The 42,809-nt window shown below is 68.0% G+C and carries 38 protein-coding genes and 3 pseudogenes; 23 read left to right on the forward strand and 18 right to left on the reverse strand.

Annotation, left to right across the window (positions count from 1 at the left end; genetic code table 11):
* Nucleotides 1–231 precede the first annotated feature (231 nt).
* Nucleotides 232–1,623 (forward strand): MATE family efflux transporter, encoded by a 1,392-nt coding sequence (locus NC4_RS37750; RefSeq protein WP_084530172.1) that lies wholly within the window; start codon nucleotides 232–234, stop codon nucleotides 1,621–1,623.
* 21 nt (nucleotides 1,624–1,644) lie between these two features.
* Here NC4_RS37750 and NC4_RS37755 read toward each other — a convergent pair whose 3' ends face one another.
* Together NC4_RS37755 and NC4_RS37760 are read right to left on the reverse strand one after the other, a co-directional pair.
* Nucleotides 1,645–2,469 (reverse strand): acyl-CoA thioesterase, encoded by an 825-nt coding sequence (locus NC4_RS37755; RefSeq protein ID WP_067549125.1) that lies wholly within the window; start codon nucleotides 2,467–2,469, stop codon nucleotides 1,645–1,647.
* Between the two features lie 21 nt (nucleotides 2,470–2,490).
* A complete protein-coding gene (locus NC4_RS37760) occupies nucleotides 2,491–3,084 on the reverse strand; it encodes a TetR/AcrR family transcriptional regulator (RefSeq protein WP_281186576.1) in 594 nt (197 codons plus the stop codon).
* A gap of 93 nt (nucleotides 3,085–3,177) precedes the next feature.
* Between NC4_RS37760 and NC4_RS37765 the strand changes: the two genes are divergently transcribed.
* A complete protein-coding gene (locus tag NC4_RS37765; RefSeq protein WP_067549131.1) occupies nucleotides 3,178–3,606 on the forward strand; it encodes a tautomerase family protein in 429 nt (142 codons plus the stop codon).
* A complete protein-coding gene (locus NC4_RS37770) occupies nucleotides 3,599–4,735 on the forward strand; it encodes a zinc-dependent alcohol dehydrogenase (protein WP_067549134.1) in 1,137 nt (378 codons plus the stop codon). The genes NC4_RS37765 and NC4_RS37770 overlap by 8 nt, the downstream gene beginning before the upstream one ends.
* On the opposite strand, the gene NC4_RS37775 is transcribed toward NC4_RS37770, so the two are convergent.
* From NC4_RS37775 to NC4_RS37785, 3 genes are all read right to left on the reverse strand, one after another.
* Nucleotides 4,732–5,388 carry a response regulator gene (locus NC4_RS37775; protein ID WP_067549138.1) on the reverse strand — a complete coding sequence of 219 codons (657 nt, stop codon included), beginning with the start codon at nucleotides 5,386–5,388 and terminating at the stop codon, nucleotides 4,732–4,734. The genes NC4_RS37770 and NC4_RS37775 overlap by 4 nt on opposite strands.
* A complete protein-coding gene (locus tag NC4_RS37780) occupies nucleotides 5,385–5,777 on the reverse strand; it encodes a sensor histidine kinase (RefSeq protein WP_067549140.1) in 393 nt (130 codons plus the stop codon). The genes NC4_RS37775 and NC4_RS37780 overlap by 4 nt, the downstream gene beginning before the upstream one ends.
* Nucleotides 5,778–5,843: 66 nt before the next feature.
* Entirely contained in the window at nucleotides 5,844–6,608 is a 765-nt protein-coding gene (locus NC4_RS37785; protein WP_067549142.1) for a sensor histidine kinase, read from the reverse strand.
* Nucleotides 6,609–6,741: 133 nt separating this feature from the next.
* Between NC4_RS37785 and NC4_RS37790 the strand changes: the two genes are divergently transcribed.
* The 3 genes from NC4_RS37790 to NC4_RS37800 all read left to right on the forward strand — a co-directional run bounded on the left by NC4_RS37790 (nucleotide 6,742) and on the right by NC4_RS37800 (nucleotide 10,814).
* Nucleotides 6,742–8,808, forward strand: coding sequence for an MMPL family transporter (locus tag NC4_RS37790; protein ID WP_067549145.1), 2,067 nt, complete (start codon nucleotides 6,742–6,744; stop codon nucleotides 8,806–8,808).
* A gap of 63 nt (nucleotides 8,809–8,871) precedes the next feature.
* Nucleotides 8,872–9,594, forward strand: a complete 723-nt coding sequence (locus NC4_RS37795) for a class I SAM-dependent methyltransferase (RefSeq protein ID WP_245722202.1) — start codon at nucleotides 8,872–8,874, stop codon at nucleotides 9,592–9,594.
* The gene (locus NC4_RS37800; RefSeq protein ID WP_157555466.1) at nucleotides 9,591–10,814 is read left to right on the forward strand and encodes a YncE family protein; all 1,224 of its coding nucleotides are present in this window, start codon (nucleotides 9,591–9,593) and stop codon (nucleotides 10,812–10,814) included. Before NC4_RS37795 ends, NC4_RS37800 begins: the two co-directional genes overlap by 4 nt.
* Nucleotides 10,815–10,939: 125 nt before the next feature.
* Here NC4_RS37800 and NC4_RS40855 read toward each other — a convergent pair whose 3' ends face one another.
* The 6 genes from NC4_RS40855 to grpE form a co-directional block, all read right to left on the reverse strand.
* Nucleotides 10,940–11,083 (reverse strand): hypothetical protein, encoded by a 144-nt coding sequence (locus tag NC4_RS40855; RefSeq protein WP_157555467.1) that lies wholly within the window; start codon nucleotides 11,081–11,083, stop codon nucleotides 10,940–10,942.
* Nucleotides 11,084–11,348: 265 nt separating this feature from the next.
* On the reverse strand, nucleotides 11,349–11,786 hold the full coding sequence (locus NC4_RS37805; protein ID WP_067549155.1) for a DoxX family protein: 438 nt from the start codon (nucleotides 11,784–11,786) through the stop codon (nucleotides 11,349–11,351).
* A 134-nt stretch (nucleotides 11,787–11,920) separates the two neighbouring features.
* Nucleotides 11,921–12,685 carry an SDR family NAD(P)-dependent oxidoreductase gene (locus NC4_RS37810; protein ID WP_067549159.1) on the reverse strand — a complete coding sequence of 255 codons (765 nt, stop codon included), beginning with the start codon at nucleotides 12,683–12,685 and terminating at the stop codon, nucleotides 11,921–11,923.
* Nucleotides 12,686–12,755: 70 nt separating this feature from the next.
* Nucleotides 12,756–13,613, reverse strand: coding sequence for a helix-turn-helix transcriptional regulator (locus tag NC4_RS37815; protein ID WP_067549162.1), 858 nt, complete (start codon nucleotides 13,611–13,613; stop codon nucleotides 12,756–12,758).
* Between the two features lie 45 nt (nucleotides 13,614–13,658).
* On the reverse strand, nucleotides 13,659–14,849 hold the full coding sequence (locus tag NC4_RS37820; RefSeq protein WP_067549165.1) for a 3-ketosteroid-9-alpha-monooxygenase, oxygenase component: 1,191 nt from the start codon (nucleotides 14,847–14,849) through the stop codon (nucleotides 13,659–13,661).
* A gap of 50 nt (nucleotides 14,850–14,899) precedes the next feature.
* Entirely contained in the window at nucleotides 14,900–15,388 is a 489-nt protein-coding gene (grpE, locus tag NC4_RS37825) for a nucleotide exchange factor GrpE (protein WP_067549221.1), read from the reverse strand.
* Between the two features lie 49 nt (nucleotides 15,389–15,437).
* Between grpE and NC4_RS37830 the strand changes: the two genes are divergently transcribed.
* The 5 genes from NC4_RS37830 (at nucleotide 15,438) to NC4_RS37850 (ending at nucleotide 22,038) form a co-directional block, all read left to right on the forward strand.
* The gene (locus NC4_RS37830; RefSeq protein ID WP_067549168.1) at nucleotides 15,438–17,120 is read left to right on the forward strand and encodes an Hsp70 family protein; all 1,683 of its coding nucleotides are present in this window, start codon (nucleotides 15,438–15,440) and stop codon (nucleotides 17,118–17,120) included.
* Nucleotides 17,121–17,128: 8 nt separating this feature from the next.
* A complete protein-coding gene (locus NC4_RS37835) occupies nucleotides 17,129–19,300 on the forward strand; it encodes a hypothetical protein (protein ID WP_067549175.1) in 2,172 nt (723 codons plus the stop codon).
* 448 nt (nucleotides 19,301–19,748) lie between these two features.
* Nucleotides 19,749–20,708 (forward strand): metallophosphoesterase family protein, encoded by a 960-nt coding sequence (locus tag NC4_RS37840; RefSeq protein WP_157555469.1) that lies wholly within the window; start codon nucleotides 19,749–19,751, stop codon nucleotides 20,706–20,708.
* A 4-nt stretch (nucleotides 20,709–20,712) separates the two neighbouring features.
* Nucleotides 20,713–20,901 (forward strand): hypothetical protein, encoded by a 189-nt coding sequence (locus NC4_RS37845; RefSeq protein WP_067549178.1) that lies wholly within the window; start codon nucleotides 20,713–20,715, stop codon nucleotides 20,899–20,901.
* 69 nt (nucleotides 20,902–20,970) lie between these two features.
* Nucleotides 20,971–22,038 carry an XdhC family protein gene (locus NC4_RS37850; protein ID WP_067549181.1) on the forward strand — a complete coding sequence of 356 codons (1,068 nt, stop codon included), beginning with the start codon at nucleotides 20,971–20,973 and terminating at the stop codon, nucleotides 22,036–22,038.
* Between the two features lie 11 nt (nucleotides 22,039–22,049).
* Here NC4_RS37850 and NC4_RS44995 read toward each other — a convergent pair whose 3' ends face one another.
* From NC4_RS44995 to NC4_RS37865, 4 genes and pseudogenes are all read right to left on the reverse strand, one after another.
* Nucleotides 22,050–23,147 (reverse strand): xanthine dehydrogenase family protein molybdopterin-binding subunit, encoded by a 1,098-nt coding sequence (locus tag NC4_RS44995; protein WP_369690827.1) that lies wholly within the window; start codon nucleotides 23,145–23,147, stop codon nucleotides 22,050–22,052.
* Nucleotides 23,139–24,296: pseudogene (locus NC4_RS45000) on the reverse strand (xanthine dehydrogenase family protein molybdopterin-binding subunit); the annotation flags it as partial. The gene NC4_RS44995 and the pseudogene NC4_RS45000, both read right to left, overlap by 9 nt.
* Nucleotides 24,293–25,303: an FAD binding domain-containing protein gene (locus NC4_RS37860; RefSeq protein ID WP_067549183.1), complete on the reverse strand. Its 1,011-nt coding sequence runs from the start codon at nucleotides 25,301–25,303 to the stop codon at nucleotides 24,293–24,295. The pseudogene NC4_RS45000 and the gene NC4_RS37860, both read right to left, overlap by 4 nt.
* Nucleotides 25,300–25,848: a (2Fe-2S)-binding protein gene (locus NC4_RS37865; protein WP_067549186.1), complete on the reverse strand. Its 549-nt coding sequence runs from the start codon at nucleotides 25,846–25,848 to the stop codon at nucleotides 25,300–25,302. The genes NC4_RS37860 and NC4_RS37865 overlap by 4 nt, the downstream gene beginning before the upstream one ends.
* A 219-nt stretch (nucleotides 25,849–26,067) precedes the next feature.
* Between NC4_RS37865 and npt the strand changes: the two genes are divergently transcribed.
* The 4 genes and pseudogenes from npt to NC4_RS37885 all read left to right on the forward strand — a co-directional run bounded on the left by npt (nucleotide 26,068) and on the right by NC4_RS37885 (nucleotide 30,850).
* Nucleotides 26,068–26,742 carry a 4'-phosphopantetheinyl transferase Npt gene (gene npt / locus NC4_RS37870; protein ID WP_067549190.1) on the forward strand — a complete coding sequence of 225 codons (675 nt, stop codon included), beginning with the start codon at nucleotides 26,068–26,070 and terminating at the stop codon, nucleotides 26,740–26,742.
* Nucleotides 26,742–27,677: a tRNA pseudouridine(55) synthase TruB gene (truB, locus tag NC4_RS37875; RefSeq protein ID WP_067549193.1), complete on the forward strand. Its 936-nt coding sequence runs from the start codon at nucleotides 26,742–26,744 to the stop codon at nucleotides 27,675–27,677. Before npt ends, truB begins: the two co-directional genes overlap by 1 nt.
* Nucleotides 27,678–27,831: 154 nt before the next feature.
* Nucleotides 27,832–29,871: pseudogene (locus NC4_RS37880) on the forward strand (amylo-alpha-1,6-glucosidase).
* A 352-nt stretch (nucleotides 29,872–30,223) separates the two neighbouring features.
* Nucleotides 30,224–30,850: a hypothetical protein gene (locus tag NC4_RS37885; RefSeq protein WP_245722203.1), complete on the forward strand. Its 627-nt coding sequence runs from the start codon at nucleotides 30,224–30,226 to the stop codon at nucleotides 30,848–30,850.
* A gap of 6 nt (nucleotides 30,851–30,856) precedes the next feature.
* Here the strand turns inward: NC4_RS37885 and NC4_RS37890 are convergent, their stop codons facing one another.
* Nucleotides 30,857–31,438: a TetR/AcrR family transcriptional regulator gene (locus tag NC4_RS37890; protein ID WP_067549196.1), complete on the reverse strand. Its 582-nt coding sequence runs from the start codon at nucleotides 31,436–31,438 to the stop codon at nucleotides 30,857–30,859.
* A 101-nt stretch (nucleotides 31,439–31,539) separates the two neighbouring features.
* Between NC4_RS37890 and NC4_RS37895 the strand changes: the two genes are divergently transcribed.
* Nucleotides 31,540–31,953, forward strand: a complete 414-nt coding sequence (locus tag NC4_RS37895) for a DUF4345 domain-containing protein (protein WP_067549199.1) — start codon at nucleotides 31,540–31,542, stop codon at nucleotides 31,951–31,953.
* A 63-nt stretch (nucleotides 31,954–32,016) separates the two neighbouring features.
* Here NC4_RS37895 and NC4_RS37900 read toward each other — a convergent pair whose 3' ends face one another.
* Complete coding sequence (locus tag NC4_RS37900; protein ID WP_067549201.1) at nucleotides 32,017–33,465, reverse strand: FAD/NAD(P)-binding protein; 1,449 nt, start codon at nucleotides 33,463–33,465, stop codon at nucleotides 32,017–32,019.
* Between the two features lie 178 nt (nucleotides 33,466–33,643).
* On the opposite strand from NC4_RS37900, the gene NC4_RS37905 reads away from it, so the two are divergent.
* Together NC4_RS37905 and NC4_RS37910 are read left to right on the forward strand one after the other, a co-directional pair.
* The gene (locus NC4_RS37905) at nucleotides 33,644–34,753 is read left to right on the forward strand and encodes a helix-turn-helix domain-containing protein (RefSeq protein WP_067549203.1); all 1,110 of its coding nucleotides are present in this window, start codon (nucleotides 33,644–33,646) and stop codon (nucleotides 34,751–34,753) included.
* A gap of 148 nt (nucleotides 34,754–34,901) precedes the next feature.
* Nucleotides 34,902–35,867 carry an ArsR family transcriptional regulator gene (locus NC4_RS37910; RefSeq protein ID WP_067549206.1) on the forward strand — a complete coding sequence of 322 codons (966 nt, stop codon included), beginning with the start codon at nucleotides 34,902–34,904 and terminating at the stop codon, nucleotides 35,865–35,867.
* A gap of 14 nt (nucleotides 35,868–35,881) precedes the next feature.
* On the opposite strand, the gene NC4_RS37915 is transcribed toward NC4_RS37910, so the two are convergent.
* Nucleotides 35,882–36,649, reverse strand: coding sequence for a metal-dependent transcriptional regulator (locus NC4_RS37915; protein ID WP_245722204.1), 768 nt, complete (start codon nucleotides 36,647–36,649; stop codon nucleotides 35,882–35,884).
* Between the two features lie 151 nt (nucleotides 36,650–36,800).
* Here NC4_RS37915 and NC4_RS37920 point away from each other — a divergent pair, with 151 nt between their 5' ends.
* The 5 genes and pseudogenes from NC4_RS37920 to NC4_RS37940 all read left to right on the forward strand — a co-directional run bounded on the left by NC4_RS37920 (nucleotide 36,801) and on the right by NC4_RS37940 (nucleotide 42,581).
* Nucleotides 36,801–37,751 carry a bifunctional riboflavin kinase/FAD synthetase gene (locus tag NC4_RS37920; RefSeq protein WP_067549209.1) on the forward strand — a complete coding sequence of 317 codons (951 nt, stop codon included), beginning with the start codon at nucleotides 36,801–36,803 and terminating at the stop codon, nucleotides 37,749–37,751.
* A 92-nt stretch (nucleotides 37,752–37,843) separates the two neighbouring features.
* Complete coding sequence (rpsO, locus tag NC4_RS37925; RefSeq protein WP_067549212.1) at nucleotides 37,844–38,113, forward strand: 30S ribosomal protein S15; 270 nt, start codon at nucleotides 37,844–37,846, stop codon at nucleotides 38,111–38,113.
* Nucleotides 38,114–38,489: 376 nt separating this feature from the next.
* A complete protein-coding gene (locus NC4_RS37930) occupies nucleotides 38,490–40,751 on the forward strand; it encodes a polyribonucleotide nucleotidyltransferase (RefSeq protein ID WP_067549215.1) in 2,262 nt (753 codons plus the stop codon).
* 93 nt (nucleotides 40,752–40,844) lie between these two features.
* Nucleotides 40,845–42,130: pseudogene (locus NC4_RS37935) on the forward strand (M16 family metallopeptidase).
* A 94-nt stretch (nucleotides 42,131–42,224) separates the two neighbouring features.
* Complete coding sequence (locus NC4_RS37940) at nucleotides 42,225–42,581, forward strand: hypothetical protein (protein WP_157555470.1); 357 nt, start codon at nucleotides 42,225–42,227, stop codon at nucleotides 42,579–42,581.
* Nucleotides 42,582–42,809 lie beyond the last annotated feature (228 nt).

Raw genomic sequence — 42,809 nt, forward strand, 5'->3', positions numbered from 1 at the left:
CAGTTCTGTAAGGGTTTGGGCCGTCTCGATTTTGGACTGAGTGGAGCGCACGTCGGAGCGGGGGAGCGAAGCGGAGGAGCTCCGGCGTGCGCGGAGGGAGGGAAAAATCGAGACTCAGGGGCCCAAACCCCGCCCGGAGCGAAGCGGAGGGCAAATTAAACACAGCCACGAGCGGTTCTGAGCAGACCAGCACGCAATCGTTTGTCGGGCTGATGTGCGAGGGTGATCCTTATGCCCGACGACGAGACAACTTCCTCCAGGAGTGCCGATACGGCTGTGGTTCAGCGTGGCGAGGCCGCAGTGCATGTTGGTCCGAGGCGGATTCTCGGTATCGCGGTTCCTACGCTGGGTGTTCTGGTCGCCGAGCCGATCTACCTGTTGTTCGACATGGCGGTGGTCGGCCGTCTCGGTGCGCTCGCGCTCGCTGGTCTCGCTGTTGGCGGTTTGATCCTGGCGCAGATCAGCTCACAGCTGACGTTCCTCAGCTATGGCACGACGGCGCGCTCTTCCCGCCGTCATGGTGCGGGCGACGAGCCCGGCGCGGTGGAAGAAGGCGTTCAAGCCAGTTGGCTCGCCGCAGCCGTGGGTCTGGTGATTCTCGTTGTCCTGCAACTACTCGCGGCCCCGGTGACCAGTGTCATCGCAGGCGGTGGTGATATCGCCGACGAAGCCTTGCCATGGCTACGGATCGCCCTGTTCGGTGTACCGCTGATCCTGCTGTCCATGGCCGGGAACGGTTGGATGCGTGGCGTTCAACAGACCCGTCGCCCACTGCTGTATGTGGTTGCCGGTCTGGTGGTTTCGGCAATCCTGTGCCCGGTCCTGGTGCACGGCCTGCTGGGCGCCCCGCGCTGGGAGCTCGCCGGATCGGCCGTCGCCAATGTGGTGGGTCAGCTGGTGTCCGGTGGGTTGTTCGTGCGCGCCTTGTTCCACGCCAAGGTCCCGCTACGCCCGCGCTTCGACATCATGCGCGCACAACTGGTCCTGGGCCGCGATCTGATCGTGCGCAGCCTGGCCTTCCAGGCTTGCTTCGTGTCGGCCGCCGCCGTGGCGTCCCGTTTCGGTGCGGCATCAGTGGCCGCGCACCAACTCGTCCTGCAACTGTGGACCTTCCTGGCCCTGGCCCTGGATTCCCTGGCGATTGCGGCACAGACCCTGGTGGGCGCCGCGCTGGGTGCCGGAAACGCCCGGGGCGCAAAGGGACTCGCGCGTCGAATCACCGGATGGTCCACAGCCTTCGCGATGGTGCTCGCCGTCGCTTTCGCGGCCGGATACTCCGTGATACCTCGCCTGTTCAACGACGACCCGTCGGTCCTGGAGCGCACGCATGTCGTCTGGTGGTTCTTCGTCGGCCTCATTCCCATCGCGGGCGTGGTGTTCGCCCTCGACGGTGTTCTGCTCGGTGCCGGTGACGCCGCCTTCCTCCGCAATGCCACCCTCGGTTCGGCCCTGCTGGGCTTCCTGCCCGCCATCTGGCTGTCCCTCGCCTACGACTGGGGCATCGCCGGAATCTGGTCCGGTCTGGTCGCTTTCATGGTGCTGCGCCTGATCGCCGTCTGCTGGCGCGCCCTGTCCGGCCGCTGGGCGCGGGTCGGCGCGGAGGTGCCGCGCCGCCTGGCCTGACATCGCAATCCGGTGTGCCGCTCAGTCTTTGAAATACACCAGCTGGTGGCTGGTTGCGAGCGGCGTACCGCTCTCGGTCCACAGGTGCGCCGCCTGATCGAAGAACCCGTCGCCGAAGTGCTGGGCGCGCGCGGTGGCGAGGACCGGCCGTTCCGCCACGGCGGCGAGCGGCTCGGTGTCGGCGTGGAAGTACACCGTGAGTGAGACCGTGCTAGCGGCGACCATGGGCCCCAGACGCAGCATGACGCAGGGGAAGAACACATCGCTCATGGCGGTGAGCGCGAGCTGGTCCAGCGCGCGAGCGGGGGCGTCGCGGACCCACAGCGTGGTGGTGGAATCCGGCTGCTCACGCGGTTCCGGAGTCAGCAGCCCGCCGCCTTCGACGAACCGCATCTCGTAATTGCGCAGCCACGCCGGGAACTCCGGCAGCTCCGTGACCTGCGCCGACTCCGGCGGCGGCGCGGTCGGCGGGGTGATCTCGGTATCGGACCAGGTCGATCGGCGCAGGCCGCACACCACGGTCGCGGTGGTGGTCACCGCGTCGTCCTGGGTCATGGTGAGCATCCAGTGCTGGGTGGTGCGATTGGTGCGGACCGGCTGTGCGTCGATGGTGAAGGGGCCCGCCGCAACGGGTCCGGCGTAGTTGACGGTGAGCGAGACCGGATCGGCGATCCGCCGCGGATCGTCGAGCACGGCACGCAGCAGCGTGGCCGCGGTGATGCCGCCGAAGGGGCCCACCATATTCGAGTACTCGTCCGCGGTGTGGCCGGTGTAGCGGCCTTCGCCCACCGGGGTCAGGCCGGTGGCGGTATCGAACTGGTGCTGCCGGGTTTCGATCGAGACCATGGTGAATCCTCCTTCGTCACGTCAGGGGTGGGTGAGCGCGGACCGGATAAGGAATTCGAGTTCCTCGGCGATGCGGTCCAGCGGCTCGATGCTCTGCGTCGCGCGGCACATGGCCACGCTGCCTTCGACGGCGGCGACGATCAGCGTGGCGGTGCGTGCGGCCCGGGCCGGTTCGGCGCCGTGGTCGTGCAGCGCGCCCGCCAGGAGATCGGTCCACTGGGTGAAGGCCGTCGCGGCCGCTTCGCGCGGTGCGCTGTCGGCGTCGGGCAGGTCCTCCACCGCGACGGCCAGCACCGGGCAGCCCGCACGGAAGTCGGTGTCCACCACGATCTTCCGCCACATGCGCAGGAAGGCGTGCAGTCCGTCGATCGGCCCCTTTTCGAGCTCGCGCACCAGCAGCGCTGAGGTCAGATCGCCCGCGAAGGCGACCGCCTCGGTGGCGAGCTGCGTTTTGCCGCCCGGAAAGTGGTGATATGTCGACCCGAGGGGCGCGTGCGCGAACTTCGCGAGCTCGCGCACGCTGGTGGCATTGAGGCCGCGCCGCCGGATCATATCCGCCGCCCCGGCCACGAGCTTGTGCCGCGAGTCCTGCGCACCCGTGGGTTTGTTTCCCACTTCCACCTCCTTGTCTATAACAACCGTCATATAGTAGCGTGCCTAGATTATAACGACTGTTATAGACCGTTCGAGACACGAGGGAGCACGCTCATGCCGATGATTCACCTGACCCTGCCGACCGGTGTCCTGCCCGCCGAGACCCGGGCCGAACTGCGCAAAGCGCTACCCGCGACCCTGCTGAAGTGGGAGGGCGTCCCGGATTCCGCCTTCTTCCGCGCCCAGGCCTGGTGCCGGATCGAGGAGGTCCCCGACGGCGGTTTCGCCGCGCTCGAGGACGACCTCCCGCGCTTCCGGGTCGACGTGACCGTCCCGGAAGGCGGTCTGTCGGAGCGCCGCAAAGCCGGACTCATCCAGGAAGTCACCGATCAGGTTCTCGCCGCCGGTCTCGACGCGGCAGACGCCCTGCGGGTGTGGGTGCTGATCCGCGAACAGCCCGAGGGCACCTGGGGTGCGGCGGGCAATGTCGTCAAGTTCAAGGACCTGGCCGCCTTCGCGCAGGGCCAGCGCGAGAATGCGTGAGCTGCAATTAATTCGGAGCGGGCGGCTGGAGTGGCGCGAGCGTCCCGCGCCGGAGCTGCGTGATCCGCGTGACGCGCTGGTGCGCCCGTTCGTCGCCGGGCGCTGTGACGGTGACACCATGCCGATCCACCGGCCTGTCTCCCGAGCCATGCAACTCGGCATCCGGGCGGGCCTGATCGATCCGGTCGTGGCGAGCATCTGCGGCCCCGTCCCGTTCCAGGGTCCGTTCGGCATCGGCCACGAATGCATTGCCGAGGTGATCGAGGTCGGCTCGGAGATCACCACCCTGCGCCGGGGCGACGTGGTCGTGGTCCCGTGGGCGGTGTCGTGCGGCGACTGCCGGGAATGCCGGTTGGGTCTGACGGCGAAATGCTCCACCACCCGCACCTCGACGCTGGCGGCCTTCGGCTTCGGTGCGGCCAGCGGCCCCTGGGGTGGCATGGTCGCGGATCTGCTGCGCATCCCGTTCGCCGACCACATGCTCGTTCCGGTGCCCGCGGGCGTCGACCCCCTGCGGGTCGCCGCCGCCAGTGACAATCTCTCCGATGCCTGGCGCTGCGTCGTGCCGCCCTTGCGGGCACGGCCGGGTGGCAGGGTGCTGGTCCTCGGCGGCGCCGCGCAGAGCATCGGCCTGTATGCCGCGGGCTTGGCCGCGCGGCACGGCGCGGAGGTCGTCGATTACGTCGACCATCGCCGCGAGCGGCTCGATATCGCCGAAAAGCTCGGCGCTCGAACGCATTCCACGGCGTCGAAGGGCAAACTCCGCGGCACCGATATCCCGCGCCGGGACTACGACATCGTTGTCGAGGGCACCTCCACCGCCACCGGAGTCGATCTCGCCTTGCGCTCGCTGGCCCCTGGCGGATTCTGTCAGCCGGTCGGCTACTACCTCCCGGTCGGCACCAAGGTCCCCCTCATGCACATGTATGCCAACGACGCCACGTTGAAGGTCGGCGTCTCCAATGTCCGCCCTCTCCTCCCCGATGTCCTGGATTTCGTTGCCCGCCAAGACTTCCCAGCCGAAACGGTCACCACCCTCACCGCCGACTGGGAGGATTCGCCGACCGCGTACAAGGCGCACACCACCAAGCTGGTCCTGCACCGCGAACCCCTGCACGCCGCAGCCTAAGGAGCGGGCGCCACCAGTCCGGCCTCGTAGGCGGCGATGACCAGTTGAACTCGGTCGCGGGCGAGGAGTTTGGCCAGGATGCGGCTGACGTGGGTCTTGACGGTGAGGGGGCTCAGGACCAGGGATTCGGCGATCTCGGCATTGGTCAGGCCGCGGGCGATGAGGATGAGGACGTCGAGTTCGCGGTCTGTCAGGGCCGAGATCGACGGGCGCGGTGCGGGATCCGGGAGGGCGCGCACGCGGGTGATGACGGCGGCGGTGGCGCTGGGGGACAGGAGGGCTTCACCGGCGGCGATGATGCGGATGGCGTCCAGAAGGGCGGCGGGTTTGGTGTCCTTGATGAGGAATCCGCTGGCACCGGCGCGCAGGGCGGCGAGGACATTGTCGTCGGTGTCGTAGGTGGTGAGAACGAGAACCCGGACCCCGGCCAGGTTTTCGTCGGCGGCTATGTCGGCGGTGGCGGCGATGCCGTCGAGATCGGGCATGCGGATGTCCATGACGACGACGTCGGCGCGTTCGGTGCGGGCGAGGGCCACCGCTTCGCGGCCGGTGGCGGCCTCGCCGACGACCCGCATATCGGGGGCCGAGGCGATGAGGAGGGCGAACGCGCCGCGTACGAGGGCCTGGTCGTCGGCCAGCAGGACTCGGATCATGGCTGTACTCCCAGGGATTCGCCGGAGACATCGCGCGGCGGGGTGGATCGCTGTGCGCCCAGGACCGGGAGGGTGGCGCGCACTTCGAAGCCGTTGCCGGTGTCGATCGCGGAGGCGGTGCCGCCGATCGCCTCGGCGCGTTCGATCATGCCGCGGATGCCGAATCCTGTTGTATTCGAGTGGTTTCGGGAGTTGTTGCGCTGTTGAGGGCGGCCGTTGTCGGAGATGTCGATGAGCAGGCGGTCGGTGCGGTAGTCGAGATGGACGGTCGCCGTGGTGGCTTCGGCGTGTTTGGCCACATTGGTCAGGGCCTCCTGGACGATGCGGTAGGCGACCAGTTCCACGGTCGGGGCCAACGGCCGCTGGTGTCCGGCGGTGACGAATTCCACGGTGACTCCGGCGGCTGCGGCGTGATCGGCGAGGGCTCGTACTCGGGTGAGGTCGGGTAGCGGCTCTCAGGAGGTGCTGTCCTCGTCCGCGTGCCGGTCCGGTGTGCGCAGCACGCCGACGGTGGCGGCGAGTTCGGCGCGGGCGTCGGCGCAGGCATCGGAAATGGTTTCCAGCGCATCGATGACGGTGTCCCGGTCGGCATGTCGTTCGGTGATCAGGTGCGCGGCGACGCCCGCTTGCACCTGGATGACGGTAATGGTGTGGGCGAGCAGGTCGTGCAGGTCGCGGGCGATGCGCAGGCGTTCCTCGGTCACCTGGCGGCGGGCTTCCTCGTCGCGGGTGCGTTCGGCGCGTTCGGCGCGGTCCAGGACTTCGGCGATATAGGCGCGGTGTAGTCGCACGGCTTCACCGGCCACGCAGGCGAGCACGATCCAGCCGACCGCGCCGAAGGTTTGCAGGGCGGTGTTCTCGTTCCCCTCGCGGGAGATGATGATCCCGGCGGCGGCGAACGCCATGACGGTGAGGATGACGATCGCGGTGCGGCGGCGGGTGCCCCAGCGCGCCACCGTGTACAGCGCGATGATGGTCGCGGGAACGATCGCCTCGTGCGGGAATTCGTTCGCGTGATACGGGATCGCCAGCACGGTGTGCGCGATCAGCACGGCCAGCGGGTAGCGGCGGCGCAGCATCAGCGGCAGGGTGGCCAGCACCAGTAGGGTGGCTCCGAAGGCGTTCAACGGTGTGGTCGCGGGGATGAGCCGGGCCGCCACCAGTTCCCCGAGCAGCACCGCACCGGTGAGCAGGCCGTAGGTCCACCACACGCGGTTCATTCCCGCCATTGTGCGGCAGTCGCGGGGCGCGCAGGTACTCCGCGCGGAGTATTCGCAACAGCCTGCCGTGGGCGGACGATTTCGATCCGCCCGCCCGCAAGGCTGCTTGCATGCCCTTTGCGAGGAGTCAGTCATGGGAATGAAAGCCAGAGCGCTACTGCTCATCGGCGTCTGGATCGCGGTGCTGGCCGCGATGGTGCCGTTGGCCGGTGGGCTCGATGATGTGAAGTCCGACAAGGAAACCGATTATCTGCCCGCCTCGGCGCAGTCGACCATGGCGGCGGAGTTGGAGCAGACGCTGCCCGGCGGGACCGAGAACGTGTTTCTCGTGGTGTACGAGCGTGATTCGGGCGTCGCCGAGGCGGATCGCGCCACGGCCGCGAATCACTATGCGGCTCTGCGCGCGACATACGGCAGCGTGGGCGGGCCGGATCAGCCGATCGGCTCCGCCGACGGGAAGGCCGTGATGTATCCGGTGATGGTCGGCCAATCGCACGGTGAACCTTCCTCGTACATCGAGGAATTCCGCGCCGCAGTGGCCGAGCACCCGGCCGGGCTGAGCGTGCAGGTCGCCGGTCCCGGCGCGCTGTCGGCCGATTTCGAGGGTGCGTTCGAGGGTATCGACGAGCAGTTGCTGCTGGTGACCGTGCTGGTGGTGACGGTCATCCTGCTGCTCACCTACCGCAGCCCGCTGCTGTGGCTGGTGCCGCTGATCGCGGTGGCGGGCGCCAACCTGCTGGCCATGGCCGCCGTGTACGGTCTCGCCAAGACCTTCGACGTGACGGTCAACGACCAGAGCGCCGCCGTCCTCACCATCCTGGTCTTCGGCGTCGGCACCGACTACGCCCTGCTGATCGTCGCCCGCTATCGCGAAGAGTTGCGCCGTCATCCGGAGGTGGCGACCGCCATGCTGGCCGCCCTGCGCCGCTCGGTCCCCGCCATCGCCGCCTCCGCCGCCACGGTCAGCCTCGGCCTGCTGTGCCTGCTCGCCGCCGATATGAACAATGCCGCCGGTATGGGCCCGGTCGGCGCGGCGGGCATCGTGTGCGCCCTGCTGGTCATGGTCACCTTGTTCCCCGCGCTCCTGGTCGTGTGCGGCCGCTGGATCTTCTGGCCCCGCATTCCCCGCGTGCGGTCCGATGCCATCGCGTGCGCCACGCTGTGGGACCGGATCGGCGCGTATATCGCACGCCGCCCGGTGGTTTCGGCCACCGCCTCGATCGCGGTACTGGCCCTGCTCGGCCTGGGCCTGCTCGGCAACACCGGATCCCTGTCCCGCGCCGACCAATTCGTCGACACCCCCGAATCGGTCCACGGCCAAACCGTCATCGCCGCGCACTTCCCCGAACGCGCGGGCACCCCGCTCTTGGTCATGACCCCCAATGCATCCCGCGACGCCGTCCTGCGCATCCTGGAAGCCGACCCCGGAATCGGCTCGGCCGAAGCCGGTCGCACCGGCCCCCAATTCTTCGAAATCACCGCCATACCAAGCGATCCCGCCGACTCGCCCACCGAATACGCCACCATCGACCGCCTCCGCGCCGCCCTCGCCGACCTTTCCCCCGACACGGTCATCGGCGGCCCCAGCGCCTCCAACCTCGATATCGCCGACGCCTCCACCCGCGACCGTTGGATAGTCATCCCCCTGGTCCTGCTGGTGGTAACCGCCGTCCTGGCCCTCCTCCTGCGCTCCCTGGCGGCCCCCCTCGGCCTCCTCCTGACCGTAGTCCTGTCCTTCGGATCATCCCTGGGCGCAATCATTCTCGCCTTCGAACACCTCTTCGGCTTCACCGGCCTGGACTCCGGCCTGATCCTCCTGTCCTTCCTCTTCCTGGTGGCCCTGGGCGTCGACTACAACATCTTCCTGGTCAGCCGAGCCCGCGAGGAATCCCACCGCCTCGGCACCCGCCAGGGCATGCTCCGCAGCCTCGCGGTCACCGGCGGCGTAATCACCTCCGCCGGAATAGTCCTCGCCGCCACCTTCGCCGTCCTCACCACCCTCCCCCTGGTCTCCCTCGCCCAAATCGGCTTCGCCGTAGCCTTCGGCGTCCTCCTCGACACCCTCCTGGTCCGCTCAATCCTGGTCCCGGCCCTCACCATGCTCGCCGGAGACCGCATCTGGTGGCCCTCTCGCCTCCCACGCCCCCGGCCCGATCGATCCGTTCCAGCACCTCGGGACCCCGAGTCTGTCATGGCGTAGCCGCGCCACCGAATCCCGCTCTCCGACACGGAGAAATGGCACCCGACCAGGAATAATGGTCGGGTGCCAGCCCCTCTCGAAACCCGCCTCCTCGACAACGCCGCGCTCGAATGCTCCTCCGTCGTAGCGAACAACGCGATGAACCGCGGCCGCGGCCTCTCCGGCGTCAACAGCTACACACGCGAACTCGGCTTCAACCCCTACGACCGCCTGGCACCCCTCCTGCGCGCCACCCCGCAACACCCCGTCCACTGGATCGACGTGTGTTGCGGCTCAGGCCGAGCCCTTCTCGAAGCCGAGCACCGCTTCGCGGCCGACTTCCCCGCCGCCGACATCACCATCACCAGAATCGACCTCGTAGACCACTTCCAAGCCACGCCACGCACCCCCCACCTCCGCCTGATCACAGCAAACGCCGCCACCTGGCACCCCGACACTCTCGCCGACCTGATCACCTGCGTCCACGGCCTCCACTACATCGGCGACAAACTCTCCCTCCTCTCCGCCATGACCCAATGGACAAGCCCCGGAGCCTCATTTGCCGCCGACTTCGACCCCCATTCGATCCGCCACCCCAACGGCTCTTCCGCCGCCCGCAAGGTCCTGACCGAACTCCGCGCAGCAGGTCTGACCTACGACATCCGCCGCCACCGCCTGTCGGGCACCGACTTCCGTCCCGTGACCTTCACCGCCACCTACCTCGGCGCAGACGACGCCGCGGGCCCCGGCTACACCGGCCAGCCCGCCGTCGCGTCGTACTACGACTTCGGTTCTCGGGCCGCATGACTCCAATCGATGACCAGGGTCAGATTGCGATAGCGTGGCCTCCCGCCACGCCAAAGATCGATTTCGGGGGAACGATGCGCCAGGCCAACCTTTTCGAGCGACCCAGCGAGCACCCTGTGCGGCATCGTTTGATTCGCACGCTCCGTGGCGTCGCGGCGGTCGCCAGTGTCGCGGGTGCTGTGATGGTTTCTTCAGGCTGCGCGAGTGAAATGACCAGCGGCCCTGAGACGATCGCGATTAATGGCGACGCATTTTCGGGCAAGCTTGTGATTGATTCGGTCTCACGCACGCTGTATGTCGCCACCCACATCGCCGATGATGACGGTGATCCCGACACCAACGTTCACGCACTCTCGGTGATCGACATGTCGACCAACACCGTCACCGCCAGAATCCCGATGTCTACGTACGCCAATGCATCGGACATCGCGATCGACTCGAGTACACGCACGATCTACATCGTCAGCGCATTGGACCGGCAGCGGGAGACAGGGCTGCTCACAATCGTCGACGGAGAGACCAATACCGTCACCGCCGAGATCCCCACCGGCGCCTACTCGATGCGAGTAGCGGTGGACCAGATCACGCATACCGCTTACCTCGTCAACGAAGCCACGAAGACCATCGAGGACGCGGCCGGCCGTCTGTACACGCTCACCGTGTCGGTGGTTCCACCCGGAGCCAGATCAGTTGGCGCTCCGGTGCCCGTCGCCATCGCCAGCGCAGAGGACATCGTCATCGACGACGCCTCACATACCGCCTACCTGGTCGACAACAGCAGGCTTGAAGTGATCGATCTGGCGACAACCACGAAGACATCGACGATTCTCTTGCCGTCGTCCAACACCGAAATCGCGTTGTTCGATACCGATTCCCGAACAATCTTCGCTGTGAACCAAGAGGGAGAGGTCGCGATTGTTGACCTCGCCACCGGGAAATTCACAAAGAACTACGAAGGCTTCGGGAGGTTGGAAGATTCGCGGGGAATCAGAATCACGTATACGGCAGCGTTGGACTCGGCTAGGCACACCGTATATACCGCTGGCAACGCACTCGCCGACGAGGACCTGATCAAAGCCATCGACACCGACACCGGCGTGGTCGTAGACACCTGGCAGGTCCGTCAGCCAGATGGCGTTGCGGTCGATCCGGATACACACACGTTGTATGCCTTCGTCGACGGAGATGTGGCGGTATATCCTCGTCCGGAACCGCGGTAGACCTCCTGCGCCCCGCATCGGATCAATCACCGTCCACCACACGGGATCCCGAGTCCATCATGGTGTAGCGGCAAAGTCATCGCCCGTCCGACGCCGACTTCCGTAGCCACGTGCCGGACACCGGCTTATTCGATGGACTTGCTGATCAGGGTGATTGCTGCGAACACTCCGCCGACGACGATCAGACCGTAGTGGTCCGTGGATCTGGAGTAGTCGTAGGTGGAGGCGGCGATGGTGATTGCCGCGATCAGGAATAGCAGGCGCTTCATGAGTGGCTCCCACGGACTCGGTTTCACCGTAGAAGATCGATTTCCGTTGGGCCACAGGGGGATAAGGGAATGGCAGGGCAGCGGCGGCGATGGGGCGGCGGGGGAGACGCGAGGGCGGCCATCTGGGGCGGCGCCCGGACCGGGGCGACGCGGACCAGATGGCCGCGGGATCGATCGCCGCCAACCCGACAGGCGATCGATGGGGGAACGCGCGAGCGGCGATCGGTGGGCGGGCCACCGATCGCCGGTCGTGCTTATGGAATTGTCATCGCGAGAGGGAGTTGCGCAGGTCGGTGATGGTGGTGCGGCGTTCGTAGGCGATCCAGGCGAAGATGGCGGCGAGCACGAGGGGGAAGATCGCCATGGAGGGCTTGTCGGCGATGAAGGCCTGGGTCCCGGCGGCGAGGACGGTGAGGACCGACAGGCCCGCGGCGGCCAGGGCGCTGACTCGTCGGACCATCAGGCCGACGCCGCCCGCGATCTCCACTACGCCGATGAAGATGAGGAGGGCGAGGGGGATGGTCAGGTTCTCGGGGGCGTTGTCCATCAACATGTTCGGGATGACGACCTTGGGGCCGCCGGAGGCGATGATGAAGAACAGGCCGAGCACGATCTGCAGGGTCCACAGGACGCGGTTGCGGATCTTTCCGGGGCGGTGGGTGGTGTCGGTGGAGAAGGCGGCGGTGGGGGTGGCGGTGGTCATTTCTGGTCCTTTTGGTCGGTCGCGCCGGGTTGGTAGCGCGTACACCAGAGAAGACGGGGCGCCGTCGCGGAACTCATCGCTGTCCGCGAAAATTCTTGAAACCGCTGGTCGAAGCCACTTGCCCCGGTGGAGTGTCAGGCGGTTGGCAGGGGGACGACGTTGATGAGGCCGCCGTCGACGAGGAGATCCTGGCCGGTGATGTAGGAGGCTTCGGCGGAGGCGAGGAAGGCCACGGCGGCGGCCACCTCGTCGGAGGAGCCGACGCGGGCCGCGGGGACGGTGGAGGCCGCGGCGGCCTGGGCGGCGGCGGGGAGTTCGGAGCGGAAGGCGGGGGTGTCGATATAGCCGGGGCTCACCGAATTGACGCGGATTCCCTTGGGGGCCAGCTCGGCCGCGAGGGTGCGGGCCAGGTTCTGAACGGCGGCCTTGGAGGCGGAGTAGAGGGCGGTGGCGGGAAAGCCGCGGTGGGGGCCGAAGGATGCGTTGATGACGATGGCGGCGCCCTCCGACAGCAGCGGCACGGTGTGTTGGAGGGTGAAGAACGCCGCTTTGAAGTTGCTGTCCAGGACGCGGTGGTACTCGTCCTCGGTGACGGCGTCGAGGGGCTGGAAGGAGCCGATGCCGGAATTGGCGAAGACGACGTCCAGGCGGCCGAAGCGATCGGCGATGGTGGCGGCGAGGGTTTCGATATCGGCGAGACTCGTCGCGTCGCCGGGGATTCCGATCGCGCGGTCGCCGATCTGCGCGACCGCGTCGTCGAGGCGGGTCTTGTCGCGCCCGGTGATGATCACCTGGGCGCCTTCGGCGGCGAGGCGGTGGGCGGCGGCCAGGCCCATGCCGCTGGAACCGCCGGTGACGAGTGCGATTTTGCCGTCGAAGTGGAAGCTGTTGTGCGTCATGGGCATAAGCCTGCCGACCCGCGAGGCGGGTAAACAGTGCGTGTTTATGGTGGGTGTGGCACCACCAGGATCAACTCGCTTCGGTCAACGAGTCCGCGAGACGGAGTCGCGGTAGGCGTTCGAGGCGCGCCGCGGTGTCGGTGGCGGGCTGCGGGTTGTAGAGCACCAGATGCCAGTCGGGATGGTCGGCGACGGTCAGGGTGGTGGCATCGAAATACAGTTCCCCGGCCTCGGGATGGCGGAGCGCGTTCACGGCTTGAACGGGGACGCCGACGTCGTGGCGTTCCCACAGCGCGGCGAATTCGGGGCTCATCGCGCCGAGTTTCTCGACCACGCCGCACACTTCGGGTTGGCCGGAGCAGTGGGCGGTATCGGCGCGGTAGGCGGCCACGACGGCGGGGGCGGCCGATTCCCAGACCTCACCCATGGCGCGGTAGCGGGGGTTGGTGAAGTAGGTGACAAGGCAGTGCTGGGGGCCGTCGTCGTAGCCGAAGGTCAGGCGGGCGGTGTCGTTGAAGGCCAGGACATTCCAGTAGCGGTCGCGGAGGACGGCGGGGCGGCGTCCCCAGGCGTCCAGCAACTGCCGCACTTCGTCGGTGACCGCCGCACCCGGATCGCCGCAGGCGGGCGGGGGGTTCATTCCGGCCAGTACGTAGAGGTGCGCGCGTTCGCGTTCGGTGAGCAGCAGGGCCTTGGCGATCGCGTCGAGGACATCGGCCGACACCGTGATGTCGCGTCCCTGTTCGAGCCAGGTGTACCAGGACACCCCGACCCCGGCGAGTACGGCGACCTCTTCACGGCGCAGCCCGGGTGTGCGCCGTCGTCCCGCCGCGGGAATTCCCACGTCCCCCGGTGTGATTCGCGCGCGCCGGGAACGCAGGAAGTCCGAGAGTTGCTCGCGCCGCCGCAGCACGGATTCGCTGGTCATAAGCCACGGTAACAATGACCGCCCGCGTGCGGGTAACGCGATGCGTCAGCCTTCCGCCGCGGCCTCGTCGGCGCGTGCCGCCGCGGCCTGCTCCGCCGCCGCTTCTTCGGCGGCGCGTCTGGCCAGATTGGCGGCGACTTCGGCCTGCCAGTTCTCATTGGCGTGGTTGGTGTCCACCTCGTATTCGAAGCGCGCCGTCATCTCCGGGGTGATATCGGCGACGTCCACATAGAACTGCTCGTACCAGCGGCGATGCTGGTAGACGGGGCCGTCCTCCTGGGTGAGCAGCGGATTGTCGATGCGCGTCTTGTGTTTCCAGATCTCCACGTCCTGCAGGAAGCCGACACCGAAGCTCTTGCCGAACGCCTTGGCCAGCTTCGCGGACTTCTCCGGCGGCAGGCCCTCGATGCGCTGCACGCTCACGCCCCACTGGAGCATGAAGGAGTTGTTGGTGACCGGATAGTGGCAGTTGATGAGCGCGACTTCCACGGTGTGGTTCTCGAAGTCATTGTGCAAGTAGTTGATCATGTACGAGGGCCCGTAATAGGAAGCCTCGGAACGCAATAGCGACACCTGCCCGTAGTTGGAGCCGGTGTACATATCGGGGCGGCCCTTCGACTGCAGGAACTGCGTCGAGACATGGCCCTCGAAGACATTTTTGAAATACACCGGATAGGCATAGTGAATGTAGAAGAAGTGCGCCATATCGACGTTGTTGTCGATGATTTCCCGGCAGTGTGCGCCCTCGATGAGCAGCGTGTTCCAGTCCCAGTCGCTCCAGCGATCGGTCTCGATGCCCTCGATGTGCGGTATGGCGACCTCGGGCGGCGGGGGATTGCCCTCGGGATCGTTCCAGACGAAGAACTGCCCGTTCTCCTCGCAGGTGATCCAGGAGCGGGTGCGAGCCAGCGGCGGCACCCGCCGCGCGTAGGGGATGGCCGCGCATTTGCCGTCGCCGCGCCAGCGCCAATCGTGGAACGGGCAGGCGATATTGTCGTCCTTGACGCTGCCGTAGGACAGATCCGCGCTCATGTGGCGGCAGTAGCCGTCGAGGGCGTGCAGCTTCCCCTGGCTGTCCGCCCAGATCACCAGCTTGCCGCCGAAGGCCTCGACCGAGTGCGGGTTTCCATCGCGGAACGTCTCGGCCAGCCCCAGGCAGTGCCAGCCGCGTGCGAATCGCGTAATCGGTTGTCCGACATCGATGGTGCGGACCTGATGCGTCGCGTGCGTCGCCATGTGCCGAGATTAAGCTCCCGCGCTTAACCGGGCAAGGGTTCGGGGCAGAGTTATTGATCTTTTTGCGCCTCGCGATACCGGCGCACAATTACTTTCGCGGGCCGCAGCGAACGCCCGGCAGCACTGAGCCCGGGCGCGATCACCTCGGCGACGGTGCGGTCCTGGCTCGGATCGGCGGCCGCGGCGACATCGGCGGCCTCCATGGTGAGCGCGTCGAATTTGCTGCCGGGCGCCGGATCCACCAGCTGCCCGCCGCGCCCGGTCAGCAGGCGCTCCACGCGTGCGGCGAAGGCGTCGAAGGCGGCGCGCTCGGCCTCGGAGGCGGCGGTCGCCGCGAACGATCGCGCATCGTTGTAGAGCGCGAACAGCTCGACCACGAGCGGTACGTCCGCGCCCGCGCGTTCGCGCTGTGCCCGCGCCTTGGCATCGTCGGCCAGCCGTTCGAGGGTCCCGGCCTGCCGGGTGAGCACCCGGGCGAGGTCGTCGATGCGCTCGGTGATCTGGCCCAGATGGTCGGTCGCCGCACCTGATTCGGTCATGCCGAAACGATAATCCCCGGTGTCGGCTGTGGCTGCTACGATCGCGCCCATGGCGGTTTTCGGAATCGACCTGGGGACAACAAATTCGGCGATTGCAAGAATCGATGCTGACGGCCGCCCAGAAGTACTGATCGGGATAAACGGGGAACCCACGGTTCCCTCGGTGGTGTTGTTCGCCTCCGGCTACGACCATGTGGTGGGCGAGGGTGCGCGGCGGCAGGCCCGCCTGGATCCCGAACATGTGTGTGCGCTGGTCAAACGGCGTATGGGGGATGCCGAGTGGCGGTTCGTGGCACACGGACAGACCTGGTCCGCGCCCGCGGTGTCCTCACTGATTCTCAAGAGCCTGGCCGCGGACGCCGAATTCGGCGGCGGTGAAACGGTGCAGCGGGTGGTCATCACCGTGCCCGCGTATTTCGGTGACGAGGAGCGGCGCGCCACCATTCAGGCCGGAACCTATGCCGGTTTCGATGTGGCGGGCGTGCTGTCCGAGCCCATCGCGGCGGCGCTGTCCTACGGCTTCGGGCGACTGGACGGCAGTATCGACATCGGCAAGGGCGGGGCGCGGGAGACCGTGCTCGCCTACGACCTCGGCGGCGGCACCTTCGACGCGACGGTCATCGAATTGGCCGACCGGCGCATCTCCGTACTGGCCGTGGAGGGCGATCATCAACTCGGCGGCGCGGATTGGGACGAGCGCATCGCCCTGCACCTGTCCCAGCAGTTCTGCGCCGCCAATCCCGAGGCCGAGGATCCCCTGGATGATTCGGCCGGATCGCAAATGCTGGTGCTGGCCGCCGAACAGGCCAAACGCGAACTCAGCGACCGCGAGAGAACCGAAGTCGTCATCGCACACGACGGCGCCCGCGCGGTCGTCCCCCTGACCCGCGCGGAGATGGAGGCCATGACGGCCTCCCTGCTGCGCCGCACTCTCGATCTCACCAAGGCGTGCATCGGCGAGGCGGGCAAACGCGGTGTGCACCGGGTGGATCGGCTTCTGCTGGTCGGCGGTTCCTCGCGCATGCCCATGGTGGCCGAGGGACTACAGAAGGAACTGGGCATCGCGGGCGAGTTGCGCGATCCCGATCTGTCGGTGGCGTGTGGCGCGGCGCTCTACGGCGAGAAGCTGGAAATGGAGCGGCTCATTGTCGCCGATCTGGTGACCCGCGGCCGGTTGCGCGACGGTTCGGCGCTCAGCGAGGCCAATCCGGGCGATCTGGAACAGTCTCTCGCCCGCGTGGCCGCCTCCTTCGGGCAGCCGGTCGCGCTGGTGCGGCGCATGCTCGAAATCCAGGTCGACACCGTGGTGTCGCGCGGTTTCGGCGTGCTGGCCCTCGACCCGTACAACGGGCTGGCCGCCAGCTGGCTCGTGCATCGCAACCAGACCCTGCCGATTCGCGTGCGCCGCTCCTACGGCACCGTGCGCGCCGATCAGGATCAGATCGAGCTGACCATCGTCGAACAGCAGGGTCAGGCCGCCTCCACCCGACCCGAGGATACGAAAGTCCTCGTGGAGGGCCGGATTCGCGATATCCCGCCCGGCTATCCGGCCGGTAGCGAGGTCCAGGTGACCTTCGAGATGGGTTTCGACGGCATCCTGCACGTCACCGCCTATCACGTGGAGGCGCACATGCCCCTCGCCCTGTCGGTGCAGACCGGAGCCACGCTGTCGCAAGCCGATGTGGCGCGGGAACTGGATCAGCTGCAACGCACCCGCCGCCGTCCCGTCTGAGCGCCGCCATGCATGCCTTCGACCCCAACGATTACCGCAAACGCGTGCTCGCCGCCGTGGAGCGCCGCGGCGGCCTGGAATTCGCGGATTGCTTCGAGCTCTACGACATTCCGCTCGAGGAATCGGACCGGCTCGGCGATGCCGAGGTGAGAACGCGCATCGACGAGGTGTGGGCGTTCTGGCAGAAGCAGCGCGATCATCCGAAGTACCGGGTGCTGGTCGGCCTGCTCGTCGACGCGCACGACGAACTGTGCGATCCGCTGCTGCACGCCTCCTCGCGGCGGGTCGAGGCCGAGCGCGTGAAACAGCAACGCGCCCGGCGGGATTCGGAACGCTACGAAATGCTCGACACCGCCATCGAACGGCTCGTGGCGCGGCACGGCGGCATTCCGGCGAGCAAGATCCCGGGCCTCGAGGACATCGGCAAGATGGGCAGCCTCGGACCCGAGGAAATCCAGGGCCGCATCCGGCGGCATCGCATTTTCGAGGACACCGCTCCCGCGCCCGCCGCGGCCCCGTCCAGCGCGGTGACTCCGCAACGGCGGCAGCAGATCCGCAAACTCCTCGCCGAATACGAGCGCCTGCTGCCCGGCGATCCGGTGCCGACCCTGCTGGCGCTGCTGCGCCTGGACTTCACCAAGGCCCACCAGACCGGTGAGATCCGTTTGCGCGCCGAGGCTTTGCGCGCCCGCACCCGCGAACTCCCGCCCGGCCGGGTGCGCGTGGTCCTGGACGAGCTGCTGGTGCACATCAACGACCTCCTGGAGGCCGGTGGCAGCGTCGTCGACGACTATCTGCAAGCCGTCATCGAGGACGCGACCGAGGCGCTGCGCCCGCAAGTCCGCGCCGCGGTACTAGTGGAAGACCACCTCATCGACAGCGATTTCGAATACCTCGTCGGCGAGGGCATTGCCGCGGGCCTGGATCGCGCACACGCCGAGCAGATCCTCGTCGGCTTGGTGACTGAGCTCGGCACGACCATCGAAGGCCGCGAACACCTTTCCGGTCCCGCGCACCGGTCCTCGGGCGGCACACACACCGGTGCCGCGTCGACGGGTTCGCACGGCGGCACCGCATCGACGGGGCCGCGCGGTGGTGCCGGGTCGACGGGGCCGCGCGCCGGTGCCGGGTCAACGGGTTCACGCACCGGTACCGGGTCGACGGGTTCGCCGACCGGTGCGACAGCGGCTGGATCGCGGCACGCGGGTTCGACTGCGGCGGGCGGTGGTTCACGCCAGACGCCGACCCCGCCCGCCCCGACTCCGCCCGTCCGCGCGTGGGAGGAGCCCCTCAAAGCGGCCCGCGCCGCCCTGCGCCGCGGCCGCCCCAATGAAGCCGCGCAGCATATGGCCACCGCCCAGCGCGCGGTCGGCGGCGACCACGCCGGGCACACCGCCGTTCGCCCGGTCGCCGACGAGGTGGACCGCATTCTCGCCGAGGCCGCGCAGCGCTGGCGCAATGCCGTCACCAGTAGCGCGGGCAAACGCTTCGTGGAAGCGCTGGAGAATCTGGAGTACCTGGAGCGCAGCGCCTCCGACGTCCCCAATCCGGATCACCGCGGTCCGAGTCTGGCGCAGTTGCTCGCGCAGGCCCGTGCCGCGCTCACCGAGGCCGATCGCATGCTGGCCGCTGCCCCAGCCGACCCGCCCGCCTCCCGAATGCGCGCGCTACTGGCCGTTTTCGATATCTGCGCCGATCACGCGGGCGCAGCCGCGGCCCTGTCCGCGCTGCCCGTCGCCGCGCCGCCGCTGGTGCGGGCCGAACGCAAACCCGATGGCACAGTGGTCATCACCTGGTCGCCCTCGACCACCGAACAGGTCGAATACCGCGTCACCCGCCTGCAACCCGACGGCTCCTGGCGCGTGGTCGGCCGCACCCGCACGACCTCCCTGGAGGACGGCGGCGCGACCACCGGCCCGGTCCCCGTCTACGGCGTCGTAGCCTCGATCTCCGGCCGCACCTCCGACATCGCCCGCTCCGACGGCCCGTCCCGCCCGGAGCAACCCGCCGCCCCCGCCGCGGACCCCACCCCCAGCGGCATGCCGGTCGTCTCCGCGCTCACCGTGCAGGGCGGCGTGCTCACCTTCGAATGGCCCACCGGCATCACCGAGGTCATGGTCGTCGCCCGCGCCGACGCACCGCCCACCGACCCGGACGACCCCGAGGCCGCCCACAAATAGAAGGTCACCAATACCCGCTACCAGATCGACGGCGGCGTCAAGATCCCACCGGTGGTCCCACGCCCCTGCCACCTGGCCATCGCCTCCTGCAAGCGGGAAGCCAGCGGAATCCTGGCCGTCGCAGCGGGTTTCGCCCCGAACGCCCGCATCCGCTGGCTCGGCTGAGCCGCCACCCGTGCGCGGGCGGTCGGGATCTGTCATGTGGTCGTGGAATCCCGGCAGCCGGGTTCGCTCCGAGCGCCCGCCATCCGCCGGGTCGGTCGAGCGGAATCGGGGCGTTGGCTGTCTGCCCGCCGCGAGGTGGCGCGCCGGATCTTCATGTCGGCTACCCCGGAATGTGGTGCCCGGGCAACTCCCTGGATGCGCCCGGTCTGCGGGGTCATGGGAATCTGGTGGGGTTCGGCTTCGTTGCTGCGAGGACCGATCATGAGCAGAGAGGCGGAGCTGGGTGATTCCGAAACTGATGGCGGTGAGCGACATCCATGTCGGGCATCAGGGCAATAAACCCGTGGTCGAGGCGATCCGGGCGGATTCACCCGAGGACTGGCTGATCCTCGCTGGTGACGTGGGGGAGAAGGTCGAGGACATCCGCTGGGCGCTGGAGACCTTGCGCGGGCGGTTCGCCAAGCTGATCTGGGTGCCGGGGAATCACGAATTGTGGACCACGGCAAAGGATTCCGTGCAGATGCACGGTGCGGCCCGGTACGACTACCTGGTGTCGATCTGCCGCGACCTGGATGTGCTCACCCCGGAGGACCCGTTCCCGGTCTGGGAGGGCGCGGGCGCGGAGGCGTACGGCGGCGCGGTCACCCTGGCCCCGATGTTCACCCTCTACGACTACTCCTGGCTGCCGCAGGGCGCCAAGACCAAGGCGGAGGGCCTGGCCATCGCCCGCGAGCGCAATGTGGTCGCCACCGATGAATTCCTGCTCTCCCCGGACCCGTACGTCACCCGCGACGCCTGGTGTCATGCCCGCGTGCAGTACACCAAGCGCCGCCTCGACGCCCTCCCCGCCGAAACCCCCTTGGTCCTGATCAACCACTGGCCGCTGCTGCGCCAGCCCGTCGACATGATGTGGTATCCGGAATTCGCCCTCTGGTGCGGCACCGACCTCACCACCGACTGGCACACCAGCTACAACGTGGTCTGCGCCGTCTACGGCCACCTCCACATCCCCCGCACCGCCCACTACGACGGCGTCCGCTTCGAGGAAGTCTCCCTCGGTTACCCCCGCGAATGGCAGCGCCGCGGCCTCCCCGACAAACTCCTTCGCCAAATCCTCCCGACCCCCGAGTACGGCCCGGACGACCTCAACGAATGGGGCGGCCACTTCAAGATCACCCCGGAAATGCGCGAACTCGCCCAGAAGATGCGCGCCCAGGTCGACAAGCGCCGGGGGCTGGCCTGAGCGAATGAACAAGATCACCCTTGGCTTGCTCCTGCTGGCCGGTGTGCTGGCCGCCCTGGTGTGGCTGTTCGAGAAATCCGGTGACGATTGTTCGGGCAGCTACTGCCCACCGGACTCGTCCGTGGCCGCGCCGACCACGCCCGCTTCCTTTGATCATGCGATCGTGTCGATCGCGATCTCTTGCTGCCGCTGACGGTAACGGTGAGGTTGCCATGGGAATGGCTGGCGTGCGATCGCGTCAGTGAGCAGTAATGATGGGTGAGTGCGTGAGTTGCTGCCGCAGCTGATCGATCGGGTCCGGCAGGGCCCGGTCGCTCTCGCGCGAGTCGTGGGCGTCACCGGGGCCGGGCCGCGCGCGGCCGGGGCGGCCATGCTGGTCACCGAGGACGGGGAGGTCGTCGGGTCGGTGTCGGGGGGATGCGTCGAGGCGGCGGTCGTCGAGTCGGCGATGGGGGTGCTCGGGGGCGGGGATGCGGTGCTCGAGCGGTTCGGTGTCGCCGAGCCCGAGGGGGTGGCGATCGGGTTGACCTGTGGCGGTGAGATGGAGGTGTTCATCGAGCCGGTGGCGGGGGAGCGGCTCGGTGATCTGTTGGCGCTGGAACACGAGATACGGCAGGGGCGTTCGGTCGCGCTGGTCACCACGCTCGATGATGCGCCGTCGTGGTGGCTGATCGGCTCGGGTGCGCCGGGGCCCGGTGTCAGCCGGGATGCGGTGCATATGGCGCGGGCGGGGCGCACCGGGACCGTCGGGATCGACGAGTGTGCGCCGACGGCGTTTCCGCCGCGGGCGTTCGTGCAGAGTTTCGGGCCGCGCGCGCGAATGATTCTGGCGGGGGCCAATGATTTCGTGCGGGCGTTGAGCCGGTTGGGCGGGCAGCTGGGGTATCGGGTCACCGTGGTGGACGCGCGGAAGACCTTTGCTACCGCGGCGCGATTCCCGGCGGCCGACGAGGTGGTGGTGGATTGGCCGCATCGATATCTGCGGCGGGAGTACGTGGCTGGACGCGTCGATGGGCGCACGGTCGTCTGCGTGCTCACCCACGACGCCAAATTCGATGTGCCCCTGCTGGTCGAGGCGCTGGGCATCGAGGACATCGGCTTCGTCGGAGCGCTCGGTTCGCGTCGCACGCACGCCGATCGGCTCGCACGGCTGGCCGAGGCGGGGGTGGGCCCGGAACAGCTACGGCGGCTGCGCAGCCCGGTCGGACTCGACCTCAATGCCTCCACGCCGGAGGAGACCGCGGTGTCCATCGCGGCGCAGATCATCGCCGAACCCGGTGGTGCGTCGGGCCGCCCGCTGGCCGCGACGGACGGCCCGATTCATCACTGAGACAACGGTCTTCAGATCAGGTGCTCGATGCGCACCGGGATTTCGCGAATGCGTTTGCCGGTGGCGTGATGAATCGCGTTGATGATCGCCGTGGCCGCGCCGATCATGCCGAGCTCGCCGAGGCCCTTGACGCCCAGCGGGTTCACCACCGTGTCCTCCTGCTCCACGAAGGAGATATCGACGGCCGGTGCGTCGGCATTGACCGGCAGCAGGTATTCCAGCAGTGAGGGATTGGCCCAGCTGCCGTCGCGGGGATCGGGCAGCGTGCCTTCCATCAAGGCTTGGGACAGGCCACAATTCAGGCCGCCCAGCACCTGACTGCGCGCCAGTTTGGCATTGAGCACCCGGCCGGGCGCGTATGCGCCGACCATGCGGCGCACCCGCACCAGACCCAGTTCCGGATCCACCGCGACCTCCGCGAACTGCGCGCCGAAGCTCATCATCCCGTACGGCTGACCCTGCGGCGGCGGGTTCCAGGTGCCGATGGTCTCCACATCGGTGAGGTGATTGCGCCCGAGCAGATTCGAGTACTCCTCGCGCACAGTGGGATTCGCGCGCAACCGCAAAGCGCCGTCGCGGCCTTCGATCTCCACCGCCGCATGCCTGTGCAGCGGCGAGGCGGTATCGCCGACGGCCAGCTCGATGAGCTGCGCCAGCAGATCGGTGCACGCGGTGTGCACCGCGGCGCTGATGATGCCCGCGCCCATGGACCCCACCGCCGCGGCGATATTCGGATAGTCGGTATCGCCGATATCGACCCGGATCCGGTCGAACGGCACCCCGAGCGCGTCACCGGCGACCTGGGCCATGGTGGTGGCCACGCCGGTGCCGAAGTCCTGCGTTCCGGCCTGCACGATCAGCGAACCGTCGCTCAGCAGCCGGGCGTGCGCGCGCTGCGGCTGTCCGGGCTCGTAGGCCGGATAGCCCGCCGTGGCAATGCCCCAGCCGAGCAGCCAGTTCCCGTCCGTGCGTGGGCCTTTCCGGTAGTTCTCGGCCGACCAGCCGAACCGCTGAGCGGCCAGGCGCATGCACTCGGCATAGCCGTCCGAGCTCCACGGATGCCCGCTCTCCGGATCGATGGCGGCGTGATTGCGCAGCCGCAGTTCCATCGGATCCGCGCCGAGTTCGCTGGCGAGCTCGTCGACGGCGCATTCCAGGGCCGCCATGCCCGAGGCCTCGCCGGGCCCGCGCATGAAGGTGGGCGACATGGAGTTTCCGCGAATCAGCCGGTACCGCCCCTCCCAGTTCGGGATGTCGTAGGCCTGCCCGGCCACGCCCAGCGACGGTTCCGCCCAGTCATCGAACGGTGAAGCGAGGGACAGCTTGTGGTGCCGCAGTCCGGTGAACATGCCGTCGGCGTCGCAGGTCAGGGTGACCCGCTGTTCCTGCTCCTCGCGCAACCCGGTGCCGTAGAACATCTACTCGCGATCCAGCACGACCTTGACCGGCCTGCCCAGCTCCCGCGCGATCATGGGCGCGAGCGTCACATGCGGCCAGATCAGGGCTTTCGCGCCGAAGCCGCCGCCCACGTAATGCGCCACCACGCGCACATTGCTGGGCGATATGCCAAGGTAGGCGGCGATTGTCGCCTGCGTGGCGGACACGCCCTGGGTGGTGTCGTAGACGGTCACCGTATCGCCGTCCCACACCGCCGCCGTCGCCGAACATTCGATCGGATTGTGGTGGTTGGCGGCGAAATGATAAGTGGCGTCGACGATATGGGCCGCCTGTTTGGCCGCGGCCTCGAAATCGCCCCGGGACTGCACGCCCGGAATCATCCCGCAGAAGATCTTGTCCGGCTGATAGGCCGCATTGCGCCCGTCCTCGATGCGGACCAGCGTCTCGCGCTCGTCGTAGTCGGCGGTGACGAGCTCCGCGGCCCGCTGCGCCTCCTCGAAGGTATCGGCCACCACCACGGCAATGGGCTGGCCGTAGTAGTGAATCGTGGTGTCCTGCATGGGGAAGAAGGTCTGCCCCGGCGCCGGTCCGCCGAATCCAGAGGGCCACTGCGGCGGGATATCGGCCACCTTCGGCAGGTTCTCGTGCGTGAAGACCGCCACGGCCCCGGCGGCCATGGCGGCCGCGGTGTCGACGGAGCGCACCGCGCCGTGGCCGATGCGCGCGCACACCATCACCGCGTGCGCCATGCCGTGCATCGGGATCTCGGCGGTGTACTGCGCCGCGCCGGTGACCTTGGCGCGGCCGTCGAGGCGATCGAAACCCTGGCCGACCAGCGGCCGGGATACGGTTGCGGTCATTTGAAGCCTCCCAGCAGATACACCTGCGGGCGTACGGTTTCCAGCGCCCGGACCAGGGTGCGCTGGGCGAGTTCGACCTTGAAGGCGTTCATGGGGTGCGTGGCATCGGCCCCGGCTAGCTCGGCGGCGGCCGCCTTCGCGAAATTGGCGGTGGTGGCGGCCTTTCCGATGAGCTGCGCCTCCGCGATGCGGGCCCGCCACGGTTTGGTGCCCACCCCGCCCAGGCCGATCCGCACGTCGATGACGGTGCCGTCGGCGACATTCAGCGCGACGGCCGCGGAGGTGAGGGCGAACTCGTAGGATTCGCGATCACGCACCTTGAGGTAGTGCGAATTGGTGGCGAACGGCAAGGGCGGCACATCGATTCGCGTGATCAGCTCGTCCTCGGCGAGCGGATGCTCGACGTGCGGGGTATTGCCGGGCAGCAGGAAGAAATCGTCGAAGGCGATGGTGCGCTCCCCGCGCGGGCCCCACACCGTGACCGTCGCGTCCAGGGCCACCAGGGGAATGGCCACATCCGAGGGATGGGTGGCGAAACACATCGGGCTGGTGCCGAGAATCGCGTGGCCGCGGTGCATTCCGTCCAGGGCCGCGCACCCGGAGCCCGGCTCGCGCTTATTGCAGGCATGTCCGGGTTCGCGGAAATACGAGCAGCGCACCTTCTGCATGAGATTGCCGCCCATGGTGGCCATATTCCGCAGCTGCGCCGAGGCGCCCTTCCACAGCGCCACCAACAGGAACGGATAGCGTTCCACCACATCGGGTTCGGCGGCCACCTCGCTCATCTTGGCGAGCGCGCCGATGCGCAGACCGCCCTCGGGGGTGTGCTCGAGCCCGCCCAGCGGCAGCCAGGTGATGTCCACGACATTGTCCGGTTCCATGGCGCCGATGCGCAGCATGTCCACCAGCGTGGTGCCACCGGCCAGGAAAACCGTTCGCGGCCTTGCCGTCACGGTGCTCACGGCCTGTTCGGCGGTGGTGGGCCGGGCATAGGAAATGGGTTTCACGGCAGTTCTCCCGCCGCTCGATTCATGGCGTCGCGGGCGGTGCACACCGCATCGCGAATGTTCTGATACGCCGCGCAGCGGCAGATATTGCCGCTCATCCATTCGGCGATCTCGATCTCGGATTCGGCGTGCCCCTCTTCGATGCATTTGATGGCCGACATGATCTGACCGGAGGTGCAGTAGCCGCATTGGAAACCGTCGGCCTCGAGAAACGCCTGCTGCACTGGATGCAGCGTGTCACCGTCGGCGACGCCCTCGATGGTGGTGATCTCGCGGCCTTCGGCGGCGAGCGCGAGGGTCAGGCAGGACAGCACCCGTTTGTTGTCCATCCATACCGTGCACGCGCCGCAGCCGCCTTGATCGCAGCCTTTCTTGGTGCCGGTGAGATGCAGATGCTCGCGCAGGGCGTCGAGCAGACTGGTGCGTGGTTCGAGGACCGTGAAGTGTTCGTGACCGTTGACGCGCAGTGTCGCCATGATACGGGTTGGGCCGATGAATTCCGCCGGTTGCGCACCGATGCGGCCCGGTGATTGCTCGATTGACATCCCTCGCCTCCTGACTCGCGGACCCGGGGGATGCCGCGGTTGTCGCCGGACTGCGTCTGGTGATGAGCTGGCAAAAGCCTAGCAACCATGCGCTGGTCGTGCAGGGCGAATCCGGACCGGTAGGCTCGACGCGTTGAGTGTGGTGCGAGCAGGAGGCGGGTCATCGAGCAGCGGGCGGTCGCGGCGACATCAGGGGAAACGAACCCGGAGTCGGCGCGCTTGATCTCCAGGATTCTTCCGCACGGCGTGGCGGCCGCGGAGTTGACGACCTATCCAGAGGGCTTGAAACCGCACCCCGCCGAGGAGCATCTGATCTCCCGGGCCGTGGAGAAGCGGCGGCGTGATTTCATCGGCGCGCGGCACTGCGCCCGGCAGGCGCTGACCGAGCTCGGCGAGCCCGCCGTGGCCATCGGCAAGGGCGGGACCGGGGAACCGCTGTTCCCGCGCGGCATTGTCGGCAGCCTCACCCACTGCGACGGCTACCGGGCCGCCGCGCTGGCGCACAAACTGCGTTTCCGGTCCATCGGCATCGATGCCGAACCGCACGGGCAGCTGCCCGAGGGCGTGCTCGATTCGGTGAGCCTGCCCGCCGAACGCGACTGGTTGGCGACGGTGCTGCCCGGCACCGGCCTGCACCTGGATCGACTGCTGTTCTGCGCCAAGGAGGCCACCTACAAGACGTGGTTCCCGCTCACCGATCGCTGGCTCGGCTTCGAGGACGCGCACATCACCTTCACCGTGGACGAGGAATCCGCCGGTGCGGGCGCGGGCACCTTCCACAGCGAACTGCTGGTGCCCGGCAATACCACCGACGGCGGCGCGCCCCTGATGTCGTTCGACGGCCGCTGGCTGATCGCCGACGGCCTCATCCTGACCGCGATCGTGGAGGCCTGATGGGGGAGAAGCGGACTCCCGTGGTCGACGCGCTCGGCGGCCTGCTCATCGTCGACAAGGTCGGCGGCTGGACCAGCCACGACGTGGTCGCCAAGAGCCGAAGGCTGTTGCGCACCAAGAAGGTCGGCCACGCGGGCACTCTGGACCCGATGGCCACCGGCGTGCTGGTCCTCGGCGTCGAACGCGCCACCAAACTCCTGGGTCAGCTCATCCTGACCACCAAGGCGTACACCGCCACCATCCGGCTCGGTCAGTCCACGATCACCGACGACGCGGAGGGCGAGGTCACCGCGACCACCCCCGCCGGGCATCTCGCCTATGCCGAAATCGCGGCCGTCGTCACTGAATTGACCGGCGATATTCAGCAGGTCCCCGCCACTGTCAGCGCCATCAAGGTCAATGGCGAACGCGCCTACGCCCGCGCCCGCGCCGGTGAGGATGTGGAACTGGCCGCCCGCCCCGTCACCGTCAGCCGCTTCGACATTCTGGCGCGCCGCGATATCGACACCGGCACAACGCAATTCGTCGACCTCGACGTCGAGGTCGAATGCTCCTCGGGCACCTACATCCGGGCCCTGGCGCGCGACCTCGGCGAAAAGCTCGGCGTCGGCGGCCATCTCACCGCCCTGCGTCGTACCCGCGTCGGCCCCTTCACCCTGGAGCACGCCCGCACCCTCGACCAGCTGGCCGTCGCCGCCGGAGCCGACGAACCCCTGCTCAGCCTCACCATCGACGAGGCCGTCCGCACCGCCTTCCCCACCCGCGACATCACCGACACCCAGGCCGAGGACCTCCGCAACGGCCGCTGGCTCGACCCCGTCGGCCTGCCCGGCGTCTACGCCGCCATCGACTCCTCCGGCCACGCCATCGCGCTCGTGAAGGAAAGCAGCAAACGCGCCTCCTCGGTCATGGTCGTCCGCCCCGCCAATCTCTGAGTCCGGGCGGCGGGCCCGCGCATAACCATCCAGTTACGACTGGGCGAACGGCCGCCGCAGATCTTGAGCTGCTCGCGCGAGTCTGACAGCGTGGAGCGCGGTGAGCATCTTCAATGCCGGACCACCGGCCGCCACGGGCGGCGGGCTGGTGACCATGGTCAAGGCGGGCACCTTCTGCCTGTCCGACCAGCTCGGCGATATTCACGCCGGTTCGGCCCAGGGCCTGTTCTATCGGGATGCGCGGGTCATCAGCCGGTAGGAGTTGCGGTTGGATGGGCATGCGCCGGAACAGCTTTCGGTGCTGCCCGCGGAGGCGTTCCGGATCCGGTTCGTGGCGCGCATGCCGCCGCGCCAAGGCGTCGCCGACGCCACCGTGCTGGTGCTGCGCAAGCGCATCATCGGCGACGGGATGCGGGAGAAGATCATTGTGTGCAATCTCGGTGACGAGGACACCGCGCTCACCCTTTCGCTCACCGTCGATTCCGATTTCGCCGATCTGTTCGCGGTCAAGGAGGGGCGGCTCAATACCGGCGGCTGCGATTTCACCGTCACCGACGGGGCGCTGCGGCTGACCGATCGCCAGGATGCCGGGCGCGGGCTGGTGATCACCGCGAGCGGGGATCCGGTGGTGCAGCCGGGGCAGCTGTCCTGGCGGGTGGTGGTGCCGCGCCGGGACAGCTGGCACACGGTGGTGGAATGCCAACCGCTGCTGGGACATCGGGCCGTGCCCATGAATCTCGACGCCGACGACGAGGACAGTCCCACCAACAAGATCCGGCAGTGGCGCGCCAATGCCACCAGCCTCACCGCAGACGGCGCGGGGCTGAGCGCCATCCTCGCCCGCACCGAGAGCGATCTCGGCGCGCTGCGCATGGACGACTCCGACGACGGCACCATGTACGTGGCCGCGGGCGCGCCGTGGTTCATGGCGCTCTTCGGCCGCGACAGCCTGCTGACCTCCTGGATGGCGCTGCTGCTGGACTCCGACCTCGCCCTGGGGACCTTGCGCAGGCTGGCGAAACTGCAAGGCGCACACGTCGATCCGATTACCGAGGAGGAGCCCGGCCGCATCATGCACGAAATGCGGCACGGTCCCTCCGGCGATCAGGTGCTCGGCGGCACCGTCTACTACGGCACGGTCGACGCGACCCCGCTGTTCGTCATGCTGCTCGCCGAGTGCAGGCGCTGGGGCGTCGAGGAGGACGCCGTCAAGGAGCTGCTGCCCGCCGCGGATGCCGCCCTGGGGTGGATCGACCGGTACGGCGACGCCGACGGTGACGGGTTCGTCGAATACCGGCGCAAGACCGATCGCGGCCTGGCCAATCAAGGCTGGAAGGACAGCTGGGACGCAATCAGTTTCGCCGACGGGCATCTCGCCGATCCGCCCATCGCGCTGTGCGAGGTGCAGGGGTACGTCTAGGCCGCCCGCCTGGGCCGCGCCGACCTGGCCGAAGCCTTCGGCGACACCGCGACCGCCACCCGTCTGCGCGCCCAGGCGGCGGAGTTGAAAACCCGCTTCGACGAAGCCTTCTGGATGCCCGGCTCGGGGTGGTACGCCATGGCCCTGGACGGGAACAAGCGTCAGGTCGACGCCCTCGGCAGCAATGTCGCGCACTGTCTGTGGACCGGCATCGTCCCCGACGAACGCGCCGCCCCCCTCATCGAACGCCTGGCCGCCGCCGATATGGACAGCGGCTTCGGCCTGCGCACCCTGTCGTCGACAATGCACCGCTACAACCCCATGGGCTATCACACCGGTTCGGTCTGGCCCCACGACTCGGCCATCGCCGTCGCCGGTCTGCTCCGCTACCACCACATTCCGGGCGCGGTCGACCTGGCCGAACGCCTCTCCGGCGGCCTCGTCGAAGCCTTCCTCGAATTCGGCGCCCGCCCACCGGAACTCTTCTGCGGCTTCGCCCGCAACGACCTGCGATCCCCGGTCCCCTACCCGACGTCCTGCTCTCCCCAGGCCTGGGCCAGCGCCGCCCCACTCCTGCTCATGCGCTCCTTCCTCGGCCTGTCACCCAATGTCCCGCAACGCACGCTCACCGTCGCACCGCGGCTGCCCGAGCGCGCCGGACGGGTGCGCCTGGCGGATCTGCGGCTGGGACCGGCGACGGTGACCATCGAGGCCGAGGGCACGACGGTGAAAGTGGCTGGGCTGCCGGGAGATTGGCAGTTGATCCAGGACTGATCGGGGGAGCACATACCAATAGGGGGATATGCGCATTCAGCGATGTATGCCAGGTTTGTGTAATAGGCATTGACCTGCGGTAATTCTTGTCGGCTTCGGTCCGATACGCCGGTATCGAGGTTTGATCGGAGGGGATCGGCAAATGCGACTAGGGCGGATAGTGCAAGCCATGCTGGTTAGCGGGGTGGTGGTGATCGCCACGGCGTGCGGATCGGATGGAGGCGAGTCGCCGGAGACTTCGGCGGGGAGTCCCACCACGAGCGTTTCGACGCAGATCAGTACGGTGCCAACGTCGGCGCCGTCGGGAAATGGTGGGGGAGGCGGGACTACGCCGGGCCGGGAGCCGGGGACGGTGGTGGTGCCGCCGGGAGATCCGGGGGATTCCGATCCGCTGCCGGACACGTCGGCGGTGTTGATTCAGACGGTGACCGTGCAGGGGACGGCGATTCCGTATGTGCCGGTGAATCTTCGGCTGTATCAGCCGTGTGATCCGAGCTCGGGGGATTTGCCGGAGGGGACGCCGGAGGTGCGGCGGTGGGACGGGGTGACCGATTCCAATGGGCAGGCGGTGTTCTCGGTTCCGGTGGGGTGCTACCGATTCGGGATGGAGGCGCCGCTGGGGACGAATCCGGTGCCGGAGGGGTTGCACACCTTGTTCGTGGAGCACGAAGGTGAGACCGAGTACGGGCGGTTGCGGTTCCAGGATCCGGCGCCCGCGCCGGTGTGCGCCTCGCAGACCATCCTGCATGATCTGGGGGAGGGGCCGCCGTACACGACGACGCTGGCGACGGTGAGCGAGTGCGATGGGTACTGGGCCGTCATCGTCTGGGATATGCCGGGTGACAGTCAGCGGATCGTGCATCGCGGGTACGACTTCGGGTGGACGAACTATGTCTACTTCCCGCATGACAAGTGCTGGAGCGAGGCGAAAGCCGATGGGGTTCCGGCGAATCTGGAGAAGTACTTCCTGAAGTGCTGAGGGCTCTCACCGCGATTGCAGCGGTGCGAGTGCGCCCAGTGCCGCGCCGACACAGGCGTCGCGCAGCACTGGGCGTGGGCAGTGGCGGGTTTCCAGCCAGTCGACGGTGAGAACGCGGACGAAGGTCAGCCAACTCATGAGGATGGACGAAATCGTTTCGCGCACTGCGGGATCGACGTCGAGAACGGCGAGGATGCGGTCGCGGAGTTCGCCGAGCTCGCCCGTGATGACGGCCTGGATGGCGAGATCGCCGATGAGGATCCTGTTGGCGGCCAGAATGGATTTGGCATTGGCTTCGAAATAGTCGAAGTGCACGTCGAGCCCGACCGCCAGCTGTTCGGCGAGCGGGATCGCGGGATCGAAGGTGGTGTCCACCAGCAACTGTTGGGCCGCGCGCTGGTAGACGGCGACGAAAAGGTCTCGCTTGCTGGGGAAGTGGCGGTACAGCAGCGCGCGGGACACCCCGGCCTCGGCCGCGACGTCCTCCATGAGCACGGCGGTGTAGTCGCGGTCGGCGAAGAGCCGCTCACCGGCATCGATGAGCAGGCGGCGGCGATCCTCGGGGGCGAGTCGGCGGCGGGTGGTCACGACCGCCAGCTTAGTTGACGTGTGTCTACTAGAGGTCGTAGCCTCTGCTAGTAGACACACGTCTACTAGTGAATGCTGATCACCAGCTCGGGAGGTTTCTGATGACGGCTGCGCTCAAATGGCTGAGCCTAATCATGGGGTGGGCCTGTGTGGCGATCGGTGTGCTGCACATGGCCCTCGGCATCGATTCCGTGCCGGATATGGCCGACTCCGGCGTCACCGCCGACAGCCAGAGCCGCTTCTTCGGCGCGATCTTCCTCGGCTACGGCCTGGCCTGGCTGTGGGCCGTGCGCCGGAATCCCATCGACACCACCGCCATTCGCTGGCTCGCCGGAATCTTCGCCCTCGGCGCCCTGGGCCGGTTCCTCTCCATCGCGGTGCACGGCTGGCCGCACTGGTTCCAACTGGTGCTCACCGCCATCGAAGTCGTGCTGCCGCCGGTGTGGTTCTGGCTGGCCGCGGCCGAGGACAGGCGCACCACCCACACCCCGGCCGCGACGGCGGCCCGGGCGTGAACCGCTGTCTGTCCTTCCGGCCACAACCCTGCCGGGAGGACAGACGGCACCTTCGCTGCGCGCTCAGTCGTCGAGCAGCCCCGCTGCGAGGCGGGCGGCTTCGGCCGCCAGGCCGGGTGGACTGGTGGCAATGAACATCGATGTGGCCGCGAGGTTTCCGAGGATGCGCCAGGTCGGGTCGGGGCGCCCGGCGACGGATAGGCGGCCGGTGGCGGGGTCCGCCGCGAGCCCACCGGCCGGGTCGAGTTCGGCGGCCCGCGCCCCCAGGAGCGCGCTCACCAGCGGTTCGCTGTCCTGCGGTGTGGTGTAGGCCGACGGATTCACGGCGTTGAGGACCACGTCGGCGGTCCATTCGGTGTCGTCGAACACCGTGAATCCGCCGCCGGGGCGGGCTTCGAGTTTCCGCAGGCCCGGTCGTAGCCGTAGCTGGCCCGAATCCAGGAGGCGCAGCATGATTTTCGCATTGTGCGGGACCATGGGTGAGCTGAGGCCGTTGATGGTGCGGAAGTGCGAGGCCCGCAGCAGGGCGCGGTCCGCTTCCGGCAGCCGCGGCCAGGCGAGGGGGCCGGTGATGCGAATGAGCATGACCAGCAAGCGGAGTCCGAGATGCGGGGAGTCGACCGCCGCCAGCTGGCGGCGCAGGCGATCGACCGGCGGCTCGGCGCCGGTGGCCAGGATCTCCGCGGCGAAGGCATCGAAATCATGGCCGAGGTCGGTGAGTTCGGCGCGCATGAGATCCACCAGCTCGGCGAAACTCACCGCGGCGCGCGGTCCGATCGCCTCGGGGGTGAGATGCCGCGGTTCCAGCTGCATCGGCCGCTGCTGCACGAACGGCAGTGCGCCGGTGCGGGACAGGAAGGTGATCGGCCCGGTGTGACCGTGTGCGGTGAGTCCGGCCGCGATATCGACCGCCGTGAGCCCGCTGCCGATGACGGCGACATGCACACCGGCGGGAATGCCGGGCAGTGTGCGGGCCAGCGGATACGGTTCGCCGACGTAGCCGGGTGCGCCCGTCAACCCGTAATGGTCACGGGGACGGCCGCTTCCGACACCGAGCACGGCGCGGTCCACCGGCACGGCGGCGCCGTCCTCGGTGTGCAGCACCGCCCGCTCGCCCCGGGTGAAACCGGTGACCCGCGACTGCACGACGCTCACCCGGGTCCCGTCGGCCCGGAGCGCGGTCATGGCCGCGCGGGCGGTGTCCTGCAGGTAGCGGCCGTACAGCGCCCGCGGCACGAGCGGCTGGCCGAGGCTGTCGTCGAGATAGCCCGCGATATCGTCGCGCTCGCTCAACCAGCGCTGATAGTGCCCCGGATCCCCGGCGCGAACGGACATGAGCGGGGGCGGGGCGTTCACGCGCACGGCGTCGATATCGGGCTGATAGGCCCGGCCCCGCCACAGCGTCTCCGCACCGTCGAAAACCGTGACGGCCGTGGGCTTCCGGTCCGCCGCGGCGAGTGCGTCCAGCAGGGCGACCGCGGCGGCGCCCGAACCGACGATCCCGATGTGCATGGTGGTGCTCCTTCTCCAGATTCGGTGGTGCTGCGCTTCGGTGGTGATGCGCGGACCAGCCTCATCCGCCCGCCGCCGTCGGCCCATCCCGCAAATGCGGGGAATTACGTGCGCGCCCGGCGGTTCCCCCTCATATGTGGGATGGCGGATACGCGGGCGCGCGCAGCAGGATGGCGAGATGACCACTCCGACCCGGCACACGGTGACCACCCTGCTCACCGAGATCGCCGCGGCCCCCGACGCGCAGACGCTGTTCGAGCGCACCTCGGCTCGGTTGCGCCGTATGGCCCCGTTCGACGCGGCCGTCTGGGTGGCCACCGATCCGGTCAACGGCCTGACCACCGCGCCGGTGCGGGTGGAGAACCTGCACGAGGGCGGCTGCGGAACCTATTGGGAATCGGAGTTCTTCGCCGAGAACGTCAACCTGTTCCGCGATCTGGCCCGCGCCCCCGTCCCGGTGGCGGGCCTGCGCGCCGTCACCGGCGATCGCCCGGCCCGCAGCTCGCTGTACCGGAACTTCATGCGCCCCCGCGGTTTCGACGACGAGTTGCGCGCGGTCTTCCGCGCCGACGGCCTGCCGTGGGGTCAGCTCAGCCTGTTCCGCGAACGCGGCCGCACCGAATTCGCCGCCGCCGACCTGGCTCTCGTCGAAACCCTGTCCACGCCCATCGCGCAGCGGCTGCGCTCCTTCGCCCAACCCGCCGCCCCGCAGGCCGAACCGGAGGACGCCACCGCGCCCGGCATGCTGCTCTTCGACGCCGAGGGCGGACTGGTATCCATCAATGACGAGGCCCGCGACCTGCTCGCCCAGATGCCACCCGGTCCCGCCACCACGCCACTGGGCATCGAGCTGCCGCTGCCGGTCTGGATCCTCAGCACCGCCGGTCGCGCCCGCCTCACCGGAGCCAGCGCCCGCATCCGCATTCGCACCCGCCGCGGCCGCTGGCTGGTGTGCCACGCCTCCTGCCTGCGCGACGCACAGGGCCGCGGCGCCATGACCGCCATGGTCATCGAACCCGCCACACCCTCCGAAGTGTCCGAACTCGTCCTGGCCGCCTACGAATTGACCCGCCGCGAACTCGATGTCGTCGAGCAGATCGCCCGCGGCCTGCCCACCACCGAGATCGCCGAGCGCCTCCACCTCTCCCCGCACACCGTGCGCGATCACGTGAAAGCCATCTTCGACAAGGTCGGCGTCACCAGCCGCGGCGAACTGGTCGCCAAGCTGTTCACCGAATTCCAGCGTCCCGCCACCGAACACCGCACCGTCCGCGCCGAAGTCGGTTGAGCGGGTCGTCGAAGGGGGAAACCACCCGGTGGCAGCGGCACCGTGTTGGTACGGCGTCGAAAGGGGCCGGGTGCCGCTGCCGTAACAAGCTTGCGTGGGGAGGGCGGTGCGGGACAATCCTTTCGGGTAGTGCCGAAAGGGGGCCGATTTGTTACGGCTGTGGTTGGAGGCCGAGGATCTGGCTCGGGTGATCATCGCGCGGGGGACGCCGCCCATGGGGGTGGCGGTGCTGGCGGCGCAGGCGCTGGCGCGGCCGAATCCGGATGGGGTGCTGGATCGCTGGCGGGCGGGGGCGCGGCGGCGGGTGACGCCGTCGATGATGCCGCTGCTGGGTCTGGTGGGGCACGGACGCTACATCCCGGATTTCCTGACTCCGTACACCGCGGGCTGGGCGGGCGTGGAGGGGCAGATCGACGTTGTGCTGTCCACGCCGCAGCGGGAGGTGCGCACGCAACTCGCCCGGGCCTTCGGGCGCGGCCTGCCGCCGTCGTGGACCAAGCTGCTCGCCGATGACGACGGGGCGGCATGGGCGGCGCTGGCCACGGCGGCGCGCGATTTCCACGATCAGATCGTGGCGCCGGACCTGTCCCGGCTCGATGCCGGGATGGGCGCGGAAACCGCCGCTCTCGCACACACTCTCGCGACCGAGGGGGTGGCGGCGGCGCTGTCGACGCTGCATCCGCGAATTCGATGGTCGCATCCGGTGCTGGAGATCGAGACGCTGCGTGGCGGGGATGTGCGCTTGGGCGGGCGCGGACTGCAGTTGTGGCCTTCGGCTTTCGTATGGCCCACGCCGCGCGTGCTGCTCGATCACGAGGGTCCGGCGGTGCTGGTGTATCCGGTGCCGCCGCCCGCGCAGACGGCCGGGATCGCGGCCGATCCGGTCGCGGATCTCCTGGGCCGCACCCGCGTCGCCGTATTGCGGGCCGTGGTCAGCGGGGACAAGACCACCAGCGGGCTGGCGCGCGAACTCGACATCAGCGCCGCGTCGGCCTCCGAGCACGCGGCCGTACTGTGTAATGCGGGGCTGCTGTGCAGTATTCGCGAGGGCCGCGCGGTGTGTCACCGCATCACCCCGCTAGGCACATACCTGCTGCGGCCCCCGGCCTTCTGAGCGCCGCGAAATCCTCAGTGCTCGTTGGTGAGCCAGATGGCTTCGGCGGCAATGCTGCCCAGGTCGACCGTGCGCTCGGCGATCCGCACGGCGATGGTGCCCGCGAAATCGCGCCGCTCCACCAACGTGATCGGCGTGTCCAGGGCGATGTCGAGCGAATCGAAATACCGCAGCATGGCCGGATCGGAATCGGAAATCCGCGCCACCCAACCGGATTCACCGTCCCGGTAATCGCTGAGCTGGGTGGCCGGCGGCGTCGGCACCGCGCCGTCCACCGACGGGATGGGATCACCGTGCGGGTCGCGGTCGGGATGACCGAGCTTGGCGTCGATGCGTGCCATGAGCGTCTCGGAGACGGCGTGCTCGAGCACCTCCGCCTCGTCGTGCACCTCGTCCCAGCCGTAGCCCAGCTCGTTGACCAGGAAGGTCTCGATGAGGCGATGCCGTCGCACCATGGCGATGGCCGCCCGCCGCCCGTCCTCGGTGAGGGTGATCGCACCGTAGCGGGCGTGCTCCACCAGACCCTGTTCGGTGAGCTTGCGCACGGCCTCGGAGACCGTGGAGGCCGACACTTCCATGCGCTCGGCCAGCAGTTTGGTCGTGACCTTGTCCTGCGACCACTCCTGCGCGGTCCAGATGATCTTCAAATAGTCCTGGGCGACCGAGGACAGCACGGGGGCGATATCCGATCCGCGGCGCGCGGCGGCAGTGTCGGAGGTCCCGTTGGCTTCGGACGGATCGGCCAGCTCGCGGCGCGTGGCGATGTCTCGTTTTCCGGGCACGTACCCAACCTTAGGCACACCTCGTCTCGTTTCCCACATCGGCGCGCTGCCTGGTAGAAGCAGGTGAACGCAGGGTGTCTACCATGCTTCGTCCTGTGAAGATCCACAATGCCGAATACTGGCCGTGACGCGCTTTGCGTAGGCTTCCGGTGTGCAGAGATGGCGAAGTCTCGATGAGATGCCCGTGGAGTGGGGCCGGTGCGTGCTCACGATCGGGGTGTTCGACGGCGTGCACCGCGGTCACGCCCAGCTCATCAGCCGTGCGGTGAAATCCGCTGCGGTGCGGGGCGTTCCGTCGGTACTCATGACGTTCGACCCGCATCCGCTCGAGGTGGTGCGGCCCGGTTCGCATCCGGCGCAGCTGTTCACGCTGACCCGCCGCGCGGAACTGGTGGAGGAACTGGGCATCGACGTCTTCGTGGTGATGCCGTTCACCCACGATTTCATGAAACTGACACCCGAGCAGTACGTGCAGCAGCTGCTCGTGGACAAGCTGCACGTGGCCGAGGTCGTGGTGGGCGACAACTTCACCTTCGGCTCCAAGGCCGCGGGCACCGTGGACACCATGCGCGAATTCGGCGCCCGCTTCGGTTTCGACGTGGACGGGGTGCAGCTGCTCGGCGAGCACGCCGTCACCTTCTCCTCCACCTATATCCGCGCCTGCCTGTCCGCCGGTGACATCACCGCCGCCGCGGAGGCGCTGGGCCGCCCGCACCGGATCGAGGGCGTGGTCGTGCACGGCGACGGCCGCGGCAAGGGCCTGGGCTTCCCGACCGCTAATGTGGCCCCGACCATGCACGCCGCCATCCCGGCCGACGGGGTGTACGCGGGCTGGTTCACCGACCTCGAGGAACCGGACGCGCCCCGGCGCATGGCCGCCATCTCGGTCGGCACCAACCCCACCTTCGAGGACGGCCGCAACCGCACCGTCGAACCCCATATTCTCGACTTCGACGGCGATCTCTACGAGAAGCGCGTCGCGGTCGATTTCGTCGAGCAGCTGCGCGGTATGCGCAAGTTCGAATCCATCGACGACCTGGCGCAGGCCATCGGCCGCGATATGGATCAGGCCCGGAAAGTTCTCACCGCGGCCGACGTGTAAACTGGCCCGTCGGGTTTGCTGCGGTCCGCGGCGGCGCCCACCCGGATTTTCCGGACCCTTCCGAGCGCGGACTGAAACAACAGGAGATATCTGTGGCTCTGACCACCGAGCAGAAGAAGGCGATCCTCGCCGAGTACGGCGTGCACGAGAAGGACACCGGTTCCCCGGAGGCGCAAATCGCGCTGCTGTCCAAGCGGATCGCCGACATCACCGAGCACCTCAAGAAGCACAAGCACGACCACCACACCCGCCACGGCCTGATGGCGCTGATCGGTCGTCGCAAGCGGCTCTCGAAGTACCTGCAGAACACGGACATCAACCGCTACCGTGCTCTGATCGAGCGTCTCGGCCTGCGTCGCTGATTCGAGCGACACACACTGACAGCCAGAGGTAGTTGACGAACCGGCCAACGGGGAGGCTTAGAATCTCCTCGTTGGCCTTTCGTGCATCCGGTGAAACCTGCCGTGTGCACGCCAACAAGCCGTACGCACCCGTCGCGTGGCGTCGGTCTTCGGTAGTGGCTTTTCGGGGCGCGCAAGACGAGAGATTGCGTTGCCGGAGGGCTTCGATCGATGACCGCCTCCGCGTCGCCGTTCCCAAGGGGGAATCGGCCGGGTGTGCGTGTCGTGACCAGGAGGGTCGTGGCGTGCCCATGCCGGGTACGGCTGACGAGCCGGGATCGCGCACTAGGGAAAGGTGCGCTGGATCCCGGCGAGACGAGAGGTTGAGAAAAGAAAAATGTCTGAAACACAGAACAGCTCCGCCGTCGAGGTCGAGCCCGGCGTCTTCGAATCCGTCGCGCTGATCGACAACGGCAGCTACGGCACCCGCACCATCCGCTTCGAGACCGGACGTCTCGCCAAGCAGGCCGCCGGATCCGTCGTCGCCTACCTCGACGATGAGACCATGCTGCTGTCGGCCACCACCGCCGGTAAGAGCCCCAAGGACCAGTTCGGCTTCTTCCCGCTGACGGTGGACGTCGAGGAGCGCATGTACGCCGCGGGCCGCATCCCCGGCTCGTTCTTCCGTCGTGAGGGCCGCCCCTCCACCGACGCCATCCTGACCTGCCGCCTCATCGACCGGCCGCTGCGCCCGTCCTTCGTCGACGGTCTGCGCAACGAGATCCAGGTCGTGGTGACCGTCATGTCGCTGGATCCCAAGGATCTCTACGACGTGGTCGCCATCAATGCGGCCTCGGCGTCGACTCAGCTCGCGGGTCTGCCGTTCTCCGGCCCGGTCGGCGGCGTGCGCGTCGCCCTCATCGGTGACCAGTGGGTCGCGTTCCCGACCGTAGAGCAGCTGGAAGGCGCCGTGTTCGACATGGTCGTCGCCGGTCGCGTGGTCGAGGGCGACGTCGCCATCATGATGGTCGAGGCCGAGGCCACCGACAATGTGCTCGCACTGCTCGCCGACGGCGCCACCGCGCCGACCGAAGCCGTTGTGGCGCAGGGCCTCGAGGCCGCCAAGCCGTTCATCGCCCGCCTGTGCAAGGCGCAGCAGGACCTGGCCGAGAAGGCCGCCAAGGAGACCGCCGAATTCCCGGTCTTCCTGCCCTACCAGCCCGATGCCTACGAGGCCGTCGAGGGCACCGCCAAGGCGGAGCTCAACGAGGCGCTGTCCATCGCGGGCAAGCAGGAGCGCGAGGAGAAGATCGACGAGATCAAGCTCTCGGTGCTGTCCTCGCTCGCCGAGTCCTTCGAGGGCCGCGAGAAGGAGCTGGGCGCGGCGTTCCGCTCGGTCACCAAGAAGCTTGTGCGCCAGCGCATCCTGACCGACGGCTTCCGCATCGACGGCCGCGGTCTGGCCGATATCCGTGCGCTGTCGGCCGAGGTCGCGGTGGTTCCGCGCGCCCACGGTTCGGCGCTGTTCGAGCGCGGCGAGACCCAGATCATGGGTGTCACCACCCTCGACATGGTGAAGATGGCGCAGCAGGTCGACTCGCTCGGCCCGGAGACCTCCAAGCGCTACATGCACCACTACAACTTCCCGCCGTTCTCCACCGGTGAGACCGGCCGCGTGGGCTCCCCCAAGCGGCGCGAGATCGGCCACGGCGCGCTCGCCGAGCGGGCGCTCATGCCGGTGCTGCCCTCGCAGGAGGAGTTCCCCTACGCCATCCGTCAGGTGTCGGAGGCGTTGGGCTCCAACGGTTCCACCTCCATGGGTTCGGTGTGCGCCTCCACCCTGTCGCTGCTGAACGCCGGTGTGCCGCTGAAGGCTCCGGTGGCCGGTATCGCCATGGGTCTCGTGTCGGACACCATCAAGAACGACAAGGGTGAGGACGAGGTCCGCTACGTGGCCCTCACCGACATCCTGGGCGCCGAGGATGCCTTCGGCGATATGGACTTCAAGGTCGCCGGTACCCCCGAGTTCGTGACGGCTCTCCAGCTCGACACCAAGCTCGACGGCATCCCGTCGCAGGTCCTCGCGGGTGCGCTGAACCAGGCCAAGGACGCGCGTCTGACCATCCTGGATGTCATGGCCGAGGCCATCGCCACCCCGGATGAGATGAGCCCCTACGCTCCTCGCGTCACCGCCATCAAGATCCCGGTCGACAAGATCGGTGAGGTGATCGGACCCAAGGGCAAGGTCATCAACCAGATCACCGAGGACACCGGCGCCAACATCTCCATCGAGGATGACGGCACCGTGTTCGTCGGCGCGACCGACGGCCCGTCGGCGCAGGCCGCGATCGACGCGATCAACGCCATCGCCAACCCGCAGCTGCCCAAGGTCGGCGAGCGCTTCCTGGGCACGGTCGTCAAGACCACCGCCTTCGGCGCGTTCGTCTCGCTGCTGCCGGGTCGCGACGGTCTGGTGCACATCTCGAAGCTGGGCAACGGCAAGCGCGTCGCCAAGGTCGAGGATGTGGTGAACGTGGGTGACAAGCTGCGCGTCGAGATCGCCGATATCGACAACCGCGGCAAGATCTCGCTGGTGCCGGTCGACGAGGATTCGGACAACGCGGACGCGGCTCCGGCCGCCGACACCGCGGCCGAGTGAGTGTCGTAGCTCTGGCGTAATCTGCGGTGGCCCTTCGCTCCGGATGATGGAGTGAGGGGCCACCGGTTTCTCGTCTGCCAGTTGTGGGGAAGCATGGTTCGGAAGAAGGACACTCGAGTGTCGGGTAAGGAAGCTGCGCTGGTTCGCACCACCTCCGAGGTGCCGTATGCCGATACCGGTGTGCGGAAAACCGTCCTGCCCGGTGGACTACGAGTCGTCACCGAGCATGTGCCGGGCGTGCGCTCGGCCTCCATCGGCGTATGGGTCGGAGTCGGCTCGCGCGATGAAGGGCCGACCGTGGCGGGTGCGGCGCACTTCCTCGAGCATCTGCTGTTCAAGGCCACGCCCACGCGCAGCGCGCTGGATATCGCGCAGGCCATGGATGCCGTCGGCGGTGAGCTGAACGCGTTCACGGCCAAGGAGCAGACGTGCTACTACGCGCACGTGCTCGACGAGGATCTGCGGCTCGCAGTGGATCTCGTATCCGATGTGGTGCTCAACGGGCTGTGCCGGGCCGAGGACGTGGCCGTGGAGCGGCAGGTCGTGCTCGAGGAAATCTGCATGCGCGACGACGATCCGGAGGACATGGTCGGGGACGCGTTTCTCACCGCCATGTTCGGTGAGCACCCCATCGGGCGGCCGGTGATCGGGAGCATCGAATCCATCGAAGGCATGCAGGCCGCGCAATTGCGGTCGTTCCATCAGCGTCGGTACCGGCCCGATCGCATGGTCGTGGCGGTGGCGGGCAATGTGGAGCATGAGCACACCGTGGAATTGGTGCACCGGGCGTTCGCGCCGCACCTGGAAACGGGGCGTGAACCGGCGGGGCGGCGGGAAGGCAAGTTCCGGCCGCGTGGGAATCCGGAACTGCTGCGGATTCATCGGGACAGTGAACAGGCGCACTTGGTTTTCGGCACCCGGGCCTTCGGGCGGCATGAGGGTGAAAAGCGGTGGCCGCTCTCGGTTCTCAATACCGTTCTCGGCGGCGGATTGAGTTCGCGGCTTTTTCAGGCCATACGCGAGGAACGTGGGCTGGCCTACTCGGTGTACTCCAGCGTCGACACCTTTGCTGATACGGGGGCTTTCTCGGTTTATCTCGGCTGCCAGCCCGAAAACCTCGGCAAGGTGGCGGATCTGGCTCGGGGCGTGCTGGAAGAAGTGGCGGCCAATGGCATCACCGATGCCGAATGCGCTCGGGCCAAAGGGTCGCTGCGGGGTGGGCTCGTTCTGGGGCTGGAAGACTCCGGGTCCCGGATGAATCGCATCGGGCGGTCCGAGCTCAGCTATGGCAACCACCGGAGCGTTTCTGAGTCGCGGTCGCGGGGCCCTACCGGCGCACCCGGGACCTTCCCGCTGCGGTTCGACGGCTGGTCGACTGAGGCGAGGTGAATGCCACCGCCGTTGCGCTGGGCGCGGATTCGGCGGTGGGTAAAACACGTGGCGGCGGGGGGTCGGCGGTCCGAGCATGGGGCCATGGCTTTCATGTCGTCCGGGGAACGCTTGGTTGTGTTGGGCTTCGGTTTGTTTCTGCTGTTCAATGGCGCCATCGGGGTGATCGAGATCGCCAACGGCGTGGGGTATCTGACCGGGCATGGTGACTCGATCACCGTGCGTGTCGAAGGCACTCGGGAGGTGCAGACCGAGGAGGGGACCGGGCGGGAGAGCTACGGGTATTACGACAAGGGCGGGGAGCGGCATGAGGTCGTGCTGTGGGGACTGTACGAGGCGGGCGCGACGGTTGAGGCGCGAGAGGTGCTGGTGCCCTGGGGTATTACGAGTGGGCCGACAATACGCTCATCGAGGAGAAAGCCGATGCACAGGAGCGAGTGATCGTTGGTGGGCTGTGGAGCTGCTTCGGGTTGGGTGGGGCGGCTGTGTTCGGATGGATGGTTCACCGGCATCGGTGGTAGGTCGGCGGGCGGGCGGGGGAGGACTGTGTCGGGAGACGAAGCTGAGCAAAGAGGGCAATGGCTCGTCCTGGTTCGACGACTGGTCGACTGACTCTTTTGGGCGAGACCGCGGATCTATGAACGGTTTCGAGGGCAGTTCCCCCAAGTA

It is taken from the genome of Nocardia crassostreae (genome assembly GCF_001613405.1).
Classification (GTDB): domain Bacteria; phylum Actinomycetota; class Actinomycetes; order Mycobacteriales; family Mycobacteriaceae; genus Nocardia; species Nocardia crassostreae.

Excerpts from the sequence above, each read along its gene's own strand:
- NC4_RS37835 (WP_067549175.1), top strand. The coding sequence starts at position 17,129 with ATGCATGCCTTCGACCCCAACGATTACCGCAAACGCGTGCTCGCCGCC.
- NC4_RS37940 (WP_157555470.1), top strand. The coding sequence starts at position 42,225 with ATGGCTTTCATGTCGTCCGGGGAACGCTTGGTTGTGTTGGGCTTCGGT.
- NC4_RS37785 (WP_067549142.1), bottom strand. The coding sequence starts at position 6,608 with ATGAACCGCGTGTGGTGGACCTACGGCCTGCTCACCGGTGCGGTGCTG.
- NC4_RS37820 (WP_067549165.1), bottom strand. The coding sequence starts at position 14,849 with ATGGCGACGCACGCGACGCATCAGGTCCGCACCATCGATGTCGGACAA.
- NC4_RS37790 (WP_067549145.1), top strand. The coding sequence starts at position 6,742 with ATGGGAATGAAAGCCAGAGCGCTACTGCTCATCGGCGTCTGGATCGCG.
- NC4_RS44995 (WP_369690827.1), bottom strand. The coding sequence starts at position 23,147 with ATGGAACTGCGGCTGCGCAATCACGCCGCCATCGATCCGGAGAGCGGG.
- NC4_RS37830 (WP_067549168.1), top strand. The coding sequence starts at position 15,438 with ATGGCGGTTTTCGGAATCGACCTGGGGACAACAAATTCGGCGATTGCA.
- NC4_RS37755 (WP_067549125.1), bottom strand. The coding sequence starts at position 2,469 with ATGGTCTCGATCGAAACCCGGCAGCACCAGTTCGATACCGCCACCGGC.
- NC4_RS37905 (WP_067549203.1), top strand. The coding sequence starts at position 33,644 with ATGACCACTCCGACCCGGCACACGGTGACCACCCTGCTCACCGAGATC.
- NC4_RS37805 (WP_067549155.1), bottom strand. The coding sequence starts at position 11,786 with ATGACCACCGCCACCCCCACCGCCGCCTTCTCCACCGACACCACCCAC.
- NC4_RS40855 (WP_157555467.1), bottom strand. The coding sequence starts at position 11,083 with ATGAAGCGCCTGCTATTCCTGATCGCGGCAATCACCATCGCCGCCTCC.
- NC4_RS37765 (WP_067549131.1), top strand. The coding sequence starts at position 3,178 with ATGCCGATGATTCACCTGACCCTGCCGACCGGTGTCCTGCCCGCCGAG.
- NC4_RS37800 (WP_157555466.1), top strand. The coding sequence starts at position 9,591 with ATGACTCCAATCGATGACCAGGGTCAGATTGCGATAGCGTGGCCTCCC.
- grpE (WP_067549221.1), bottom strand. The coding sequence starts at position 15,388 with ATGACCGAATCAGGTGCGGCGACCGACCATCTGGGCCAGATCACCGAG.
- NC4_RS37775 (WP_067549138.1), bottom strand. The coding sequence starts at position 5,388 with ATGATCCGAGTCCTGCTGGCCGACGACCAGGCCCTCGTACGCGGCGCG.
- NC4_RS37845 (WP_067549178.1), top strand. The coding sequence starts at position 20,713 with ATGAACAAGATCACCCTTGGCTTGCTCCTGCTGGCCGGTGTGCTGGCC.
- NC4_RS37930 (WP_067549215.1), top strand. The coding sequence starts at position 38,490 with ATGTCTGAAACACAGAACAGCTCCGCCGTCGAGGTCGAGCCCGGCGTC.
- NC4_RS37770 (WP_067549134.1), top strand. The coding sequence starts at position 3,599 with ATGCGTGAGCTGCAATTAATTCGGAGCGGGCGGCTGGAGTGGCGCGAG.
- NC4_RS37810 (WP_067549159.1), bottom strand. The coding sequence starts at position 12,685 with ATGACGCACAACAGCTTCCACTTCGACGGCAAAATCGCACTCGTCACC.
- NC4_RS37865 (WP_067549186.1), bottom strand. The coding sequence starts at position 25,848 with ATGTCAATCGAGCAATCACCGGGCCGCATCGGTGCGCAACCGGCGGAA.
- NC4_RS37900 (WP_067549201.1), bottom strand. The coding sequence starts at position 33,465 with ATGCACATCGGGATCGTCGGTTCGGGCGCCGCCGCGGTCGCCCTGCTG.
- truB (WP_067549193.1), top strand. The coding sequence starts at position 26,742 with ATGGGGGAGAAGCGGACTCCCGTGGTCGACGCGCTCGGCGGCCTGCTC.
- NC4_RS37895 (WP_067549199.1), top strand. The coding sequence starts at position 31,540 with ATGACGGCTGCGCTCAAATGGCTGAGCCTAATCATGGGGTGGGCCTGT.
- NC4_RS37750 (WP_084530172.1), top strand. The coding sequence starts at position 232 with ATGCCCGACGACGAGACAACTTCCTCCAGGAGTGCCGATACGGCTGTG.
- NC4_RS37815 (WP_067549162.1), bottom strand. The coding sequence starts at position 13,613 with ATGACCAGCGAATCCGTGCTGCGGCGGCGCGAGCAACTCTCGGACTTC.